The following is a 57,671-nucleotide window of genomic DNA, read 5'->3' on the forward strand; positions in this document are numbered from 1 at the left end:
CGGGAAAAAGGCATCGCACCATTCCTGTATCGAGTTCTGTGGCTGGTACCGGAGCCGCGACGCATGCCGGACTGACGGACTGACAGCGTGGCGCGAAGGCGCACCCCGTGCCGCGATCGAGCGGATCCGCATTTGACGTGCCCATGATAGGATCCGGCAATGCCGCACCCGGTTCGGGCGGAAGCGTCGCACCCAGCAGCGCCCGCGTATAGGGATGCCGGGCGCCAGCGAACACATCCTCTACCGAGGCTTCCTCGACCTTTTCCCCCAGATACATCACCGCCACCCGATCGGCCAGATGCTCGACAACTGCGAGATTGTGACTGACGAAGACCATGGTCAGCCCGAGTTCGGCCTTGAGTTCCAGCAGAAGATTAATCACCTGCGCCTGGACCGACACGTCGAGAGCCGAGGTCGGCTCGTCGCAGATCAGCACTTTCGGCCGCAGGACCAGCGCCCGTGCGATTGCCACTCTCTGCCGTTGCCCGCCGGAAATCTCAGCGGGGAAGGCGCTGGCAAGCCTCGGCGGCAAACCGACACGGTCGAGCATTTCGTTGACGACGGGTGCCGGATCGACATTACGCGCATGTAGCCTGAGCGGTTGTGCGACCAGATCGGAAATTCTGCGCATGGGATTGAGCGAGGAATAGGGATCCTGAAACACCGGCTGTATCGCCCGGACGCGCGCTGCCAGCGACAGCGCGCCGATATCCTTCCCGTCGAGAAAAATCTGCCCCTCGTCCGGAGCGAGCAGACCCAGCATGATGTTGACCGCTGTGCTCTTGCCGCAGCCCGATTCTCCCACGAGGCCGAGCGTTTCGCCCGGCATGACGTTGAGAGAGAGATCGTTCAGCGCGGTCAGGACAGACGGGCGGCGGAACAGGCCCTGCTGAACCGAATAACGCTTCGAGATATGGCGCAGTTCAAGAGCAGCGGTCATTGTGCGGCCTCCGCAAGGTGGCATTCGACACGGGTGGCGCCGTGACGAACGGGCGGGAAAGTGCTGGCGCAAACAGCCAGATCGTGCGAACAGCGGTCGCGGAAAGCGCAGCCAGAAACCGTTCCGACAAGGTCGGGGACCCTGCCGGGAATAGCCGGCAAAGGCGTGCCCCGTGGAGTTCGACCCGGTACCGGAATGGCGGCCATCAGGCCGTTCGTGTAGGGATGGGCTGGCGCTCTGTAGACCGCTGCGACCGGCCCTTCCTCGACGATCCGGCCGGCATACATCACCGCCACCCGGTCTGCTATCGCTGCAACGACGCCGAGGTCGTGGGTAATCAGCAGCAGGCCGAGCGACAGATCGCGTTGAAGTTCGGCGAGCAGCGCCAGTATCTGCGCCTGAATGGTGACGTCGAGCGCCGTTGTCGGCTCGTCGGCGATCAGGAATTTCGGCTGGCTCATCAAGGCCATGGCGATCATCAGCCGCTGACGCTGCCCGCCGGAAAACTGATGGGGATATTGGCCGAGCCGCTGTGCGGGACGGGCGATGCCGACACGTTCGAGCAGTTCGACGGCGCGCCTTTCCGCTGCCTGCCGCGACAGGCCCTCGATGATGCGAGCGCCTTCGGTCAATTGCCTGCCCACAGTCAGGGTCGGGTTGAGCGAGGTCATCGGATCCTGAAAGATCATCGAAAGACCGCGCCCGCGCAGGCGGCTCCACGCGCCGGCGGATTTACCTTGCATATCCTGTCCGAGCAGGCCGAAGCGGTCGGCCTCGATCCGCGCGGTCTTCGGTCCCAGTCCCATGACGGTCATGGCTGTCAGCGACTTGCCGCAACCGGATTCGCCAACGAGACAGACGGTCTCGCCCGCATCGACTGCCAGGTCAAGGCCGCGCACGGCATTGAGCACACCACGTTCGGTCGGGATCGAGATACGCAGGTTTTTCAGGTCGAGGAGGCTCATTTCACGCGCCCTCCGGTCATGTCGCGCAGTCCGTCGCCAAGCAGATTCACCGCCAGAACGAGCACGCACAGCGCCCCGCCCGGCAGGGCGATCAGCCACGGATCGAAAAGAATGTTTTCCCGACCCTCCGCGATCATCAGTCCCCAGGATGGAGTCGGCGCGCGAACGCCAAGGCCGAGGAAGCTGAGCGCCGCTTCGAGCAGGATGACATTGGCAACCTCCAGCGTAAGCACGACAATCAGCGACGAACGCATGTTCGGCAGGATTTCGAGGAAGAGAATGCGGATCTGCGACGCACCGATGGCGCGAAGCCCCTTGATGAATTCACGGCTTCGCAACGACTGCGCAGCCGCGCGCGAGACAACCGCGAAACGATCCCAGAGCAGCAATCCGAGGACAGTGATCAGCGTCGTCAGTGAAGCACCGGCAAATGCGACCGCCGCCAGCGCCACGAGAACGATCGGCAATGACAGCCGCGTGGTGATCAGGAAGCTGACGACCATATCCGTGACGCCGCCGAAATAGCCGGCGACCAGACCGAGGGAAATGCCGATGACGGCGGAGAGCACGATCACGCCAAAGCCCACGCCAAGCGAAATCCGCGTGCCGTAGATCAGTCGGGACAGATAGTCGCGGCCGAGGTGATCCGTGCCCAGAAGGTGGGCGGGATCGGTGCCTTCATGCCAGAAGGGCAGCAGAAAGCGCAGTTCGAGGTTCTGGGCATAAGGATCGTGCGGCGCGATCAGCGGCGCAAGGACCGCGATCAGCACCATGACCAGCAGAACGCCGCCGCCGGTCACGAGCGCGGAGTTGCGACAGATCTTTCGAAGCACGGAAGGTCGAAACGTATCGGTGGACATCAGCGGGATCCCCTTATGCGCGGGTCGAGCCAGGCGTTGATCAGGTCTCCTGCCGTGGTCAAAAGCACATAGACCAGCGACAGGATCAGGATGATGGCCTGAACCACCGGCAGATCGGCGCGCAGCAGCGATTCCCATGCCAAACGGCCGAGGCCGTTCAATGCGAACACGCTTTCGATAACGATGGAGCCGGAGAGCAGCACGCCAAGCTGGACGACGGCGAGCGACACGAGCGGCAGGATGGCATTGCGCAGCGCATGGCTGGCGATGACGCGCCATCCGGACAAGCCCTTGGCATAGGCGGTGCGGATATAATCCGTTCCCAGCACATCGATCATGCCGGACCGGGTGATCCTCATCATGGCGGGCATTGCCGAATAGGCCAGCACGACCACCGGCAGAATATAGCCTTGCCACTCGTCCGCGCCCGAGATCGGCACCATTTCGTACCAGACGCCGAAAACGACAATAGCCATCAAACCCAGCCAGAAGCTGGGAATGGCCTGACCGGTTACCGCCAGAACGAGGGCGACGCGGCCGACAAGGCCGTTGGGCTTCAACGCGGCGAGGATGCCGAGCGGCAGGGCAACAACGAGCGCGACGACGAAGGACGCTGCACCCAGGACCAGCGTGACCGGCAAACGCGCGGCGATAATCTCCGTCACGGGCATGTTGAAATAGATGCTGTCACCCAGATCGCCACGAACGATCCGGCCGATCCAGCCGAGATACTGGACCAGAAACGGCCGGTCGAAACCGTAGGCTATTCGAATTGCCTCGGCATCCTTGGCTGAACCGCCGGAACCGGCAATGGCGATGGCGGGATCGCCCACCAGAAACATGAGACCGAAGCTCAGCAACGACACGGCGATACAAACACCAAGTGCCACCACCAGCCGTCGGGCCAGGTAGATCAGCATGATTGCCTCCGCGTGAGCGGCGCAGTGCGCCTTATATAAGAGAATAGACGCATCCGGCGGGCCGAATGCGTTGAAGAGTGGAAATACCGGTCCGGGGCGGTCGAGAGCCGCCGCCCCGGTGCGGAGTTATTTCCAGGATGTCTGCCAGAAGCGGGCGAACTCGTCCGGCCAGGCGCTGAAATTCAGGTTCTTCGACAGGCCGTAATTGACGTTGAAGCTGTACATCGGCACGACATAGGCCTCGTCGGCAATTTTCTTCAGGGCCTTCAGATAAACCGCCTTGCGTTCCTCAGGATCTGCAGACGTGTCGCCGGTCTTGAGCCAGTTCGCGAGTTCAGTATCCTTCACGAGATCGTCGGCACCGCCGCCGAAGAAGTTAGACAGCAGGAAGGCTGCATCGCCGACACCATAGCTGCCCCAGTTCGAGAAGAAGGCCGGGACCTGCTTTTCGCGCCATTTTCCGACACCCGCGGCATATTGCAGTTCATCCAGCTGTGCAGTGATACCGACCTTGGCCAGATCCGCGGCAATCGCCTCGGCGACCGGACGCGGCATGGCGGCGAAAACCATCGGAATGGTCACGCCGTCCTTGAAACCGGCCTCTTCGAGCAAAGCCTTCGCCTTGGCCGGGTCATAGTCGTATTGCGTCGTGTCCTGCGAGCAGCCGAACTGTGCCGGGTTGCAGAAGCTTTTCAGCGTTTCCGATGCACCCCCCGCGAACGCCTTGGTGATCGCAGCGCGGTTGATGGCATGCTCGACGGCCTGACGCACCCGCTTGTCGGCAAGCGGCGTTCCCTCGACCGGCGCGAGGTTGATGAAGGATATGCGCATGATCGGCGCGGACATCACCTGTACGCGGCTCTTCAGTCGCTCGGCCTGATCGGGCGGCAGGCGCCAGATCCAGTCGAGCTTGCCCGACATCAGTTCGGCATACTGCGTATTGAGTTCGGGCATCGTCCGGACGACAATTTTGTCGATGGTCGCACCGGCCTTCGGGCTTCCGGCATAAATGCCATCGAAGCGCTCCAGCACGTAACGCACGCCCGGCTCCTGCGAAACGAGCTTGTACGGGCCGGTACCCACGGGTGCCCTGGCCATGCCGGCCGAACCGTTTGCCGCAAAATATTCACGCGGGTAGATCGGCAGCGAATCGGCGAGCATTTCGAAAGCGCCGGCGAAAGGCTTCGCCATATGAATACGCACGGTCGTGTCATCGACCTTCTCGACATCCTTGATCCAGTCGATCGAGATCGCGTAGCGCGTGCCATATTCGGGCTTGATGACAGTGGCGAGCGTCGTCACGACGTCATTGGCGGAGAAATCGGCGCCATTATGGAATTTCACGCCCGTGCGCAGCTTGAACTCGATGGTCATCGGGTCGGGGCGCGACCAGCTTTCCGCCAACGCACCCTTGAATTCGCCCGTTGCGAGGTCCTTGTAAACGAGCCCGTCATAGACATGGCGTGCGAGGATCAGGCCTTCGCGGCCGGCAATCTTGTACGTATCGAGCGGTTCCGGCTCCAGCGCGAAGGCAACATTCAGCGTGTTGTCGGCTTTGCCGGCCATTGCCGGCGCGGCCAGCAACGAAATGCAGGCGGCCGAAAGAAGCACGCGTTTCAGCGAAAGTGTCATGTCTTCCCCTTTTCTTGTTGGAAATCACTGCCTGAAATTCAGGTTCAACAACCGCCGCCGCTCGTCATCGTCGAGCTTTGCGGGGGCGGTAATGTCCTTGAGGGTCTCGCCCGCCCGCAGGCGTTCGAGTATCGAAATCTCATCGTGCTGCATCTTGAGCGCGGTCGCGGCATGCTGCGCCGCTGTTGCCGGATCGAGCACGACGACGCCGCTTTCGTCGGCGAGGATGATGTCGCCCTGGCTGACCATGGAGCCGCCGCAACTGACGACACCGCGGATGTTGCCGGAGACACGGCGGTTACGGGTGGTGATCGGCGAACGGCCGCGGCACCAAACCGGCACACCGATTTCGAGGAGCGCGGCAAGGTCGGTGACGAAACCGTCGATCACCACACCGGCGACACCCCGGCTCTTGGCTGCCGTCGCAGTTACAGCGCCGAAACATGCGTGGCGCAGATCGCCGCAGCGGTCGACGACGATCACTTCACCCGGTTTTGCGACGGAAAGCGCTTCGGCCAGAGCCGCGCCATCCGTGCCGGGAAGCCGGACCGTCAGGGCCGGCCCCCAGATGCGCGCGCCCGGCACCAACGCCTGGATTGACGGCGCCATGAATCCTTCGACAAGGAAATGACCGAGCGTGGCGGTCTCGACTTGCGACAGGTCGGGGATCATCTGGCGCCCCGGCAAAGGTTGGGATAATGGCTCATGGTCTCGGCTCCGAATGCATGGAATTCCGAAACAGTAACGGCAGGCGGCGGGCTGAAACAGCCGCCTTTCGATCCCGGTCTTGATCGAAGTGATAGGCCTCGCCTATGCTTTAACGGGTCGAAATCATGTTAGGAAAATCGCGTTGAAGACGGAATTTGTTCATGCCACAACGTCCCGATCTGTCAGAACTCAACTGGAATCTCCTGCGCAGCTTTTGCGTCATAGCCGAGGAGAAAAGCCTGACGCGTGCGGCCAAGCGGCTGAACATGAGTCAGCCCTCCGTGAGCCTTGCGCTTCAGAAGCTGGAGGAGCAGCTCGATTGCCAGCTTATCTTCCGCGGCAGCCGCCATTTCGCGCTGACGCTCCGGGGCGAGAAGATCTTTCAGGAATGCGCGGACATGTTCCGCGCCGTCGACCGGATCGGCATCCTCACGGAAGATCGCAACGACGAGGAGTTCGGCGAATTGCGGCTGAGCATCATCAGCCAGTTGCGCTCGCCACTGATCGATGAAGCGATCCGGCTTTATCACCAGCGCCATCCTTCGATTACCTGGCGCATCGAAGTGCAGAATTCGGCTGAAACCGTACGAAGGATCACCAACGAGAAAGCTGGCCTCGGTATCTGCCTGCTGACCAAGCCACTGCTCAACCTCACATGCCGCCATCTTTTTCGCGAGGAATTCTCGATCTTCTGCGGTGTCGAACACCCGCTCTACGGGCGTACCGAAGTCACGGCGCGCGACCTTCAGCAGGAACCGTTCGTCGCCTTCACCTGCGCCACCGAAGGCATGGGGCTGGAGCCGATGATCATGCTGCGCGAAGGCATGGCGCTTGGCAGCCGTATCAGCGGATCGAGCCACGATCTCGAAGAAGTGCAAAGGATGATCGTGTCCGGCCTCGGCATCGGAATCCTGCCGGTGATGACCGTGTCCGGCGAGAACCCGTCCGGCAAGCTCTGGCCTTTGCGGCTGGTCGACCAGCCGCTGGGCGCCGATGTGTTCCTCGTCAATAGCCCGGTTTCCCAGCCAACGGCGCCGGAGCAGAAGTTCATCGACCTGATCGACGAACTTCTGAAGCTTTATCCGGATATGATTTAGAGCGCGTCTCGATCTGACTGGATCAAATCGGCGCTCTAACATTTTTGTTTGAAAGCATAATCTTATCGATCCTCGTTTCACTCCGGTCGGATTATGCTCTAACCGGTTTCGGCAACCATCGTTGCACCGACGAGGTCTTCCAGCGACAGCCCGACCGACTTGAACAGGGTCCGTTCGGCATCGCACTGGCGGCCGGGCGCGCCCCTCGTGAGTTCAGCGAGATCCGCAACGATCAGCGCCGGGTCGAACGCATTTTCAGCAATTGGCTGGGCAAGATCACCGGCAAGAAGCGCACCGGCCCGACCGTCGACGAATACGCGCGACCGGGTCACGGCGAGCGTATCGCTTTCACGCATATCCGCCTTGAAGGCGCCGATCAGATCGAGGTGGCTACCCTCGCGCATCCATGCGCCATGGATCAGCGGTTGCGTCGAGGCAGTCACTGACGACACGACATCCGCCGCACGACAGGCCGCCTCAAGCTCCTCCTGAGCTTCTGCCGGCAAGCCCTGCGCGCGCAACGCCACCGCTGTGGCTTCCGCCTTCTCCGGGCTACGACCCCAGATCAGAATGCGTTCATAGGAACGCACGGACGAATGGGCGGCCGCGACCGCCCCCGCCAACTGTCCGGTCCCGACCACCGTCAGAACCTTGACGTCACGGCGGGCAAGATAATCTGCGGCAAGCGCCGACGCGGCGGCGGTGCGGCGGGCCGTCAGCCCATCGCCATCCATCGCTGCAACGAAGCGTCCGTCGGCACCGTCGAAAAGCAGGTAGCCTGCATTGATCGTCGCCTGCCCCTTGGCGGCATTTCCGGGATAGAAGGTCACGACCTTGACGCCGACTGCCTTGCCCGCCTCCCAGGCAGGCATAACCAGCAACGTCGCCTGTTCGCTGTCCGGCAAATCGATCGTGAACGACTGACGTGGCGGTGCGACGACCGCGCCCCGCGCAAAACTCTCGCGCAGGGCCTGGATCAGTCCGGGCCAGTCGAGCCGGTCCTCGACCGCATGATGATCGTAGACCCGCATTAGCGATCCGCCCTCTGGACAACGGCGTGGAGCAGGACGTTCAGACCCGCAACCAGATCGTCCGGTGCGCAGTCCTCCTTGTTATTGTGGGTGATGCCGCCCTTGCAGGGCGTGAAAATCATCGCCGTCGGGAAACGCGTCGCCATATGGTAGGCGTCGTGACCGGCCTGCGCCTGAATATCACGCCAGTTCCAGCCCTGACGAACCGCCTCTTCCCGGACCGTCGAGACAAGGCCGGCATCGAAAATATCGCCGCCCCACGCCCATTCATCCTCGACGGTAACGCCGCAACCTGCTTTCGCGCCGGCTTCATGGGCAGCCCGGCGCATCTTCTCCGCCATGACCTTGGCGGTGATCGGATCGGGATGGCGGACATCGGCGACACATTGCGCGGTTTCGGAAAGAATCCCGGGCTTGTTCGGCCAGGCGGCCAGCCGCGAGCCGGTGGCCTTGCCGTCCATGACCGCGAAATCCCAGCCGATATCGTCCACGGCCGTGAGAAACCGCGCGCCGGCAATCAGCGCATTATGGCGCAGGTCCATCGGCGTAGGACCCGTATGAGCGGTCTCGCCATCGAACCGCACACGCATGCCATAGCTCGGATAGCCGCCCGTCACGATGCCGACCTGCCGCTTTTCCGCGTCGAGGATCGGCCCCTGCTCGATGTGCAATTCGAAATAGGCGTCCACATCGCCCGTGCAGGGCTTGTCGCCATTGTAGCCGATCCTTTCAAGCTCTTCGCCAAGGCGCGGACCGTCGTCGGCGATCAAATCGAGCGCCCAGTCGAGTTCGTAGCGCCCAACGAAGACGCCCGATGCGATCATCGGCGGCGAGAAACGCGCGCCTTCCTCGTTCGTCCAGTTCACCACGACGAGGGGGCGCCTGGTCACATGGCCTATATCGTTCAGCGTTCGAACGAGTTCCAGACCGGCCAGCACGCCGGCGATACCATCGAAACGGCCTCCATTGATCTGCGTATCGAGATGGCTGCCGATAAAGATCGGCGGCAGGCTGTCATCGCTGCCGGCCCGGCGCCCGAAGATCGAACCCATCCGGTCGATCTCGACGGTCAGTCCGGCCGCCTCGCACCATTCGACAAACTGGTCTCGCACCTCGCGGTCACTGTCCGTCAGCGCCAGACGGGCAAGCCCGCCCTCGCGGCCCTTCCCGATTTCAGCGGAACGTTGAATGGTCGACCAGAAACGATCGAGGTCGATGCGGGTGTCGGGGGTAAAGCTCATGGAAGCCTCTCGTTATACCTGTCTTGCGTCGCTGAGGCGGCGAGCGAGGGTTTGCCCCTCACCGTTCCCGATTGAACCGATCAGGAAGTCGGCACGCAAATAGGTCAGGGCTATACCTGCAATACAGATCGACAGTTCGAAGGAAAATAACCTGCGAAAGAGGCGATGAGATGCACAAGGTAATCCGAAGCCCGGGCCGGGCTTCGGATATCGCGAGAAGGATGCGCCGTCAACTCGTGGCGACTGTCTCCTGCAGGCGCGCCAGATTGCCGAGAGACTCGACGAGGCGGCGATGGGTTGCCGCTATATCGAACGCGATGACGACCCGGCAATTGTCCGGTTTGCCGGTCCGTCCCGCGACGTCGACCATCGAGCGCCCGTAGTTGAGGCCGGGCGCCGTTTCGATTTCGACCCGTGCCGGAACCGTTTTGACAATTTCGGGATAGGCAGCGGCAAGGATGGCGCAGGGGTCGTGCGACGGCGTCTTTTCCGGCGTCAGCACACCGGGATAGAACGTCGTCGTCAGCGACTTCAGAAGTTCCGTCGCCAGTTTTGCCGTCGGGCCGGGCAATTGCCCCACCGAAGCGATGAGCGCATCATCGATCGGCACCATGGTCAGCGGAATGCCCGCGCCATAGACGATCGACGCCGCCTCCGGATCGCAGAACACGTTCCATTCTGCCGATGCCGTCTTGCTGCCGAGACCCCATGCGCCGCTGAGGGTTATGATATGGCCGATGCCGCCCGCGAAGCCGCGGCCTTTTTCTTTTGGTCCCGCCCGACCCGCCCCCGCGCCGCCTCTTTATGGCGGCGGCGATATTGAGCGGGCCAGATGGCCCGCCAGTCGTGTCGTTTCTGTTTTGGGACCTGGCCCGCCTGGGCGGCAAGACCAAGCCCCAGGGGGCGGAAAACGGCTCCCGTGTCGTCGCTTTCGCTCCAGCCCGCGCCCGTCGCCGCTTTCCGGTCCTGACTGCCGAGGCTAGAAAACGCATTGAGCGCGACACGGACCGCATCAACCCCCATCAGATGCGGCGCATCCTTGGCTGAAAAGCTCGTTCGTAAAAGTTCTGGACTTATCGGTTCATATCGACTAAATGGGGTTATGAACTGAACGGTCCCAAAACCGGTGGGAGGCCAGATGGCTCGACCGCAGGAATTTAACAGACAGCGATGCAGTTGTTCTGGAACAAGGGGTATGAGGCGACGAGCCTGACCGATATCCTGCAAGCGACGGGCCTGAGCAAAAGCAGCCTGTACGGGAGCTTCGGCGACAAACGCGAGTTCTTCCTCGCGGCATACGACGCCTATCGCGAAGAGCGCGCGCACCAGATGGATGCGTTGCTGAACAATGGCTCCGCGCGGCAGGCGATCGAGAGCTTCTTTCGCCAGATCATCGAAGACGCCGCCAAGTTCGAGTTCTCCAATGGCTGCATGAGCACCAATCAGGCCGTGGAGCTTGCTCCCCACGATGCCGTTGTCCGCCATCGCGTCGAAACGGATTTCAAACTGATAGAGGATGCGCTCGCCCGCACCATCGAACGGGGTCAGGGCGAAGGCTCGATCAGAGGCAGCGTCGATGCTCGCAAGATGGCCCATCTCCTCGTCGTCGCCTTTCCCGGCTTCCAGGTCATGGTCCGGGCCGGTGGCGACCGGACCCGCCTGAATGACGCCCTCGATCTGCTGATGGCACACTTCGATTGAGGCCCTTTGCAATTTATCAATTATGGACCGTTCACTCCAATATGAGGAAAATATGACACAGCCCAAGATCCTGACCCTCGCGGCATCGACCCGCAGTCAATCCTTCAACAGGAAGCTCGCCCATCTCGTTACAAAGCGGATCGAGGCACGGGGCGGACTGGTTGAAGCGATCGATCTCGCCGATTACGCTCTCCCGATCTACGACGGCGATCTGGAAGCCCGCGACGGCGTTCCGGAGGCCGCACATCGGCTGCATGAAAAGTTCCGCAGTCACGGCGGCATCTTCATCGCCAGCCCGGAACTCAATGCCAACGTTTCGCCACTGCTCCTCAACGTCCTGGCATGGGTATCGCGCGTCGGTGAGCATGGCGGGATCGGTGCCGCGTTCGGAAAACCGGTGTTCGCGTTGGGCAGCGCCTCGCCGGGCGGCTTCGGCGGCTATCGCGGCCTGATGTCGCTTCGCAATACGCTCGAGTTGCAGCTCGGCGCTCGCGTGCTGCCGACCATGGTGTCCGTCGGCACCGCACACGAAGCTTTCGACGAATTGGGCGATCTGAAGCCCCCTTTCCCGAAGCAGATGCTCGATCGCCTCGTGCCTGAACTCGTATCCGCGGCCTCGAACTGAGTTCGCAGACCGGCCGGTTTGTTCCGGCCAATTACTCGCCTTCAAGTCAACCCAAGGAGAACTGAAATGAGCTACGATAGACTGACTGCCGATAATGCGGCACTTCTGCTGGTCGATCATCAGACCGGATTATCGAATGGTATCCAGGATCAGAGCGTCCCGGAATATCTCGCCGCCGTGACCGGTCTCGTGAAATTCGCCAAGGCCTTCGGTCTGCCGACCGTCGTCACCACGAGCGCCGCCGACGGTCCCAACGGACCGGTGCTTCCCGTGATCACGCAGACGCTTCCCGACGCCACGGTGGTCCAGCGACCCGGTGAAATCAATGCGTGGGACAATGCCGCCTTCGTCGATGCAGTGAAGAAGACCGGCCGCAAGAAGCTGATCGTGGCCGGCGTCTCGACCGAAGTATGCGTCGCCTTCGTCGCCCTGTCCGCCATCAAGGATGGATATGACGTCTATGCCGTGATCGATGCATCCGGCACATGGAACAAGCTGGTTCAGGAGGTCGCCATCGCTCGCATGGTTCAGGCCGGCGTCCAGCCGATCACCTGGGTCGCTGTCGGTGCGGAAATCCAGGCTGACTGGCGCAAACCCACTGGCGAGCAGCTTGCACAGGTCATGGGCGAGAACCTGCCCTTCTACGGCAATCTGATCAGCAGCTTCGTCGCGGCCAAGGCCTGAGCAGGCCTCTCCATAGCCGGGGACGGCCAAGTCCGTACCTCGGCTCCACTCACAAACTCATCAAAAGGACGAAGGGAAGACAAATGTCGAAGGAAAAACAAGGGCGGCTGCAGGGCAAGCGCGTTCTCATCACCGGGACCGGCGGTGGACAAGGTGAAACGGCGCTGAGGCTGTTCGCCGCGGAAGGGGCGACCGTCGTCGGCTGCGACCTCAAGGAAGGCACGGCCGAGGCTGTTGCGAAGCAGCTTCGCGACGAAGGCTATGACGTATGGGCCGAGACAGTCGACCTGACCAATGCCGAACAGGCGACAGCGTGGGTGCAGAAGGGTGCGGAGCGCATGGGCGGAGTCGATGTTCTCTACAACAACGCCTCCGGCTTCGGTTTTGCTCCGTTCACCGACATGACGTTCGATCTCTGGAACCATGTCATCAATGTCGAACTGCACCTGGTTTTCCACACGACAAAGGCTGCCTGGCCCCATCTGCTGGATGGTGGCGGGTCACTGATCAATATTGGCTCCTACTCGGCCCTGCGAGGAATCGAGCCGCTTGCGCAAGTCGCGCACGCAACGGCCAAGGGTGGTGTCATCTCGATGACCCGTGCGCTGGCGGCCGAAGGTGCAAGCCATGGCGTGCGGGCTAACAGCATCTCTCCGGGTTTCATCAGCACCCCGGCCACCGACAAGGCCGTCGATCCGGAAGGCAAAGCCTGGCAGGTCGGCAATGCGCTGATCCGCCGTCCCGGACGTGCCGAAGACATCGCCTATACCGCTCTATACCTGGCCTCTGACGAGGCAAGTTGGGTGACAGGCCAGAATTTCGTTGTCGACGGCGGTGCCACGGCCGGTTGGCGCGATGACGCGGAGACGGCCCGGCTGGCCGCCAAAACCAAAAAAGCCTGATACGTTGATCCGAAGCGGCCAGTTCGATCGTGGCCGGTGCGGCTGGCGAGACGCTTGAATGCGCGCCGCGCCGTACCCGGTAACGTCCGCGACGCCGCCCAAGGCTACAGCCCAGTTACCAATTACGCTCAAGGAGGAGCATATGACTTATATCGATGTTTCTACCAAATCCATTAGCGACCTTATTTCCCTTCGCGGCCGTACCGCCGTGGTGACGGGAGGTGCTGCGGGCATTGGCAAAGCCATCAGCAAGAGGCTGGCCGAGGCCGGCGCGAACCTCATCATCGGCGATCTTGACGAAGCGAAGGCAAAGGAGACCGTAGAAGAATTTGCATCATTCGGCGGCAAGCATGTCAGCGCGAAGCTGGACGTCAACGATCATGCCTCCGTTACGGAACTTGCGGACAAAGCGGTCAATGAAACCGGAAGTCTGGATATCTGGGTCAACAATGCCGGGATCTATCCTTCGTGTTCGCTGCTCGACATCACGGATGTCGAGTGGGAGCGTGTGATCGATCTCAACCTTCGCGGCACATTCTTCGGCGCGCGGGAGGCGGCACTCCGCATGAGGCCCAATCGCGGCGTTATCGTGAACATCGTCTCCACCGCAGCCTACAACGCCAGCAACGGTGCCAATCCGGCTCACTACGTCGGCTCCAAGCACGCGGTCGCCCGGGCTGACGAAGAGCCTTGCAGTCGAGCTTGGATCGAAGGGAATCAGAGCCGTCGGCGTTGCCCCGACCCTGACAGAAACGCCCGGCGCCGAGAGCAAGCGCGCTGAGGGTGATGCCGTCCGTGAAGCGCTCGTCAAATACGGCCAGGCATTGCCTCTTGGCCGGCTGGGCCTGCCGGACTACATCGCTCGCGTGGTCCTGTTCGCAGCGTCAGACTTCGCCGCGTTCGTCACCGGCAGTGTGATCTCTGTCGATGGCGGCGACCTCGCCCGATAACGCGGCAACCAAAAGGAAAGACTATGCTCCAGATCCTACGCTCCTCGGAATCGAGCTCTTTCGCGCAAGGCCCATTCAAGATCAGGCGCATCCGGCCGGGGGCAATCCTCGGACAAAACGCCGGTCCCGCATTCGGACCGTTCAGCGTGATGGACCATGCCAACCTTGACGTCGGCACCGTGGTTTCCATGCACGAGCACAAGAACGACGAGATCCTCAGCTATATGTGGCGAGGCTCGATGGTTCACGAGGATTCAGCTGGTCATCGCATTGCAATTTCTCCGACCAAGCTCATGATGATGAATGCCGGTCGCAGCTTCTGGCACGAGGAATCGACACCCGACGTGCCCGTGGAAATGCTTCAGATCTTCATCCGTCCGGCTCAAGCTGATCTCGATGGAACCGTGAACTTTTTCGATCGGCCGAACGACTTTCTGAACGGCGACTGGAATCTGATCGCCGCTCCCGAGGAAGGTACGGCTCCACTGAGAATCCGCCAGGCCGTAACGTTTTACGACGCCCATCTGCTCTCAGGCGATGAGATTGTTGCGCCGTCAGCACCTAGCCTGACACCATGGCTTTACGTCATGGATGGGGTAGTCAGTCTCGGAGACGAGTTTCTCGGCAAGGGTGATGCGGTCACGGACCTTGAGAGTGCCTTGCCTGCAATCAAAGCTGAAGCCCCCTCCACACTCGTCCTGTTCCTGGTCAATAGACAGGCCACCGGATCGATGGCCGGCACCATCAGCGGTCGGTAGCTCGATCTCAAAGATCACAAATTGCGCAGCCTCATCGACTACCGTGATGCATGATCTGAATTTGAATTCAGGGGCAGATCGGGAGACTTTCGCAATCCCCTCATATGATAGCTGAAACCCTTGACGGACGAGCGATGCCAAACGGCGGCGCTTATTCAGCCTAGGCGTTTAGTCCCACGGTATTATAGCGTATCATTGTCACGTTCACAGAGGGAACTCTAACCTTGGTTAGCGCGTAGGGCTCCGCGTTTTTGCGAACTAAAGTTCAGGGCGGCAAGGCCAACCGCTTTGCACTACTGCGGTATTGCACTACCAAGATGACAAACGAGGCGGGAGCATCGCCGCAGATGCTCCCGCCTCTCAATATAGAATAACCGCGTAGCAGGGCCCGCACAACCACGTCAACCTTTCTCACCTAAGCTAAATGCATCTGCGATCGATCTGCGGTAATTCTAGTCAGCGCACAAGCAGACATACAATCTGCCATTGATTAAGTGTCAGCCGCCTTGGCTGCCATCGTGGCATTCGCCCACCAGACCAGCTCGTCCAGCGCCGCTTTCGCCGACGGCAGCAGGTTTGCCTCGATGTCTTTGACATCTTTGTTACCGCCTCTTGGCATAATGGCCATGAAATCCCCGCCGCCGATATGGACTGCAGACCGTGTGGAAACCATCTGCAGTTCGGTCCCGATCGCCCGCAGGTGCTCGACGGCGCGAGATGCTCCAACACCACCATAACCGATGGCCGTGAATGGCTTCCGGTTCCATTCCTTGTAGGCCTGGTCGAGAGCGTTCTTCAGCACGCCCGTGATGGAATGATTGTACTCCGCGACGACAAAAATGTATCCATCGAAGCGGCCGATGGTCTCCTGCCAGCGCACAGCTTCAAGGTCCTGGCTAGGCATCCAGAGATTTGATGCAGCTTCGTCGAAGAAACGAAGAGCATGGTCGCGAAGGTCCACGATCTCGACATCGATGTCTCCTCTGGCCTGCGCCTGTTTGAGTATCCACTGCGCGGGCTTGTCGGCAAGTCGTGTGGGACGGGTGGAGCCGATGATGACTGCGATCTTTGGTCTGGAAGACATGGAGATTCCTTTTGTTCATTCAGTAGGATTTTCGATATAGCAGTCAATTAGTGGCCGACAGGTCTCAGGAAATTCGACAGGGCCTTCAGGAGCGCTTCGGGTTGTTCCTCGGCCGGGTAGTGACCGCAGTCGGGGATGATAACGGAGTCCACATTGCTCGCGACCGTCCGCAACTCGTTCTCGACCATCGGCCCGCATGCGAGAGCGCCGGAAAATGCAAGAACCGGGATCTCGATCATGGTTTCCTTGCGGCGACGATACTGTGGGATCGACTGATCGATCGCCCGGTAGTAGTCGAAGCTGGCCTTGAGCGCGCCCGGAACCCGACGCAGGGTTTCGATGTAGAATTCCTTGCCATATGTGGGATACTTCTCTGCAGAACCCGACTTCGTGTCAAACTGGTAGCCGAAGTAGAGATCCTCGCGGCCTTCGACGAGCCGTTCGTTGACACCGAGCGCACGATTGAAATTGAAGTGCCAGAGAAAGTCGCTGACCCAGCGGTCGTCGCTGAGCAATGGCGGAGAAGGCGAAAGGCCGGGGACGATAGCTTCGCCAAGCGCGATCCGCTCGATGCGATCAGGGCGGTCGGCGGCCATCACGTAACCGATCCACAGGCCGACATCATGCCCGACCATCGAGAATTTCTCGTGCCCCAGTGCGTCCATTAGGGCGAACATATCGGCCGACAGCGTATCGGCATCGTAACCTTCGGACGGCTTCTCGGACAGCCCAACACCACGTGGATCCACGGCGATGACCGTAAAATACTGGCTGAGCGGGAGCATTACATAACGCCACGCGAACCAGTTCTGCGGCCAGCCGCCGAGTAGCAGGAGTGCAGGCCCTTTCCCGCCGATGACCGCATGGAGGCCGAGGCCGTTGGCATCAACACGATGGCTGCTGAACACGTCGCGGAAGCCCTCGGGAAGCTTCGGCACCCCGGTTACAGAACCGAAGCCGTCCAGTGGTCTTGTCTTGGTCATGGATATCACTCTCTTTGATACGCGCGTCGAAACTCTTGGCCTTTCGGTCGGGTTCAAGACTTCGGCGATGGACGGGTAGATCGACAGGCCCGTCGCGGACCTGCCGGGCGATTATTTGGCCGTGAGAAACTCGGTGCGGTACCTGGGGGCCAGGGATTCCGCGAGCTGCTTCTTTTCGGTCTGCGTAGCAGCGTCGGGCTTGGGAGCCGGAGACTGACGATCAGGAATGCGGTCGGCGATCGAAAGGAAGAATTCTTCCTGTCCCGCAGGTGTGCACATGCAGAGCATATGCGCCATCTTTCCGGATCGGTTGGCGAAACGGTGCGGGGCATTGGCTGGAATGTTCACAGTGGCTGGCGCGCGAACGATCTGCGTCTCGCCGCGGAAAGTGAATTCAAGTTCGCCTTCGAGCAGAGTGAACATCTCTTCGAAGTCATGCCTGTGCGGGGGCGGTCCGCCGCCATCAGGAACGAGCATATCGATCAAGGTGTAGCGTCCTTCCGTCTGCTCGCCGGATACCAGGATGGTGTAGACGTTCCCTGCCTGCGAGATGTGAGGGATCGATGGGTCGTCCGGCAACACGACTGTCAGAGAACGGTTCAGATCGTCTGCCGGGAGCGGCGTATCTGCCGGGATGGTCGTGATCGAATGGTCGGTCATGGTTTTCGTCCGGTTGTTTCGAATATCAATGTACCGTTGGCTTGATAAAACTCAAGATTCGAAATCCGCCGTTCTCGTGTTCCGGAATTGGAACACCGTCTCCCGCGATCATGGATTTCTTTGCGAGTGACTGAACCATTCCTCGACCTTCTGCCGCATCGCCATCGGCTCCTCCCGTTCGGATACGGCAAGGCCGATGAGAATCCTCGCGGCTTCTATGGCCGTCCTGTCAGATATCGCCATCCTGTGTTCCTCGCAGAAATCATCAAGGATTTGGCGGACAAGCATCAGCGACGCGCCATGCAATCCCTCTCTCTGAGTCATATCTTCCTCCATACGTGCCTTTCGCACGAAGAATCTGTATTAGGCGGTCAAGGGACCCTTCGGTGCCTTGGTGACGAAGGCGAGAATGACGAGGCCTCCGACAGCGCAGAAGAAGGTCAGCCAGAATGCGTCGATGTAGGACAGCACGTTCGCCTGCTTCTGCACCTGTTGCGACAGGACCGCCGTTGCGCGGCTCTGGGACAGCGCCGCTCCCGCGCCCGCCATCTTGTGGGCCAGCGCCGCGAGTGCCGAGACCGAAGCCTCCGAACCCCGTTCCACGTTGAGTCCTGTCAGATAGGAATGGAGCTGCTCTCCCTTACGGAGATAGGTCGTCATCAGCGCCTGCGCGGTCTGCGTCCCTAGCAGCCTGATGACCTGGATATAGGCGGCGACCGCGATCGCCTTCTTGGGGTCGCCATTGGCGACGGTGAGCACGATGATGGGCAGGAAGGTGAGGATGTGTCCCGCACCCTGAAGCACGCACATCGTACGGAAGCTATCGCCGTTCCAGTCGGGCGACAGGCCGGTGCCGATAAGCGACGCGCCAGCGAAGCAGCACAGCCCCGTGAAGAGCAGAAAGCGTCCATCGGTCCGATGCATTGCCCAGACAGCGATCGGTGTCATGAGCATGAGCGGAACGCAGACCCAGGTGACCAGTGTGGCGCCGATCTGCTCCGGACGAAGCCCGGCGACGGCAGTCAGATAGTTCGGGATCAGAGCCGAATTCGACATGCTGCTCATCAGATAGAAGAGAGCCACGGACAGGAGGAGGACGACATTGCGCGCGCCGATGGCACCAAGATGCGCCCATGGCCGTTCGACCAGCATCTCGTTCACGAAGAAGGCCGCGATTAGCACCAGACCGCCTGCGAACGTCGAGAGTACGATCCCGTTTTCGAACCAGTCGAGACGATTGCCCTGGTCCACCGCGACAAACAGCATCGCCATGCCCATGCCGAGAAACAGCATGCCGCCCCAGTCCGCATGACGGACGAGGTCCATGTTCACGTTTTCCCGCGGCGCGCCCTTGTACGCGAGGAAGGCAAGAAGCGGAGCGAGGACGACATCCTGCCAGTAGAGATATTCCCAGCCGAAGCGCTGGACATAGAAGTCGAGGAGCGCGGTCCCGGAATTCACGGTGAAGGCGCCTCGAAAGGCATAGATCGCAATCGCGGTGATCCACCACTTCATCGGCAGGTTCCGGAAGATGATCATCAGGGTCGCCGGAACGAAGACCCCAAGAAGCGATCCGTGGATGACATGCAGGACGGCGAGCGTTGTGAAGTCCCGCGTGAATGGGATCATCAAAGAGATCACAGCATAGATCAGTGCGGGGCCGACCATGACGCGCCGGATCCCGAACGCGGCCGCCAGCCATGCCACAGCGGGGGCGAACACCATCTGGGGAGCTGTCGCCAGCGTGCTCAACCAGGAACCTTCGTCGAACCCGAGACCAAAGGCACCGCGCAGGTCTACGAGACCGATCCCGAACAGGCGGCTGTGGAAGCCGACCATGAACGGACCGAGCAGGACGGCACAGACGGCAAGGATCGGGTGGTGGGTTTCCCGCCCTGTGCTGCGGAACGGGAGGACCAGCTTCAGAATTTCGCCCATGACATCAACGGCCTTCCGAGCCGACCGAAATCGTGACCTCGGCCGACATGCCGGATCGCAGGTGTTCGAGCGTCGGCGAAGCCTCAAAATCGATCCTGACAGGAACGCGCTGGACCACTTTGGTGAAGTTGCCGGTGGCGTTGTCCGCGGGAAGCAGCGCGAACTGGGACCCGGAGGCTGGCGACAGACGTGTGACGTGACCTTTGAAGGTTTCGCCAGGCAGTGCATCAACTGTCACGGTCGCCACCTGACCTTCCTTCATCCTGGAAAGCTGGGTCTCCTTGAAGTTGGCGATCATGTAGACATCAGGCAGCGGGACGATCGAGATCGAGTTGGTCCCGACCGTCACATAGTCGCCGACATGGACCTGGCGTTCGCTGACCACACCATCGAAAGGCGCAATGATCCTGGTGTAGGACACCGAGAGATCGGCAGTCTTGAGGGCCGCTCTTGCAGCTTCCACGTTGGCTGAAAGCTGATCTGCCTGACCGCCGATATATTCGAGCTGTGCCCGTGCCGATGCAACAGATGCCTCGGCGGCCAGTGCTGATGCTATCGTGGTTTGCACGGCGGCCTGTGCCTGTTCATTCTTCTGCTGCGTACCAATTCCCTTGCCGGCGAGCGTGACCTGTCTTTCAGCCTCTGTCTTCGCAAGATCGGCATTGGCCTTCGCGACTGCTGACTGTGCTTCCGCCTGCGAGATTGCGGCCTTCTGGAGGGTCTTCTGGTTTTCCAGATTGGCAAGCTGTCCGATCGCTGCGTCAAGAGCCGCCTTGGCCTGCGCCTGCTTGGCGAGATAATCGGCAGGATCGATCTCGACCAGGACATCTCCAGCCTTCACGTGATCGAAGTCGCCGACGTTGATGGCGCTGACATTTCCGGAAACGCGTGCACTCAGGCGGCTCAACTCAGCACGGATATAGGCGTTGTCAGTGGTCTGTGTGTCGGCTCCCGCCATCCACCTATCCCAGCGCTGTGAACTCACGCCGACGAGCACCAGAACGGCACCTACAACAGAAAGCGGTATCAGAAGCTTCGTGTAATCGCGGGCGGGCTTTGCGTGCGCGGTATCTTGCTGTGGGACGGCAACGGCGGCCGGTCCTTTATTCGGAGACTGCTGGATCATGGTTCTATCCTTTTTAGCAGGACAGAAAGCACATTTCAGGCTATCACTTCCAATAGCTTTTTGATCACGATTAATCATCAGGAGTCATTACAGTTGGAATCTGAAGTCACTCGTCACCCCGGCATCGAACTCCGGCATCTCAGGTACTTCATCGCCGTGGCCGAGGAACTGCATTTCGGGCGCGCGGCAGCGCGGCTGAACATCGTGCAACCTGCTCTGACCGCGCAGATCAAATCCCTGGAGAAAGTCTTTGGAATCGAACTGCTTGAGCGCACCAAGCGGAATGTCCAACTGACCGAGGCAGGTCGTGAATTTCTCCGGGAGAGTTACGCGGCCTTGGCGCGGGTTGGATCTGCGATTGATACCGTCAGGGATTTTGCCCGGGGCAAGACCGGGACATTGAGACTGGGCTACGGAGCGAATGCGGCTATCGTTGGCTTGATCTCGTCGTCGATCAGACGCTTCACGTCGGAGTGGCCGAACGTCAACGTGACCCTCAAGGAAATGCCAAGCAGCGAAGTCTCCGATGCCTTGCTTCGTGATGACATCGATGTGGGATATGCCGCAACGACCGGGAAGGAACCGAAGGGTGTTACTTCGAGCAAGGTAGGATCGTGGCCTTGGCTGCTGGCTGTGGCAGACAACCATCGACTGGCGGAGCGCGGGCATGCGAAGGTGGCCGATGTTTCCGGCGAAAACCTTGCCGTCTATGCGGAACCCGACGGCCGCTCGAATATCGCAGGCGTGATGAGTTCCTTCCCGGATTTGGCACCCCAGCATGTCTACAGGACCAGCCACATCATGAGCCTGATGACCTACGTGTCTTCTGGTCTCGGTGTCGCGTTCGTTCCCTCGCCCATGCAGTCCTTGAACTTTAGAGGCGTGGTCTATCTCGAAGTGACCGACCCCTTGCCGCAGATGGAGATGAAGCTTCTGTGGCGGACGGAAAGCGCGAGAGCGACAATCAGCAATTACATTGAGTGCGTTAAACTCTGATTGGAACGCTGGCGCTCTACGCAATAAATACCGAGCGCCAGCGAAAGCGTCACACGAGTTCAGCTACTTTCACGATCGGATAGTCCGTGTATCCCTTCTCGTCACCACCATAGTAGGTCGACCTGTCAGGCGCATTGAATTCCGCGCCCTGCTGGAAACGCTGTGGCAAATCGGGATTTGCCAGAAACAACTCACCAAACACCACAGCATCCGCCTTGTCCGCAACGATTGCGGCCTCCGCCGTGTCCTTGGTCAGCCCCGCACCCATCAGGTAAGGCCCTTTGAAACGCGGGCGAAGCAGTGCGTGATAGTCCATATGTGGCGTACCTTGCCGGATTAGATGCAGGTACGCGAGACTGAACTGGTTTAGCTCCTCGACCAGTTCCCAGTAGAGCGCCTGCGGGTTGTCATCGGTTACGTCGTTGAAGTTCATTTCAGGGGAGATCTTAATACCGACCCGGTCTCCACCCGCTACCTCGATCATAGCCGCCAATACCTCGAGGACGAAGCGAATGCGGTTACGGATAGTGCCGCCGTATTCGTCGCCTCGCTTGTTGGTGCCGTTGGACATAAACTGTTCAGGAAGATATCCGGACGCGGCATGTAGCTCGACACCATCAAATCCGGCTTCGAGCGCCCGACGGGTGGCCGTCCTGTAGTCGGCGACAACGTCCTGGATTTCCGAGACGGTCAACGCGTGAGGGGTCAGGAACTCCTGCTGACCTGTCGAAGTCCAAGTCTCGCCCGCCGGCTTGATTGCTGAAGGAGCGACGGGGAGCGCGTTGTCCGGCTGCATCGACGGATGCGAGATACGGCCGCAATGCATGACCTGGATGAAGATGTGGGACCCCTTGGCGTGAACGGCATCCGTCACCTTTCTCCAGGCCTCGACCTGAGCGTCGGTTTCGATACCGGGAGTGCTGACGTATCCCTTGCCACTGGCCGACGGATAGACACCTTCGCTGATGATAAGTCCCGCGCCTGACCGCTGGCCGTAGTAGTCTGCGACATATCCGGCGATGACACCATCGTCATCACCTGCCCGAGATCGGGTCATCGGTGCCATGACAAGGCGATTGGAAAGATCGTAGCGCCCGACGCGCACAGGGGTGAAGATTTGGCCCATGGGAGAAGTTCCTGAATATTGCAATTCCCACCAAATGGCCGCTCCACATATCGAATATAATAGGCCACATTGGAACTCATTGATCCACTGATGAGGCAATTATGGAATTGTTGAATGACATGGCCCTCTTTGTCGAAGTGGCCAAGGCCAGGAGCTTTCGGGGAGCGGCCGAGATCATCGGCGTTCCGAATTCAACACTCTCTCGCCGGGTTGCCCATTTGGAGAGAACAATCGGTCTCCGCCTGCTCCACCGAACGACGAGACGAATCGAACTAACGGAAGCCGGGCTGATCTACTTCGAGCGATGCAGGCGGATCGTCGACGAGGCGAGGCTCGCGCACGAGCAGCTGGGCGGGATGCTGGAACAGCCGAGTGGTCTCCTGAGGGTCTCATTCCCTGCGGAATTCGCAACGGGTTATCTGCTCCCAATCATCTCGGACTTTGCGGAAGCATACCCAGGGATCACGTTCGATTTCGAGCTGACAGAACGCCCAATCGATCCGGTATCCGAGCCGTTCGACGTGGTCATCCAACTCGGAGAACCCGCAATCTCACACTTGATAGCGCGGCCACTCGCGCGCCTGCAGCCATATCTCTATTCATCACCAGGTTATCTGGAGGCCCGTGAAGTCCTCAAGCATCCGTCAGACCTGGTCCGACATGCCTGCCTCTACTGGATGAAGGACAACGTCTTGAAGCTCGGCAACGGTACCGAGGCTGCCGAGATTTCAGTCACCGGACGGTTTCGCCTCAATAACGTCGCCATGATCCGCGGACTAGCTGCCCGCAACAAGGGGATTGCGCTCCTTCCAGAGGAAGTCGTAGCTGACGAAGTGTCTCAGGGCAAGCTAGTGCGGGTCCTTCCACAATGGAGCGGCGCGCCCATGCCGTTCTTCGCCGTCACCGAGACACGGCTCCTGCCTGCCAAGACGCAGCGCTTCATCGAGTTCCTGAAATCGCGCCTGAAATAGAAGACCCCGCCTGCCGCTTGAGTAGACGGGGTCCATGGTTATGAAGACTGGAGGCGGCCGTTATCGGGCAAGGTCACCGCCGTCCGCGGCGATGATGCTCCCGGTCACGAACCCGGCGAAATCCGAGGCCGCGAACAGGACCGCGCGCGCGATGTCGTCCGGTTGACCCAGCCGACCGAGCGGAAGCGACTGGCCGTACCTTACCAACGCATCAGCGACGGCGGGATCGATCCGCTTGGTGGCGACACCGGGCGTTTCTGTCAGCGTCGGCGCAACGGCCACGGCGCGCAATCCCCTCGGTCCCAGTTCGACTGCCAGGCTTTTCGTCAAGCCAGCGACAGCGTGCTTGGACGCGACGTAATGGGCCGGGTTGGCCCCATTGCTGGAGTTGAATGCGGCGGTCGAGACGATATTGACGATCACGCCCTTGTTGTCTTCCATGCGCAGGGCGGCTTCCCGTGCACCGTTGAATGTGCCGCGAACGTTGATGTCGAAGACGCGATCCCATTCGTCATCCGGGATCTGAAGAACGGGATTCGACGGGTAGATGCCCGCACTGTTGACCCAGATGTTCAGTCGACCCGTCTTGGCCACGGCGAGATCTGCGAGTGCGGTGATGGACGCATGGTCACCGACATTAAGCTTCGCGCCAATGTGCGTGCCGCCGAAAGCAGAAAGCTCGGCAGCGGTCTCGATAGCCTTGGCTTCGTCCAGATCGCCGATCACCAGGTCGGCCCCCGCCTCGGCAAGACGCTTGGAGATCGCCCGCCCGATGCCCGCGGCTCCGCCGGTCACAACAGCCGTGCGTCCTTTCAGGGAAATCAGGTCAGCCAGTGTGGCGTTGGTGTGATCGGTGTAGGGCATGGAATGTCTCCTCTTGGATTTGTTATCGAGTAGATCGCGGACGGACTTAGCCGATACCGCGCGTTGAGGCCGTACACCTAGTCATCGCCGAGGCGATCGGCGTGCACGATCAAGGTGAACTTCCCCGCAATCCTACTGAAGATCGGGTGCTGCGAGGACGTTATAAAGCCTCCGGAAATGGGAATGACTGCTGCATTGCTGGAGCAATCATTCCTGTTCATTCAGCCGCTCATGGTGCCGTCACGGGAGTACTGGGCGGTCCTGTCGACGAGGAAGGCAACGACATCGGCATCTGTCAACGCCGTGATCCTGGCGTTCTCCTTGCCACCGCCGACCATCAGCGCAGTGTACTTTGCGACATGCATCTCGTCAGCCGACACGACACCGTCGAAGACGTAGAACCACCGATCGAATCCATCACGCGATGGGAGGTCGATCGTCTCTCCGGCGGCGAGATGTGCATCGTAGAGATAGACTTGCTGGCGAACGAACGTCGGCGCCTCCGATCCCGCAGGCCCCGTCAGAAGCCGCCATTTGCCGTCCCGTTCCGCTTCATCCAGTTCCACGAACTGGACTTCCGGTGTCATCTCCGAAAGCTGAGGGCGGACGAAGATCTGGAGCATCTCGATCTGGTCGCGGCCAACGACTTCTTCCTCGTGCGAGAAGCCATGTCCTGCATTCATCACCATGAGCCGCCCGGACGAGAGGACTTCGCTGTGACCGGCGGAGTCGGTGTGGCGCATCTGGCCGGCGCGCATGTAGCTGATGATCTCATCGTTGCGATGCTCGTGCATGCGCACGACAAGGCCAGGCTGAAGCTTGGCGTGATCGATGGTTCCGAGCCCGCCGAAACCGGGATCACCTGACTGTCCGAGCGTGATGCCCGGACGGATGCGGCGGAGCTGGAAGGGACCATGCGCCCGCTGCTGATGGGTCTCGGGCGGCACGATCCCTGTTCCGGTGATCGAAGGTACCCTGATGTTCATTTCGTTTCTCCTTATCTGCAGCGGGCGCATTTTGATTAGTCGCCGATTGGCGGGAGCACTTCTGTAAACAGGAGCTGGATCAGCTTCTGGCCATTTTCGGAGCCCCAGTTCTGCGCGAGTTCCGCGATCATGGTGTTGGTAGCGGTCAGGATCACACCTGCGTCCTGCATGCGGCGGCGTGACATGTCTTCCGACAGCTCGTACGGCGAACCGGAAGCATCCATGACGGCCTGCACGTTGTAGCCTTCGCCGACGGCATCGATCGCCGGGAACACGAGGCACACGTCGGTGGTGACACCAGCCATGATCAGGTTCTTGCGACCAGTGGCTTCGACAGCGGCCTTGAAGTTGGCATCCGTCCAGGCGTTGACAATGCCTTCGCGCTTGACCCGGTTCTCGAATTCGACCGGAAGGATTTCTTGGAGTTCAGGCAGAAGAGGTCCCTGCAGGCGATCTTCCTGGCTGGATGTCAGGATGGTCGGGATGCCGAGAATGCTTGCGGCCTTGGCCAGTGCCAGCGACATGCGCTTGGCCTGGGCGACATCGATGTTCTTGATGAGCTGCATCGTGCCGACCTGATGGTCGATGAGCAGAAGAGCGGAATTTTCGGCGGTGAAGAGCTTGGACATGACGTGATCTCCAGGAAATCGTTAAGCGTGATTGCTTGAAACAGAAGATATTCCTGAAACACCCGTCCCGGCAGACTTGAAAAATGTCAACTTCATGTTCCATAAATGAAACATGAAAACATTCGGAGATTTTGACGGCCTCGCGCTGTTTGTACACGTCGCTCAATCTGGGGGGCTTGCGGCAGCAGAGCGCGCAACCGGCATATCGAAAGCTACCTTATCCCGCCGCCTGTCAGCTCTGGAGGACACGCTAAGTGTCCGTCTAGTGAGAAGAACGAAAAAGGGTATTGTCCTAACCGATCACGGACAGCAACTGTTTGACCGAAGTCGAGACGCGTTTGCGATAGCCGAGGAAGCCATCGCGACGGTGCAAAATGAGAAAGTTGTCTTCTCGGGCACGGTCAGGCTGTCGCTGCCGCCGGATATCGCAACTGAGGTTCTCGCCCCGGCACTTATTCGGTTCAAACTGCGCTATCCTGAGGTCGTGGTTGACATGACACTAGCGGATCGCCGTGTGTCGCTAATTGAAGAGGGCTACGACCTCGCCGTGCGCATGGGGGCTCTTTCTGACTCCGAGCTTATGTCAAAGAAGATCGCAAGCCTGCCAAGAACTCTGGTTGCCAGTCCAAAGTTTGTCTGTGAACATCCAGACATAGCGAGCCCTGATGACCTGAATGGTGTGGCCGCAGTTGCTATTAGACGTGACCTCGTGGAGTGGGACCTACGTGGTTCTGACGGAAACTTTGCCAAAGTCCGCCCGAAGATCGGGTTCGCGGCCAATCGGCAGACGATCCTGATTGACGCTGTACGTTCCGGCTTCGGCGTTGCAAATCTGCCAACATTCATGGTCGATGCTGAACTGCAAGCCGGACAGTTCGTGCGCGTCCTACCGGATTGGGAGCCAACGCCGGTAGAGGTGACTGCTCTGTGGCAAAAGGACAAGATAGCCGGCCGGCTGATCAAGGCGATCGTTGCCGAATTTGAGCAAGCGTTACGGTAGGCCAGACACAATCAGCGACTGGCTTGCAGTGAATGACTGCATACGGTCAAGGTCATGTGTAAGCGGACCAGTATCCCAAATGCCATCGGAGGTGAAATGATGCAGACGGTCGTATTGATCGGGCGCGAGGCGCTCCGCCATCGGCTCGATACGCTTGCGATCGCCACGCCCGATCAGGCCAGAAATATACACCGGACACATCTGTCGCCGCTTCTTGTGGTCAAGCTTTACCCCTCGTTCCTCTTGGCACAAAACCTTTGATCCGTTCCCATTGATCATCCCTAAGGGCATCACAATCCATCACCGACCTCCAAAAGTCAGTGTTGAATCTGATTTGCTTGCTCTTGGGAATCTGGAGGGTTATGCGAGGTCGGTTCTGCTGGTTCGGCTGTCTGTGTCCGACCTCATATAAGCCGGATTGAACGAAGCCGCAGGCTGTTTGGCGCTGCTATGGGAATAGTAGAACGCAGGGCATCGCCATCGCGGCGATCAATCTGGACCCGGCGGATTGACGTTCATGGCCTTTCCGGCGGGCATTTTGGCCGGAATGTCTGCTGCATGGACAGCGGTGGCCGCCCATTCGGCACGGATGGACGGGTGATATCGAGCGCTGAGTGAACGCTCTGGCCTTCCGTGGCATTTTTGGAAGTACCGCGTGTTGGGCATCATGACGTGTCGCACCGGAAAAATGCGGGTCGAGGCGGAGCAACCGGCGGAATGTTGATACCTGTCCTGCACATGGGAAAGCCGACGTATCTTCAGAATTGTCTCCACAACAAGCATCCAAATAAAAAGCCTCCGATGAAACCGGAGGCTGTTGTAACCCCATCGCAGATGGGGGTCCCGTTTTGACGCCGATCACCCCATTTGCGGGGTCCTTATTCCATGCCTAATCACAGATCGAGCGCGCAGGTCCGATGGATAGTCCCTGCAAGCTCGCGAGCGATGCGCCGAACCCGCGGAAGGTCCGCCTTCCGGATCACTGATGAAGAAGGCGCGGCGGCTCGCATAAGCCGGTTGTGGAGCGCTGGCGTGTGAATTGGTGTTTCAGGCAGTTCTCGATATATCTTGATTTGCGATATATCGAGAACTATATAGGACGCATGAAAAAACGACACACAGGCGGACCGGACCGCCATTTCCTTCACCCGGACCACCCGGAAGGCCATCAAGGCAAACACCGCCGGCACGGTCGCCACGGCGGACGGCGTCTTTTCGACTATGGCGAACTGCGGCTCCTGCTTCTGGCGATGATCGCCGAGCGGCCTCGCCACGGCTATGAGCTGATCAAGGAGATCGAGGAGCGCTTTGGCGGTGCCTACAGCCCAAGCCCCGGCGTAATCTATCCGACGCTCTCCTGGCTCGACGATATGGGCTATGCCGCGATCGAGCCCGAAGCCTCGGGCAGAAAGCTCTATCGTATCACCTCCGAGGGAGAAGCCTTCCTCGTCGCCAACCGCACGGCGGCCGACGAACTCCTGTCACGCATGGCTGCGGCAGCTGAACGCGCGGAGGAGCCCCTGCCGGAGATGGTCGCTGACGCCATAAGGACCTTCAAGCTCGCCCTGCGGCTTCGGCTGAAGCGCGGATCGCTCGACGACGAGGCGGCCGGCAAGATCGCCGCCGCGCTCCTCCAGGCGGCACAGACAGTGGAGCAAAGCTGATGAACGCACGATCCCCCATACCTTCCGCCGTGCAGCGCATCGCCGCAATCAGTACACCCCACGCCAGCCGCTACCTTCAGCAGCTCTGCAAGCATTTCGCGCACAAGATTCCCGTCACGTTCGACGAGCGGTCCGGACAGATCACCTTCTCCATCGGGGAATGCCGTCTTTCGGCTCGCGACGGATTGCTGCGCCTGTCTCTCACAGCCGAGGACGACGAGAAGGCGGCGCAGCTTCAGGACATTGTAGCGCGCCATCTCGTCCGCTTCGCCTTCCGCGAGGAACTCGCGATTACATGGCGCGCACCGTCCTTCGGCGAACATGTGCTGGATGAGAGGGTGAGCGCCGTCCTCGACGCCTATCACACACGGATGCGCGAGGAGCGTGCCGGCCCGCGCGTCGAACCGCCCGGCGGCCGCGACGGCGGACAGGACCAGCGCATGCGCGCCATCGGGCCGGACACGGGTCGCCTCCTGAACATATTGGCTCGAAGCCTCACCGCGCCGACCATTCTGGAGATAGGCACGTCCTTCGGCTATTCCGGCATCTGGCTGGCGGAGGCTGCGCGGGTGACCGGCGGCCGGCTCATTACCATGGAACTGCACGGCTACAAGTCGGCCCATGCGCAGGAAATGGCGCAGAAGGCCGGCCTTGCCGATCATGTCGACTTCAAGGTTGGCGACGCCGTCGCGATGATCGGCGAACTGCCGGGCAAGGTCGACTTCGTCTTCCTCGATCTCTGGAAGGATCTCTACGTTCCTTGCCTAGAGGCCTTCTATCCGAAGCTCAATCCCGGCGCGATCATCGTCGCCGACAACATGCTGGGTCCGGACCCCGCCGTGAAGGATTACGGCAAGGCCGCGCGCGCCGCACCAGGCATCACCAGCGTCCTCCTGCCAGTCGGCTCGGGCATCGAGGTCAGCCGGTACGAACCGGCCTGAGACGGATCGTATAAAAACGGGCAACGAGAAGGGCAGATCATCCATGCAGGAAACGTCATGACGGAGCATCGATATCCATCGTCGGCCAGCCGGCGGCGGGGCGGCCCGGCGCGATGGTGTGTCCTTTCCGCGTCCGCTCTCGCCCTGACCCTGACTGCGGCCGTCTGGTCGCCGACTGACGGGCGGGCGCAATCGAACCCGAACAGTGTGATGCAGGATATGGCTTCGACCCGTACAAAAACCATCGTGGATGCCGCAAACGCCTTTCTGGAGACGCTCGACCCAGAGCGGCGGGAAAAGATACTGCTTCCCTTCGATCCGGTTGCCAAACCCGTCGCCGCTGAATTCGCGCGGCAGCGAGGGCCTGGCGGCGCGGGCGGGCGTCCGCCCCGAGGCGAGCGCCCCGCCGATGCTGGCAGCCCCGAGGCGGGAGCCGGGAAAGGCGGGCGCCGGAGCGGTGGGTCTGGCGGCAGCAGAGCCATGCCCGGCTTCGTGGGTGAGCAATATGGCGCGGCGGTCTGGTCCAACTACCCGGCCAGTGACGTGCCGCGGCCCGGTCTTCCGCTGGGCGAGATGACCGAAGACCAGCGCGCCGCCGCGCTGCATCTTCTGGAAACGGTGCTCAGCCCCGAAGGCTACCGGAAGGTGCTGGAGATCATGGGCTCCGATCAGGTTCTGCACGAGGGCGGCACCAACTACGCCTCGGGCACCGATAACTACACGCTCGGCCTTTTCGGCACGCCCAGCGCGACCGATGCGTGGATGCTGTAATTCGGAGCACATCACCTCGGCCTGAACGTGGTCGTCAGGGGCGCGCAGGGCGTGGCTACGCCGACGCTGACCGGTGCGCAGCCCGCCGTCTATACCAATCCGGCGGGCGAAACGGTGCGGGTGCTGGCGGGTGAGAACGACAAGGCTTTCGCGCTGCTCGATGCATTGGACGAGGCGCAGCGCGGCAGGGCGATCCTCGACTATAGCGTCGGCGATCTGGTTTTAGGTCCCGGCCGCAGCGGCGAGACCATCGTGCCCGAGGGGCTGCGGGCTTCGCAGATGACGCAAGCGCAGCGGGCGCTGCTGCTCGACGTGATCTCGGAATGGGCCGGCATCGTCAACGAGGACTATGCCGCGCCGCGCATGGCCGAGATCGAGGCCGGGCTGGACGAGACCTGGTTCGCATGGAGTGGCCCGACCACGCATGAGCCCGGACGGAACGGCTCGTCCTACTACCGCATCCAGGGGCCGAAGCTGATCATCGAATTCTCGCCGCAGGGCGTGGGCGGCGATCCGACCATGCATGTCCACACGGTCTACCGCGATCCGACGAACGATTACGGCAAAGGGTTCACGGCGCCATGAGCGTGCGGGGGATCATGCTCGCCGCGGCCTTGCTCGGGCTGGCCGCCCCGGCCTCGGCACATCGGCTGGACGAATATCTGCAAGCCGCCACCATCGCCGTGGCTTCGGACCGGGTGGAACTGCACCTGCGCCTGACGCCCGGTGCGGAGGTGGCCGACATGTTCGTCGCCGGGATCGACCGAGACGGCGACGGAGTCCTATCGCGGGCCGAATGGGAGGATTATGCGACGGAAGTGCAGCGGAACCTGTCGCTGGAGGCCGACGGCACGGCACTGTCGTTGCGGCTGACCGGCGCCAGCTTTGCCGATGTCGATCAGGTGAAGCAGGGCGAAGCCGCGATCCTGCTGGATTTCGCGGCGGACCTGCCCACCGCCAACGGTCCCCGCAGTCTCACGTTCGAGAGCCGGCACCGGAGCGATATCGCCGTTTATCTCGTCAATGCCCTTGCACCGCGCGACCCGCCGTGAGCATCCTCGGCCAGCACCGCAGCCCTGACCAGTCCTCGTGGCGCCTGGATTTCTCAGTAAGGCGCGTGATCACATCTGCCGATGAAACGCGACAGTGACGGGCGAGAAGGAAACGGAACTGCAGACACGCCGTGACTTTGTAGTGATGGGGCTAATGGCGAGCGCGGCGGTGGCGCTCCGCCCGACTATATCATACGCCAATGCGGCATCGACCTCGTTTTCGGCGGGAGCCGGGCGAGCGGATGTCGTTCTCGCCGACAGCCTGTTTCCGCTCGATGGTTTCGCCGGAGAACACGATCCGTTGGCTGTCCGTGTTCTGCTGCTGGACGATACTGTGATCCGGGTGGCGATCGCCGTGGTGGACCTGACCTCGATCTCCGAGGCGGTGATCACGCGGTTCAACGCCATCCTGAGCGAGGTTGCGGGCGTCGACAGCGACAAAACCATCGTCAGCGCCAGCCACACCTTTTCCACGCCGCATGTCTTCGCGCCGGGACAGGTGCCGGGCGGCAGCGACACGGCTTCCAACGATGCCGCCTTGCAGGCGTTCGAAATGGCAGTGCGGGCGGCCGCGGCGCAAGCAGCCTCGGCCTTGCAGCCGGCCAGGCTGGGGTTCGGACAGGGCACCGCCTATGTGAACGTCAATCGCGACGTGGAAACGCCAGATGGCTGGTGGCTCGGCGCCGACGATGCCGGCTTCGCCGATCACGCGCTCTTAGTCCTGCGCGTCGATGGCCTCGATGGTCGCCCGCTGGCGTTCCTAATGAGCTTCGCCGTGCAATCCTCGATCATGGACGGATCGGAGCGCGCCGAAGGCAGCAGGCTGATCAGCGCCGATGCTCGACGTAAGGCGGGAAAGCGTGGAGGTCGCATCGCAGGTCTTCTCCCCGCGCAATGCCCCAAAGGGGCCGGTCAAGTCCTTCGACTATGCGCCGGGCGGCACGGTCGAGGTTCCGGTGGTGCTGATCCGACTTGGCGACATGGTGCTGGCGGGTGTGCAGCCGGAGCTTTCCGCCAGCATAGGCGCGCGGATCAAAGCCGGTTCGCCGTTTGCGGGCACCGTGGTTGCAACGATGATCGACGGTTCCGCCAAATATATGCCCGATGCGACAAGCTACGATCGTTTCACTTACGAGGCGCGCAGTTCGCCATTCGCCAAAGGTGCTGCAGAGGCCGCGGCCTCGGGGATCATCGAGCATATCAAACGGATGAAAGACGCCGGGAATTAAGGAGAACACCGTCATGCACTCCCGCAGGGATTTTCTGATCATGGGCGTAAGCGCCGGAACATTGCTGGCGGTGGGCGTGCCTGCTTTCGCCCATGACGGCTCCGGCCATGCGAAAGCCGCCACGGCGGTCACGCAGGTCTTCGGCGAGGGCGTCAAACTGACGGCCGTGGCGGTCGAATATGACGCTCCCGTCAAAGGCGGCGATTTGTCCGCCGACAGCTTCGCGGTCGAGGGGCGGACCGTCACGCAAGTCTTCGCCAGCACCACCGCCGATCCGGCGGGCAGGTCGGAAGAAGGCGCCTTCGTCATCGTCGCCCTGTCGCCCGAGGATGCGAATGCCGCGCTGGCCGAGAAGATCGGACAGCAGGGCGGCAACGGCGGTGGTCCCGGTGGCGACGGTGGCCGTGGCGGCCCTGGCAAGGCGGGGGACATCCCTACCTACGATACGATCTATCCGCCCGCCAGCGCGGCGGTCCTGCAATCCGGCCCGGTGACGCTGGCCGATGGACATGTCGCAGCAGCCCGCGACAGTGCCATCGAGACGACGAAAGTGGCGAACCTGATCGTCGACGACTTCCGGCAACTCGAATTCAACGATCCCAAAACCGGCAAGCTGCTGCGCTACAATCTCTTCGTGCCGAAGGACTACGATCCGAAGCAAAGCTATCCGCTGGTGCTGTTCATGCACGATGCCGGCGCCACCAGCGACGTGGCGCGCACGACCCTGTTCCAGGGCCTGGGCGCGGTCGTCTGGGCGAGCCCTGAGGATCAGGCGAAGCGCCCGGCCTTTGTGCTCGCGCCGCAATTCGCCGAGATCATCGCCGACGACGGTTCCAAAACATCGGACGCGCTCGACGCCACGATCAACCTGATCAAGGCGCTGGCTGGACAATACAGCATCGACATGAAGCGGCTCTACACGACGGGCCAGTCGGGCGGCTGCATGATGTCGATCGCCATGAACATCAAATATCCCGATTTCTTCGCCGCCTCCTTCCTCGTCGCCGGGCAATGGGACCCCGAACTCGTTCGCCCCATGGCGGGCAACAAGCTGTGGATTCTGGTCTCTCAAGACGACGACAAGGCCTTCCCCGGCCAGAACGCCATCACCGCCGTGCTGGAGACCGAGGGCGCGAAGATCAGCCGCGCCACCTGGGATGCGAGGTGGACGGCCGAACAGTACCGCGCCGCTTTCGACGCGATCGACGCCGAGGGCAGCCCGATCAACTATGTGACCTTCGCGCCGGGCACCGTCATTCCCGAAGGCGGCTCCACCGCCGGCGCCAGCGGCCACCGCAATACATGGCGCGTGGCCTATGCGATCGAGCCCATCCGTGAATGGATCTTCCGGCAATCGAAGGCTTGAACCTCGGCGGCGTGCCGATGATGACCGCCGCTGCTACCGCCCTTCGGCCTTGAAGCGCAGACCAACCGTTAGGTGTTGGCCGGAGGCATTTCCCACCGTTTTTACCACTTGGGGGGAGCCTTAGCGCAGCTCAGAGGGCCACTCCACCTGTATCGAGGGAAACCTATCCTAACGCGCGGTTTTTACCACAAAATTGGATAGAAATTCAATGGAAGTGAAGGTGGCCCAAGCCGTCAATGGTTGACAGATCCTCGTGCGACTCTAATTCAACACTGCCACGTTTAGAGTTTGGCTGAAGGCTTGCGCCCTGGCGGATCGGCGCAAGCCTTCTTTGCGTTTGCGTCACAGGGCAACCAGACACTCAAAAATCATATGTTATAGTTTGCGAACGGAGCCAGTAAAATCCACGGTTGTAGCTACCGGCGTAAGCGATTTGAACCGCCCCGGATTTACCGGAGACCCCAACTCGTGAGAAGTAGGGTCTATGACAAGCAAGACGACGAACAAATTCTCCCCTGAAGTCCGCGCCCGTGCCGTGCGTATGGTGACGGAGCATGAAGCCGAACATCCCTCCCGCTGGGCAGCGGTATCATCGATAGCGTCCAAGATCGGTTGCTCGGCGCATACCCTCCATGAATGGGTGAAGAAGGCCGAGGTCGACAGCGGCAAGCGGGCTGGCCTGCCGAGCGACGTGGCCGAGAAGATGAAGGCACTGGAGCGGGAGAACCGGGAGCTTCGTCAGGCGAACGAGATTTTGCGCAAAGCCTCGGCATATTTTGCCCAGGCGGAGCTCGACCGCCCACTGAAGCGATGATTTCCTTCATCGACGAACACCGCACGGTGCTCGGGGTCGAGCCGATCTGCAGGCTGCTGCCGATTGCCCCGTCCACCTACTATGAGGTCGTTGCCAAGCGCACGGACGTGGACCGCCTGTCGGCCCGCGCCCGTCGCGACATGGCGATGAAGGTCGAGATACGCCGGGTGTTCAACGAGAACTTCCAGGTCTATGGCGTGCGGAAGGTCTGGCGACAGTTGCAGCGAGAGGGTCACGACATCGCCCGCTGCACCGTCGCTCGGCTCATGAGAATGATGGGTCTTCAAGGCATCATTCGCGGCAAGCCCGTCAAAACCACCGTGTCGGACAAGGCCGCTCCATGCCCGCTCGACCGCGTGAACCGGCAGTTCCGTGCTCCCGCACCGAACATGCTGTGGCTCTCCGATTTCACCTATGTCGCGACCTGGCAGGGCTTCGTCTACGTGGCCTTCGTGATCGATGCTTTCGCCCGGCGCCCCGCCCGGCTTCGGCAAGACCGCCTTGATGAAAGCGGCCTATGAGCGTCTTGTGGACGGCACCCTCACTTTGCCGGGCATGCGCGACACGGCAGTTTCCCATTGTTCCTGGTTCAACGCATCCGACCTTGCATCGCCCGAACGTTTCGTCGGTGAACTGCGTCAGTCGCTAGGTCTTGCCGTTATGGCGGACACACAGAATGCCATGACGGACGCCATGGAAGCTGTGGCGCGGCGTGAGGGTCTGACCATTCTTTTCATCGACAATGTCAACGAAATCGATACCGGCAGCCGATACCGGTTTCTGGAACAACTCATCCTTTCCGCGCCCGATACGCTTCGCATCGCCTGCTCGTCCTGTTCTCCTGCGCAATTGCAGCTTTCCCGGCTGAAGGCTCGCGGAGTATTGACGGAGTTGGCGGCGAGGGAACTCGAATTCGGGCGATCCGACCTGCGGCGGCTGCTGGCCCGAGGCGCTATGTCGGCGCTTGTCGATCCCCTGATGGAAATTACCCGTGGCTGGCCCGCGCTGGCGCAACTCGCCACCGGCATCGTGACCGGAGGCCCGACGGAAGAAGAACGCCGCCTGTTGCTCGCCGGGACCCATGCCGATCTGATGGACTACACGCGCGAAACCGTCATCAACCGGCTTTCTCCGGCGCTCCTGTCCACCCTGCGCCGATTGTCGCCTTTCTCGGAATTTCGTCTTGATCTCGCCTCCGACCTCGGTTTGCCCGGCTTGACGGAAGACGATCTGGTCATGCTGGAGGCCTTGCATCCCATTATAGAAAACGGGCCGAATGGCTGGCTCTCCCTGCACCCCGTGCTTCGCACCTGCCTCGAACGGGACACCGCCTTCGTTTCGGAAACGGAAAAGAAGGCGCTGCATCGCCAGGCCGCCATCTGGTTTGCAACCCGCGCTCATCTGGAACGCGCCGTTTCCCACGCCGCCCAGAGCGGCGATTTCCATATGGCGGAAGAAATCATCGGAAAAGCTGGCGGCGTCGATATTTTTCTGCGGGCCGGGCATCAGGTGCTGGAGCACCTCATCGATAATTTTCCGCCGGAAATCCTGCATGCATCGCCTGGCCTCATGGTCTGTTATGCCGTGGTGCTCTCCAAGCGCGGCAATGCGGCAGCCGGGCGCGAGCGGCTCGATATTCTGAAAGAAAACGGCAAATGGTCCGCTGCCGCAATTGCCGCCGTCGACCGTAGCGTCCTCGACCATATCGACAGCCTGATCGATGTTTATGAAGACCGCCGCATGAGCGCTACCGAGGCGCAACGGCTGGAACGGGCCGCCGCCGCCCTGCCGCCGCATGCCACGTGGGAACTGGCGTGGCTCTTTAACCACCTCTGTATTATTTACACCCGGACCGGCGAGCTTGAGGAGGCGCGGCGCGCGGCGCTGAAAGCGCTCGGATATTATCGCGAGGAGAAAACGCCCTATGCCCAGGTCTTCATGCTCATCCATCTCGGCCTCGTCAGTACGCTGACCGGTGAATTTTCCGCCGCCCTGCAATTCTGCCGGGAGGCGGAGGAACTGGTGGAACGGGTGCACTGGACAGACAGGAATCTGCTGGCCATCGTTCGCCTTGCAACAGCCGACGTGCTTTATCAGCAGGGTGAGGTGCTTCAAGTCGAGCAGACCCTGACCGAATGCGTGGAGCCGCTGATCCGGGGGGAAGGCTGGGTGGACCTGTTCATGCGGCTGTTCTGGCTTCTGGCCCGCAGTCGCCTGCAGGTGAGCGGCTTCGATGCCGCGGCTGCCGCAATCGACAAGGCGGAGGAAGTGGCAGTGGAGCGTAACCTGCCCCGCCTGAAGACCGCGGCTGCGATCATGCGTGTCGATCTGCTCGTCAGGGCCGGCATGATTGAATCTGCAACGCAAGCGGTGGAACGGGTAGAAACCCTGAAGCAGGCGGGCGGCCCCGACAACTGGACCTGGCGGGAAGTCTATGATTACGACGTCGCCGCCGCCCGGCTGGCGCTTGCACAGGGACAGGCGCCGCAGGCGCTACAAATACTCGAAGCCCTGATCTTTTCGGCCAAGACCGCAGGCCGCGCTTATCACCGCATGTTGGCCGAAGTCATGGCGGTGCAGGCGTCCTGGAAGGCCGGCCGACAACATCAGTCCCTTGCCTATCTGCAATCAGCCATCGCCCTTGCCCGCGCTCACGAAGCGACGCAACTCTTTACGGATGAAGGGCATGATTTTGCCACCACGTTGCGCGCTATCGTGCGCCGTTTCGGGCTGAAGGTCTTTAGCCCCAACGCCGTGGAATTCATGAGCCGCATTGTTGGACATGGCTTCGGTCGCAAGCCTCACATGATAGTTTCCGCACAACAGAAGCATGACGGCGTAGTACCAGCGTCCGGGTTGCTGAGCAGTCGCGAACTCACAGTCCTCAAGCTTCTTTCCGAAGGCCGCAGCAATAAGGAAATCGCCCGCGAGCTAGGGCTTTCGGAGGCCACGGTCAAGTTCCACCTGAAAAATATTTATGCCAAGCTCGGCGTCAGCCGACGTGGCATGGCCGTTTCCGTCAGCAAGCACCTTAAGCTGACTGAGCCTGAATAACGTCTTTTATTCACCAGCGTCGGTAGCTGTGTTGGTTTCGAGTTGGCCAAAAGGATAAGCCGGAGCTAAGGTCCGAGGCTCCCACGCCATAAAATAAATGAAACCGGCGGCCGATGAGCAGATAGCTCAAGCATCTGAAAAAGAAGCACTTCGAGGCAGAAGGCTGACATACGTATCACTTGCGTCAATCGCGCTTTGGAAAGAACGGGCCGCCTTAGGATGGGGATTTTTCACGATTGGGATTGGAGCCGGCGACCCACACAGGCAGATTTCCGAACCGCATTTCGACGGCCGCCAGTGTGCCATCGATGTCATTGGTATTCTCTTCCTGCGCGCCAAAGGCGGCGGCGTGGGCCCCCGGAATATTCTCGCATGCCGCGCGAGCGTCCGTCTTGACGGTCGGTCGCCAACCTTGTTCACTCGGCCAATGTTCAAAGCTGCAAATGCTGTACAGATCAGAGTAACTATCGACGCAATCGAGCCGGGCATCTGGCGCCGTCTGGTTCTGCCGGTCCATTGGAACTTGGAGCATCTGCATCTCGGAATTCAGGCCGCATTCAACTGGTGGAACTATCATCTCTATGAGTTCCGCATAGGTGGTCTTCGGTACGGGGACGTTGAGATCCTCACGGAGGATGCGACCTACGACGATCCTCGGGTCTTTGATCAAAAGGAGGTTCGCTTGATGGACTTCGAGCAAGGTTTTGTCTTCGGCTACCACTATGATTTTGGGGATGGCTGGCGGCACACCGTCATAGTCGAGGAGTTCTTGACTCTCGCTGCTACGCCAAAAAACGGGACCTGCCTCGCCGGCGAAAGAGCGAGACCACCCGAGGATGTTGGGGGAGTTTCTGGTTATGAGCGGTTCCGGGAGATCATCGCCGATCGGGACGATCCGGAATATGCCGAAACCATTCGTTGGTGCGGTGGCTACTTTGATCCGGAATGGTTCGACCGGTCGGTGGTGGACAAGGACGTCCGCAATGCTTTGCGGTCGAACGTCAAACGGCGCCTATATCAGCCGAAGCCGAAATCTGTCCCAAAGAAATGAGTTAGCTGAGGTTGCAGGGTGAACGCCTTGATGGGTATCGAACCTGAGACTAACAAATCCCGTGGCAGCCGCTCTCAGCCGTTGTTTCTGTTTCCGCTCAGCGCCACTGCTTTTCCTCCAACGTCCAGTTCGATCCCGGTAGTTTTCCAGTTTTGGAGAAGGTCGTGAGGATATTTCCGAGCAGCTTGGAGATATTGTTGTCGAAATTATTGTAAGGAAGTGACTGACTGAAGGCGATCGAGCCGGTGGAGAACACCGCGCCGTTCTCCGGCGTGGTAAAATAGACCAAGTCAGCGCGTATTCTGTAATCATAGGACCCCATCAGCCCAGGATAGGGGTATAGGACCTCCTCGACCACGGTCTGATAGTTGTCGCTATGCCCACCGGAAGAGGCGACAATCAGGGCATGCGGCGGGGTTCCAAGCGTGAGGTCGTACCGGTCGATTTCGAGACCGGCCGCGCCATGATGCGCCAGACCGAAATCACCGAGGATTTCACCTTCTATCCCTTCGAACATCCATTCGGCGCGGCGGTGCCAGCTATCCGGCATGCGTCGGTAGGGCCGCGCGGAATCGAAGCCTTCGGAGATGAAGCCGACACCGAGCAGTTTCTGCGGCGGGCGGCCGAGATCTTTCCAGATGCCGCTTTTCTGTCCCGAGGTGGCTAGATAATATTCGCCCGGCCTTGCTTGCCAGGCGCGCATGCCCGAGTTGAGCTTGCGCACTTCGACACACCAGGGTTCGTCCTGTCGGTAGGAAACGTTCCAGTAGTAGCCGTTACCCCCGAGATAGATCAGACGTCCACCGGCGGCCGCATAGTCTTCCGTTGCGTCCATCAGCTCTTCGGAAACATATTCCGGATGGGTTCCCGTCAGGACAACCGTATAGGGTTTCAAAGCTGCGATGCCCTCGCGCTGGACGTCCTCGTCGGTGATCACCTCATAGTCGTAGTCCATGTGGTCAAGCCAGGCGATAACGGAAAGGTCGGCCGGGAATTGCCAGGTGACACCCATCGACGACATACGCGCCTTCGGCCGCATGTTGAGGATCGGCCTGAGATAGGACGAGTAGCACACCCCTGCCCCATCGGAATGATGGTCGTAAAGCGACAGGCCGAATTCCTTCGTCTGGTACAATTCGATGTCGATCTCGGAAATGATCGGCGACTGGCCGGCCAGCGGCTGCATGATTTCGGCGTCGAAGGTCAGATGCTCGTTGGCATAGGCGAGATAGCTGCTGGTCGGAATGAGGAAGCAGATTGGCGCCTTCGGCGTCTTGGCGCGCACGAAGAAGGGGATGTATTCCTCGCGCAGGCCCTTGCCGTCGCCGACGCGCAGGCGAAAGGCATAGGCGCCTGAGCGAACATCCGGCACGGTAAAGGATGCGGTCTTTTCCCAGCGGCAATCGATGATCGCATCGTCGTGGAATTCAACGCCGCCATATTCGCCGGGCGCAAGCCGATAGCAATCGTTGCGGCCCGCCCAGTTGAAGCCGGTCTGCCCGCGAACCGGCCGGTTATAACCTTCGGCATGCAGCGCGTAAGGTCCCGTATCGATCACGCGGTCGCCGATACCCTTGTCCGTATAACCGATTGACGTATCCCAGGCGGCGAGACATCCATTGGATGGCGGTTTGCCTGACGTGCGGAACGCATCCAGTTCCTCGCGCGACAGAACCCGGTCGAAGACTGCCGGACGATCCAGCTTGCCATTATAACACTGGGTCTTGAAGGTTCCGCGCAGACTGTGCCAGTCTTGCGCCGCAGCCAGAAGAAACGGAACTTCGGGCGGATTGAGCGGCTTGAAGCGCAGCGTTTCTCGCACATGGGAGCGGAAATCGATACCGGCGACCTTTCCGACCAGGCTGTTGTAGCGTGTGCTGGCACTCTCCTGATAGAGCGTCGCATTGCCGGTGGACGCATCGTAGGTCGCGGCAACGAAGTACCACTGGCTTTTCATCAACGGCACCTCGGCATCGACATAGTCGACCTCGCGGCCGTCGCCATAACCGAATTCCAGGAGACCGGCCGGATTGATCCAGAGCCCGTAGCCACGGTTGTTGTAGGCGTCCCAGCGTCCCATCAGGCATTGACGTTCGCCCCCGCCCGGCTTGTTGGGGTAGATAAAGGCTGCAAGTGTGAAGCTGCCCTTCGGCGCCAGACGCCCCTCCGGATCATCGACCGTCAGGAAGGAGCCGACCTGCGTGAACTGCTTGCGTACGGTCCAGCTGCCATTCTGCGGGTTTGCGATCTCCTCTTCCTTATAGCCGGGACCGGCCGGATGGATGTCGCCATGGATCAGGCGAACGAGTTGCGCCTCGACGCTCGTCGTTCCATCCGCATGCACGAAAAAGCCGATTTCATCGCCCGGCCGTACCGAGATCCTGTCTGCGTAACCAAAGATTTTCTGTTCGGCCATGGACCGGCACTCCATTCAAAAAGTCTGCGTCATAACGTCGGTGATTGTCAGTTCAGGTTTCGAGCAGGTCCTGCACACGGCGCAGGAAAAGCGCGTGATAGGCCTCGTCCGGCGTCGCGTATGTCTGGTCCTCGACGAGGCGCGGAGCCGTGCCGCGATGGCCGGCCAGCGCCACGATACGGTAGGCCTTGAATTCCTCGATCACCATGATCGCGTATTTGTCGATCTGCCCCTGCCTGCGGAAATAGTTGAGCAGCCGCTCCAGCGCTTCCGAGTGCTGGCCGAGCGGACGCGTGCGGTGTTCCTCGATCACGGCGTCGGAGATCAGGCGCTTCAGAAAATCACGCTGCATCTTGTCGAACCGGCGGAAATAGATCTGGTCCTTATCGTGGATTTCGGTGGCTTCCTCGGGGAGCATTTCTCCGCCTTTCTCCGCGCGCGTCGCGCGGCGTTCACTGCGTTTCTTGGCGCGCCAAGTACGGAACTGGTCCTTCATCCCGAACAGCCCGCCGCGCAGGAACAGGACCACCATCAGCATGATGGCGCCGATCAGCATGAAGCGCAGCGGCCCAAGATCGATCAGCACCCGGTCGATAAAAACGACGATGATCGTTCCGACGACTGCGCCTTCCGAGCGGCCGATGCCACCAATCACCAGCATGGCGAGCGAGAGCAGCAAGGTGTCGAACGAGAAGAGATTGGGCGAGGCACCGCCGAAATGGATGGCGTAGAATCCGCCGATGAAGCCGAGTGCCGCAGACGAGATCAGGAACACCCAGACGCGGGCGCGCAGATAATCGACGCCAACGGCCTGCGCGAAGGCCTCCTTCTTTTCCGGCGCCATCCGCAACACCCGGCCGAGCCGCTTGCCGTTGACAAAACGATAGACGAACAAGGCCGCGAGCAGGAGCGCCAGACAGGCATAGTAGCCGAGAAGCAGCTGACCTTCCTGTCCCAGACCGATAGGCAGGTAGCTGGGGGCACCATAGAGGCCGCCCGTCGCCGAACCTAGTTGGCGCGACTGCACGACATAGACGCGGCAGAGTTCGACGACACCAAGGGTCAGCAGCGCATAATAGAAGCCATCCAGCCGCATGGCGGGAAAGGCGATGACGGCACCGAAGGCAAGGCCGATCGCGGTCCCCATCAGTGGCAACGTCCAGAAGGGCAGCCCCAGTTGTATCGCAGCATAGGCCGAGCCGTACGCCGCCGCGCCGACCACGGAATAAGTGGCGAGCGAAAAGATGCCGGCAGTTCCGATGACCAGCATCCAGCAGAGGTTGATCGCGCCGTAGATACCCATCACGGACATGGCCGTCATGACCGTGTTCCACGAGCCTGCCGGCACCAGGAAAGGCATCATAAGAAACAGCACGAAGGCCATCGACCACCAGATCGGCCGCTTGTCCAGAATGGTTTTCTCGCGGCGCATGGTCTTGGCGTTGTAGCCGCCGGAAATGTTGAGCATGCGCCGGCGCGTCGGCCAGTAACGGGTGCGGTGCCAGAGGCGCTCGCCATGGCCCGGCCATTTGTAGAAGAAATTGAAGCGACCGACCTTGTGCATCTCCGGCTTGAAAGAGGTCGTCTCGTTCCAGGTCGACTGGTGGGACTGCCAGGAGTTGGTTTCGACCTGACGTGTTTCCTTCTCTGGGTCGAAACAGCCAAGCGGATCGATCCAGACAGGTGGCTGTGTGCTGTTCGCGTTCATGGCTCAGGCCTCCCTTGCTTTGTCGAGGATCCCGGCGATGCCGCGCGGCCTGAACAGAAGAATGACGATGATCAGCAGGAACTGGGTGATCAGGACATATTGCCCGCCGAGCAGCGATGACGTCAGAGCCTCGTTGAACCCGAGCAGAACTGCGCCAATCACAGCGCCGGGCACACTGCCCAACCCGCCGACGAGGGCAATGCTCAGACCTTTCACCATCGGGGTGATGCCGCTGAACGGTGCCACGTAATAGGTTTGCGCCAACAGCACGGCGGCGAGGCCGGCGAGCGCCCCCGTCAATGCCATGACCGAAATCGCAGTGCGGCGCACGCCGATGCCGACGATGGCGGCGGCATGCGGATTCATCATCATGGCGCGGATTTCCAGCCCGCGTCGGCTGGAGCGCATCCACATCAGTATCAGGGACAGAAGAACAATCGCGGACAAGGATGCGCCGATCTTGTCGGCGGTCAGAACCACGCCGAAGAGATCGACCTTCCCGCGTCCGAACAGTTGTGGCAGCGATTTGGCCCGCGGACCAAACATCCAGAGCAGGACCTGATTGCCGGCAAGACTGATCGCAAGGGTCGCAATCAGGGCGCGGATCGGAAAATTCGGTTTGTCATGGACGGGAATGAACGCAACCAGGCAGACGAACACGCCGCCGACTGCGCCTGTGAGGATACCGGCTGCCATGACCAGAGGCGGGAACGGCGCAAGATAGACGCTTGCGAGCCACGCCCCATAGCCCGAAAGCGCGAAGATGAAACCGTAGGCCATATTGACGAGGCCGAGGCTCGACCAGGTCAGCGATATGCCGATGGCGATTGTGCCGTAGATGCAGGCGAGGGTCAGAGCGTTGGAAACGATGAAACCGAGATCCATCAATGCGCTCCATGTCGGGTGAGACTCTTCATGATCGATGCCTCGCCTTTGAGTTTGCCGGCATGCATGCCGATGATCCGATCGACCTTGCCCTCCAGCAGTGCGACGTTCTGCTCTGCGATCACCATGGCGCTGTCGCCAAGTTCGACTGCCATCAGCGCCTCGATCACCGACTTGCCAATCTTCGGGGCCAAGCCCAGCGACGGCTCGTCGACCAGAAAGAGCATCGCATCCGCCATCAGGCCACGACCGATCGAAACCATGCGCCGCTCGCCACCCGACAGCCGCCCGACCGGCGTCGCCATCAGCTTCTCCAGCGGCGGGAAGATCTGGAGGATGCCCTGCTTTCGCGTCTTGCGCTCCGACCAGGCGCGCGGCGTGAATGCGCCGCTGTCGAGATGTTCCTCGACAGTCAGCCCGTGGAAAATCTCGTCACCCTGCGGGATCAGCGCCAGCCCACGCCGCACGATATGGTGCGTGTAGCGTCCCGGCCCCTGGCTTCGGGTTCGGCCGACCTCATGCCCGTCCAGAAGAATAGAGCCGCGCTGCCAGCCAGTCAGTCCGGCGATTGCCTGGAAAAGGGTCGATTTGCCATGACCGTTCAGGCCGACGAGACCAACGCGTTCTCCTGCATAGACCTTCAGATCGAGGTCGTGGATAACACGCATCGGCCCCCATCCGGCCGAAAGCCCGCCAACATTCAGAATTTCACGATGAGCACTGTGTGGCGCTGCGATTGTCGACGTCATGCTGCGGCCTCATCTCTGACAGTCTCGAAATAGGCCTCGTTAACCCTGGGATCGGCGAGCACCTCTGCCAGCGAGCCCTGCGAGATCACGTCGCCTGCATCCATCACCATCACGCGGTCGGCGATGGTTTCCAGAAGCTCAATCCGATGCTCGACGATGATGATGGCGATGCCCAGTTCCTTGGCCAGAACCCGCATGATCTCGTCCAGCTCGTCGATCTCGGAATTGATCAGACCCGCCGCTGGCTCGTCCATCAGCAGCAGCTTTGGTCTTCGCATCAGCAGGCATGCCATCAGCAGTTTACGCCGGTTGAGCGTGTCGAGGCGTTCGGCGATCGTGTTTCCGGGCTCATGGAAGCCAACCAGCTCGGCTCCCCACTCGGCATCGTCGGGCGTCAGATACGGCTCGAAGGCCTGTCGGGCCGCTTTGAACACTTCGGCGACCGTCAGTTCCTCTGGAACGACGGGCGTCTGGAACGTCCGTCCCAGCCCTAGCCTTGCGCGCTTCTGCAACGGCAGGGATGTGACATCCTTGCCATCGAAGATCACTCGCCCTGATTTTGGCTGCATGCGTCCTGAGAGGACCTCGAACAGGCTGGTCTTTCCGGCGCCGTTCGGGCCGATGATCCCGAGAACTTCAGCGGGATTGACATGGAGGGAGACGCCGTTGAGGATCTGGCGTCCCCCGAGTTCGAGTGTGATGTTCTCGCAGGCGAAAAGGGTGCCCTTGGGGGTGTTCAAGGCCATGCTCACCACCCCCTGATCACCACCATGGCGCGGCACGCAGTTCGGTTTCCTGCAGCGCGTCGGGATAGATGATCTTGTGCTCGCCGTCCTGCACCTGGAAGAACAGCTGGGCCATACCCTTTTCGAGATCCGTCGCGGTGACATCGTAGCCGTTGTCAGGGTAGTGGGCGCATTCCTGGAAGGCATTGCCCATGCTCGTGTAGCCGCAGACGCCACGATAGGGATTGGTGCGGATCCAGTCGGCGACCGCCTCGAATTTTGAGGGATCGCCGACCGCTTCCCAGGCCGCCTTGAGGTAGTAGGTCGTGTCGTAACCATTGCCGGTGTAGCAAAGACCCATGATGCCGGGAAACCGCTTCTGGTACTTCTCTCGGAACGCCTTGCCCTTCTCGTCGGCATATACGCCGAGCACAGTGCTCCAGACGAAGCCTTCTGCCGCGGGACCGGACAGTTCGAGAAATTCAGGCTGGGAAGGTCCGTACTGGAGATAGACGAGTGTGCCTTCCAGCGGATCGGCCTGATACTGCTTGACGAAGGCTGCATATTCGGCGGCGACCCAGTGGTCGATCATCACGGCGCCAGCGCCGATCTTCTTGATGTCCTGGATGACCGGTCCCCAGTCCTGCACAGGGTACTGGATATCGGTGATGCCCGCGAGCTCGAACTTACTCTTCGGCAGCGCCTCCTGCAGGCATTTCGAGATAGTCTGATTGTAGGCGATCTGCTCCTGGACAATGTGAACGCCATTGTTCTTGGGTTTCCAGACACCCTTGTCCTGCATGGTCTGCAGGAACATCGGGAATGTGTACCCGTAATGGACCTCGGACGGGTCCGTCTGAAAGATGTGGCGGTATTTTTCCGGGTTCTTGACCAGCGCATCGGTCATGGCGCGTTGCGTCAGGCCCCACAGCAATGGTGCCTTATAGCTGGCGGAAGCATCGGCCAGCGGGATCGGGGTGAAGGTGAACGCCGTGGATATGGCATGCACCTTGGCATCGACGAGGCTGTTGATTGCGACACGCCCGCTTTCGGGCGACAGGACATCGAAATCAACAATGACGGGCTTGATCTCGCGGCCGAGAACGCCGCCAGCTGCGTTGATCTCCTCAAGTGCAAGGGTCGTACCGTTCAAGTAATCCTGATGGTCGGCGACACCGGCCATCGCAGTCTGCGAGATGGGCAAGCCCAGCAAGATTGGATCCGACGCAAAACTGCGGCGCACGAAGGGTGATGGAAAGGTCGAGGCGGCAACGCCGGCCGACAGCGTTTTCAGGACGGTGCGGCGCGAAATATCCTTCAGCATGATGATAGTCCCCCGATTTTTTGCCGCTGACCCACCTTGGAGCCCGCGCTGCATTTTTGCAGTGGAGGGAACGTTATCGCGGCAACGCGGCTGCGTATTGTCTGAGACAGACCGCACTTTGTCCCGAGAGTGAACGATCAAGGCTCATGTCGGATGACTTTGGGAAGCGGCATGTTCCTTGCGTGTAAATTGAGACATACTGCGACTGTTCATGGTTTCAGGCGAGGTGCCTATCATGCCAATTGTCCACCACTACAACACTGAACAACTTCAGCGCGCAAATAAGCTCAGCGCCTGGCAGGAATACATGTCGTCCGTGTATTATGACTTGGATATTGTCCCATTGTCGGCAGACAAAGTCCGGGGCGAACTTTATGAAGTGCAATTTCCATCGATTGGTCTGTCGCAATTTAAAGCAGATGCTCAAAAAGTGGTTCGGCACAAGTCGGCGGCACAGCGTGATAAGTCAGAGAACTTCGTGTTCCTTTTCCCCACACGTCAGCGAATGGCGTTCGAGCAAAACGGACGAGCAGGCGTCGTGCTGCCTGGAAGCGTTTTCCTTCTGAATTCTGCCGAAGCGTACAGGATCGATGTGCCTGACCAATCCGAAAACGTGACCCTCAAGATCTCCTGTGCTGCCTTGCGATCACGCGTGAACAAGATCGACGATATCTGCGGCACCAAAAACTTTGCCAACCCGTTCCTTGTGCCCGTAGTCGCGCAAATGGGCGCACAGTTGCTGAAGTTCGACGGCGGCGGCGACAGCATGAAGCTGGAACAAACGCTGACCGATCTCATCTGTCTGATGATAGAGACGCGTTCCGAGGACGATCTGATGATGAGAGATCGTCAATCGTTGGTCTCGGTCATGTACGATCGGCTCATGTCCTACACCCGCGCCCATTTTCGCGATCCGGGCCTCAGTCCAAACACCGTTGCGGGAGCACATCGAATATCGGCCGGATATCTACATCGCGTCTTCCATCGGCATGGCACGAAATTCGGCGAAGTGCTGATGGAAACGAGACTGATGGCGGCCTGCCAGATGCTGCAAAATGCGAAGGCCTCAAACCAGCCTATAAACTTTGGCGAGATTGGGTACAGCTGTGGCTTTGTCAGCCAGGCGCATTTCTCATCTCGGTTCAGGGAACGCTTCGGTGTGAGTCCCCGGAACTTTGAATAGCAGGCACTTGGCCAATACGGACAGCATTTGCTTCAATCGGATCTCGATTTCATACGACATGACTATCCAATTAGGTTGCCTTGAGATCCCATCAGGGGTGAGTAGCGGCCTGCACCATGGCAGAGTGAGGTCGCTTGAAAACTCTCTGGAGGCCAATCATGCCGATAACAGCAGATCAAACTCAATCGCAGATCACTACTCCCGTCGATCTTGGCGCAATATTCGTCTCGTTGGAATTGAGTAAATCGACCTGGCTGGTGACAACTCTGTCCCCTGGCAGCGAGAAGATGTCTCGCCACTCCGTTACTGGAGGGGATATTGTCGGCTTGTTCGCATGCTTTGCAGCGCTTCGTCAGAAAGCCACTCGGCGAAAGAACATAGTTTACCCACTGGTGGTGATCCAGGAGGCCGGGCTGGATGGCTTCTGGCTGGGACGAGTGCTCAGCAAGGAGGCTTGGATCGAGAGCCACATTGTAGAAGCCGCATCAATTGCCATGCCGCGCCGGCATCGCCGGGCGAAGACCGACCGTATCGACGGCGAAACGCTGATCCGCGCATTGATGGCATGGAAACGTGGCGAACCTCGCGCGTGCTCAATGGTCAAACTTCTCTCACCCGAGGAAGACGACAATCGACGGATTGGACGGGAGCGGAAAACTCTGATTGCGGAACGTGTCTTCCACGTCAACCGCATAAAGGGGCTGCTGTTCACGCAAGGAATTCGGGATTACCAACCTGTCAATCGAGATCGCCGCCAACGCCTGGAAGAACTTCGGACTGGCGATGGTCGGCCACTCTCAAAGCATTTGAAAGGGGAAATCTGCAGAGAACTCGATCGCCTCGAATTGTTGCTCACACAAATCAAGGCTGTTGAAGCCGAGCGAGATGCCTTGATTGTTCAGGAGACGCCGGAAACGCCGAAAGAGGCGGCCGCGCTTTTAGGCATTAAAGGAATAGGCCCAGAGTTCGCTACGATACTTTACACGGAAGGCTTGTTCCGACACTTCGACAATCGGCGGCAAATCGCATCCTATGCGGGCCTTGCGCCCTCCCCTTGGCAAAGCGGCAACGTCAATCGTGAACAAGGGGTCTCGAAAGCGGGAAATCCGCGTTTACGAGCACTATGGTAGAGCTCGCTTGGCTATGGTTGCGGCATCAACCGAAATCGACGCTGACACTATGGTTCAAAGAGCGCATCGCTCGGAACGCCGGCCGTCTAAAGACGCCGATGATCGTGGCGCTTGCGCGCAAGCTCCTTGTCGCTCTGTGGAAGTATGTGAGCTCCGGCGTCGTGATCGAAGGTGCGATCATGAAAACCGCCTGAAGTCGGAAATGCCTGTGATACGAAAATTCGAATCCTCAGGGCCTGATCAGTCCTGACGGATCCAGGTGAACGGACCGGGAATCCTTTTGGCTTTCAATGCCGACCTTGAGTTTGGTCCCGTTCTCCTGAGCCCGTGCCCGTCGAATGCGGGATAATGGTGCAGCCGCGTGAGAGCGGCGACCGGATGTGATGAGGTGGAACGGCCCGCTCCGACAGCATCTAGTGCTAAAACGTGGTCGTTGCTCGAACGCCACAAAGGAGGGACCGTTCCATGAAGCAAGTTAGCACAATCGGGCTGGATTTAGCCAAACACGTCTTCCAAGTTCACGGCGCCGACAATGAAGGTTCGGCCCTGTTCAATCGGAAACTGCGGCGCACCGAGGTGCTGCGCTTCTTCGAAAGACTGCCACCGTGCCTGGTTGGCATGGAGGCATGTGGTGGCGCGCACTATTGGGCGCGGGAGATTGCTCAATTCGGCCATGATGTGCGTCTCATTCCGCCGGCTTACGTCAAACCTTTCGTCAAGCGCGGCAAGACGGACGCGGCCGATGCGGAAGCCATCAGCGAAGCGGTGATCCGCAAGACCATGCGCTTCGTCCCCATCAAGACCGCCGAGCAGCAAGCGGATGCGATGGTCCTGAAGACCCGTGCTCTTCTGGTGCAGCAGAGAACGCAATCGGTTAATGCCCTACGAGCACATCTGGCCGAACTGGGCATCATCGCGGCCGGTGGCCTTGCCAACGTAGCGGCACTGATGACCATCGTTCGGGAAGCTGAAGATACCCGACTACCCACAGCGGCACGATTCGCCCTCACAGCTATTGTCGATCAGATCGACGCCTTGGCCATTCAGATCGGCGTGCTCGAGCATACAATCGTTACGGAATCGAAGCGCGATGAGAGCATGCGTCGACTGACAACGATCCCCGGGGTTGGTGCCATAACCGCAGCGACGATCAAAGCCTTGGTTCCGGATCCCGGCGGGTTTAAGTCCGGGCGGCACTTCGCCGCTTGGGTGGGACTGACCCCCAGGCCTCATTCCAGCGGAGGCAAAGAGCGATTGGGTAGAATCTCGAAAATGGGGAATCCCGAACTCCGTGTTCTCCTGGTCCTCGGAGCGACAGCCGTTCTGCGGATTGCCCGGAACAATGAAAAAGACACGACCTTGGTTAAAAGCACTGCTTGCCAGACGTCCATTCAAGGTGGCCGCTGTCGCGTTGGCCAACAAAATGGCTCGCATCATCTGGGCCCTCTTGAATAAGGGCGGATTTTACGATCCTCCGGAACCATCCCCAAATTTAGCGACAATCTGAAGAGTATCAGGACTTACAACTGATCTGACCGGCGTCGGCCGACAGATGCAAGGTGCAACAGCAAACGATGAAGCCATGGGACGAAATTCCGGAACGAGCGAAGCCGCCAACCTCAGTGCACTCCAAAGTGCGTGGATGTGATTCAGCTCCTCGTTTCGCGGATCTCATCGAGGCCAGCGGTCATGCACCGCCCTCACAGGCCGTACATATGAACGCACCGTCCTCGTGGGTGAAATCAACTGGAAGCCTCTTGCACCGCGGGCCGTTCCACATATGAGGTTGTATAGGCCCGAGAACCGGGCCGGTAATTGCTATGGGCTCAGACCGTGGATCCGCCTACGAAGGAGAAATTCGATGCCACTCGAATGAACAATTGACAAAAATCCTGATGTGAAAGGATTCGAACCACCGACCCGCGCCTTGGTTCGCTAAGCAATTGAAAACCCAATAGCTTGATTTAAGCTGAGCGTTGACTACGACATAACCCTCCAATATGGAACTTCCGGCCCATTCCGCGTCTGGTGCGATACATAGGGAGCCGCTAGTGACGCCTAGGTTGCCCATGAGTTAGAGCGCCACTGCTGCCGCTGAACGGCGACGGTAAAAAGGAAATCGGCGCTACACTACTCTTGTGGGTTCACCACAGACGATAAAACGGATCTCAGCGTGCTCAATCGCCATGAAGAGTATGGCCAATTCCCAACTCCAGCAATTAACAACTCGCGATTAGATCAGGACGGCTACCACGTATCGAGCAGACTACAAGCTGGCGAGGTTAAATCTACCAAGCGAAACAGGTGGTAGCTGCCATTTTGCTGCACGTCTCTTCGCGCGTAACCCTTAGGAATCCGAGCTTTGACCTGAACCCTTCGATCAGCGCAAGCAAAAAGGGCCGCAGCTATAGCCTGAACTTTGGGTCCACCCGCGAATACGCTAATAACAGCCCGCTCGCCGACTTTCATTGCGTGCTCCTCGAAGGCTTTGAGGTATGCATCGATTGAGAAGGACCCGATTCTGCGAACTTCCTCGTCGCCCAGTCGGTACATTTCCGTAATTTTTGCAACCTGCTGGTTAAGAAGGGAATCGAGGTGTGCGTGACGGCTGCTCTGGGGGACAAGGACCGCTATTCTCTCGGGGCTAAATTCGTCCACCAGACCATAAAACATGTCGGCGTCGCCACCGATCCCCACAATGAGAAATTTCTCCTCTCCCATGCCGCCGCTACCATTGAGCAATGGAACTGTTTCGTATCGGTCAACGGCACTGGAAAACTCTTCCGATCCGGACGGAGGTGGATAGGAACCCTCGGCATATCCGAAATCCACTGCGGGAAATGCGCCGATGCTTCCAAATCCGAATGCAACTAACCACTGGATATACACACGCGGCATTGTGGAACACTCCACGAATACCCGTCTCAAACTTCCATGGTAGGATCCGATTTGCCTAGCGAGTTCGGTGAGGGTGTGGCCAAGCGTGTTGATGTTTTTCAGGAACTCCGTCGACGGAGCCAGCTTTAACTCGGTAATCGCGACGTCCCATTTCCTCGCGAGATCGACAAGCTTTGTGCGGTTGGCTTCAATAGCATCATCGCCTGTACTCGCAAGCTCAAAATCCAGAAGCAGAATTTGCTTGGCACCTAGCGCAACATGGGATTCCAGCGCCGAGAAACGCGACTCCCATCCGAGCGTAAATATGGCAATGTCCGCTGCTACTTTTTCGAGGTCATCGCCATCCTTCAGCAGTTTATGACCGACCGCCACATTGCCGCAAACGCTATACTCATCGGTCATCATCGGTCTCTTACCTCAAACAGCGAACCTTGACGCAAACCTAGGTCATCCGCGGGCGGGAAAAGCTCATCTAGAACGCTGTCTGCCCACTCTTCCGCGGTTTGGCTTCGATTGAGCAACAGCTCGACGACCCTCCCAGCAGGCAAGACGTTCACCACATAAGGACCGCGATAGGAAAACTGGAAGTGTGGTGCGAACCGTCGGTGAAGGCGGACGGTGATCTCGTTTGCTTCGGGGTTGTGCTCGGCGGCCTCGAGCTTCCCTTTCTCGGACACCTCTCGAATAAAGCCGTCCTTCTCCGCTCGCCTTAGGATTTCATCGATTTTCGTTCCCATCGGGTCGAGACCGGTAGCCAGTGCACGCATCTCCGCCCGGTTGATACGAAAGAGGCCGCGCTCGGTCGTAGTCGCGGCCTGTCGCTCTATGACATCGGTTTGAAGGCGAGAAGTCAGTCGGCCTAGAGCGCGAACCATCCTCACGCTCTCCTCTTCGAAGGGCTGGGAAAGCGACTCAAGTCCTTGCAGCTTCTTCTCGGACGCAGCAGTCACCGCACTTCGTTGTTTCTCTATATTCACCGGATGGTCCGAATTGATAAAGTCCAAGAGACGCTTAGGTGATGCCCCGGAGACCTCCTCCGAATAGATCGCGCCCATGATGTCTAGAAAGTCGCGAATGCAGAGATCGCTGAGCTGGATAATCATCTGGTGGCCGACATACGGGTATTCATGGAGGCGGAGTATCCTACATGCCTCTAGAAACGCCCATCCCTGCTTTCTTGCAATTACGCGTTTCAGCAACACCGTATCGACGCCACGTTCCGGCTTTGTCCGAACATCTTCAGATAGCTGAGCGAGAGCTAGTCCCTCAACATATGGTCTGGCCTTGGAGTTGAGCGGAAATTGCTCCCTCTCGGCTTTAGTTGCATGCAATTCAAAGAAATGCCGCGCTTCCTCGGCTATCCTGATCAACCGTTGCCTGCCTTCTGAGGTGCCCGATTCGATCACCCGCTCGATAATTTGATTGACGGACATCTTCCCAAGGCGGTTTTTAAGGGAAAACGCCGTCAAGGGATCTTTACGTCGGAGTTCGTCCTTTAGAGGCTCCGGGAGCGCATAAAAGAGCCGGAGCGATGCTACATTCTGACATAGAGCGGCGAACTCGCTGTCCGTGGCGGAGTCCAAGTTCTCGACGTCCCGATCAGCGCTTGATAGCGACTGCCCCGGAATTACCGTTCTGATCGTGTCGTATATCCCGCCGATGAAGGCGAGTACCCATTTGACCTCACCCCTTGTCTTGCGGACGATCGTGTTGAGAAACTGTTGCTGTTGTGGGGTCAATGCCTCGCAGTCATCAATCATGATCTTGAACTGCAGAGGCTGGTCGCTTGCGAACGCCGGTCCGGATATCAACGGAGAAATCGTCTTCACGACCTTGTTGATCAACGATCCTGGGTCAGTGGCGAAAAACATTTCGCGTGCTTTGTCGCTCCCGACGAAAAAAGCGTTGAAGCAGTTATCTATGTAGCGGGAAACCAATTGCCTGAGATCGCCAAGCCCAAAGAAATCCTGACGCCCTGCAATCTCCAGGAAGTGTAACGCCTCCCGATGTATTTCCAACGCGGCGTCGCGATCGTCTGTACCGGTGTAGGCAAGGCTACCTTCTTCTCTGAGCGCGGACACCGTTTCCAGAAGCCGCTCGATTACCTTCAACTCGAGATAGTGCGAGAAAATAACGAACTGCCGATTTTTAACCGCCTCGGGATCGAGTCTGATAGGGCCGGGAATCAGCGTCAGTGCGGCGTTGTCGATCAGAGGGGAAAAGGTCTCGTTGAGTTGGAAGAATACGCCATACCAAGGCAAGACGCCGACTTGCTTGGCAAGATTGGGATCTTCCAGGATATGGATCGTGGACAACGATCTGAGAATACTTGTCTTGCCGCTGCCCCGCGTGCCTGAGACAAATACAGGCTTTTTCGCGATAGATATCTCGCGCGATTTTTGACTGAACCACAAGACAGGGCGACTCTCGTATTCGATGCGATTAGGGCCGAATGGATTTTGCATTTTATTTGCCCTTCAGCTGAATACGCCAACTTTTGTTCGGCTTGTTTAGGTCATCGATTTCAATCAAATGCGACGCGTGTAACATGATGAGGGCGTCTTCCAGCGCCTCGCCCTCGAAGTCAGTGCCAGCCAAATGCTGGACTTCGTTCCAGAACATCAAGTCTCCGCTCCGCTCTTCCTTATGCTTTGTAAGCCGACGAAATAAATCGAAAGTCCTGCTATCGATAATTGCTCGCGAGGGCGATAGCGTTGAAATGAAACAATGCGCAGCCTCCACTAGGGTACCATCCTCAGATCTGGCACGATGGGGTATCAGACGTATACCAACAAGGTCGTCTTGTTCACTTATATAGAATACGATCTCATTGAAGCCATCCTTGATCTCCGGGGCCGAGATGAGGATAAGTTTGCTGTCTGGAAGTCGAGGATCGCTTAAGACTTCCACAGGGTCCTGGTGAATGTGGCCGTGGAGATATACGATCGGTCGATTGAGGCTGAGCATCTGGCTTCTGACAAAGCCCGCGTTCAGCATTTCCCCATAAGGCGAAATGCGCGGTATTTTTTGCGGAAGCAGATTGTGGTGTCCGACAATTATACCGAACGTAGCATTTACCTCATCCAATGTTCTTTGCACGGCGTCTAGCATTTGCGGCATTACATATGGCGTGTCGAGCTGACCGTAGTACTGCTCCACGAGTTTGGCAGGGGCCGCCTCGTGAGCTCCCTTAGGGTCGACTTCCGCTCCCGGGAAACTGCCAAGGTCAACTGCCGCGGTATGCGTGTCGGCCGCCTGAAGTTTGTCACGTAAAAACTCTGGCAGGTTGTGCAGTTCCCAACTCCCAACCGAGGTGTTCATAAGTGTCAAACTAAGGGTGCAGCCCTTTCCAATCAGTTTGACTTGGACCGGCTGTTCGGAGGGCACCTTCTCCCAGTTATATTTTGCGGCGAGTTGGGTCATGGCGCGAAATTTCTCCAGGCGGCCCAGGTCCCGGGCGTCTGCTCTGTTGACGTCATGATTTCCCGGTACAAACAGAAGTGGTGTCCCGGATTTCTCCCCGTTGCGCCGGCACAGCAACGTAAAATGGCGAAATACCCCTTCCAGGTATTCTGATCGCCCGGCCGTCGTGAAATCGCCGACAAAGACGACGCCATGACAGCTTGGCGCTGTCGCCAATTGGCCGATCTTTCGAAGAATCGCCGGAAACGATGAACGACGAAGACCGTCCGTTATCGCGGGTGCGAACTGGCTATCTTTCGCGTCAAGATTACTTGGGTGCAACCGCCAATCTGGATAGTGGATGTCACCAATTTGAAGGATTCGAATTCGCCGCATCAAGCGCCCCTCTCGTAATCTCAACGATTACAACGGCCCGTTGAAGTTTGCGAGACGTCGCCGGAGATTTCAACGAGATAAGTAGCACGCTGGAATGTTTTCAAACGCGCTGCAGCCTGCCTTAGCCGGTCGCTCTCCCGACGTTGTCCTCACTGCCGCATCGTCAGGCTTTAGCTGATGCCAGATGAGGCCATCCGCAAACAGGCCTTTGCTGCAATCTGCAACGCCATGAAGTTCCGAAAGGAGCCTCACGACGGAGGAATCGTAGTCTTGACGCTGTGGGAGCCGGGAGCTGGAGGCAGACGATCGAACCTTGCGCATTCGATTCTTGGCATCCAGCCGGGCGATACTGTTGACTACCGTAGCCGCACGTCATTGCAGGACAGCCTACCCGTGGGCGCACCCACGCCAAGGACATCGGTTTTGTCAAGCTTAAGCAGAGCACTAGCTCGCATGGAAGCCCGCCTGTTTTCAAAGTTCTATTTCGAGCATTCCTGCTTCCACGGCATCAGGAAAAACCGCCCGATACTTCCATTTCGCCTCGAGCAGTCCGTTCTTCCGCACTTTGGCATGGGGTCCGAGATAATTGAAATACAGTGACTTTTGACGATATGGATCGTTGACCAGAATGCGGGCGACAGTTTCGGGGTGCGGGTGCCCGTGGCTTCTCGATCCGTCCGTCGAGAAGGCAAAGCTCCGGCAGTCAATCATCTTAAAGAAGTTGGGAGATGTATTCTTTCTCGAGCCGTGGTGAGACACTTTGAGCAGATCTACTTTAAACCGGCCGCCTTCGGCCTCTGCGAAGGGTCGTAATCGGCGTTCGATGACCTCGGAATTCGCATCTGCCGTCAACATCACGCGCTTGCCGTGAAATTCGACGACAAAGGCGATGGAGGTGAGATTCGCCTCCTTGTCGTCGGGCTGGAAAGGAACAGCCGCCAGTGCGTCTACATCGGGGGTGGCCCCGAAAACCTCGAACGCCCCGTCGCCTTCGTCGGCATCACTGTCGGGATCAGATGGTCGCAGGCCCGCCTCCTCGAGGGCCGCCTCCCACACTGGATACATCTTTGCCAAGCCTTCATCGTCAGGCGACAGAAGCAGTAACTTCAATCCTCCACCCAGTTCCATCCAACCAGAGGCCTCGGGGCTGTCAGTCGAGACCACCCGACTTTCAAACTCGGCGTTACGTGGCCATTTGAAATCGGAGATTCCTTTGGAAAGCTTTTCTCCCTCGACCGGGCTAAAGGGCTCGAATTTGCCGCGGTTCATCGCCCTTTCCAGTTGTTGATGGGCATTGAACCAGACGCGGCGGGGCTGGAACGGTGGTTTCGCCTCGCGTACCATTTTCACCGCACCCGCGATGTGATCGGAATCGACGTGACTGATCGTCAGCAGCTCGATGTTGTCGAGGCCGCTGAAAACCTGTCGTACCGCCTTCCATGTAGGACCCCGTCCGAGATCGATGACGGCATTCCATTGTGCCCGCTGGTCTCCCCAAGTCAGCAGAAGGCAGTCACCATCGGTCGCGGGATACAT

Annotated in this window: 47 protein-coding genes, 7 pseudogenes and 1 other annotated feature (2 of these 55 running past the window's edge); of the genes and pseudogenes, 23 read left to right on the top strand and 31 right to left on the bottom strand. The window is 59.5% G+C overall.

The window, feature by feature from the left end; genetic code table 11:
- From FY152_24485 to FY152_24510, 6 genes are all read right to left on the bottom strand, one after another.
- Nucleotides 1–940, bottom strand: partial view of an ATP-binding cassette domain-containing protein gene (locus FY152_24485; GenBank protein ID UXS35316.1) — the 5' portion only. The gene continues 14 nt to the left of window position 1, outside the view; the window shows 940 of its 954 coding nt (coding positions 1–940); the start codon lies at nucleotides 938–940; the stop codon falls past the left edge of the window.
- On the bottom strand, nucleotides 937–1,905 hold the full coding sequence (locus FY152_24490) for an ABC transporter ATP-binding protein (GenBank protein ID UXS35317.1): 969 nt from the start codon (nucleotides 1,903–1,905) through the stop codon (nucleotides 937–939). The genes FY152_24485 and FY152_24490 overlap by 4 nt, the downstream gene beginning before the upstream one ends.
- The gene (locus FY152_24495) at nucleotides 1,902–2,774 is read right to left on the bottom strand and encodes an ABC transporter permease (GenBank protein UXS35504.1); all 873 of its coding nucleotides are present in this window, start codon (nucleotides 2,772–2,774) and stop codon (nucleotides 1,902–1,904) included. The genes FY152_24490 and FY152_24495 overlap by 4 nt, the downstream gene beginning before the upstream one ends.
- Nucleotides 2,765–3,685, bottom strand: coding sequence for an ABC transporter permease (locus FY152_24500; protein ID UXS35318.1), 921 nt, complete (start codon nucleotides 3,683–3,685; stop codon nucleotides 2,765–2,767). Before FY152_24500 ends, FY152_24495 begins: the two co-directional genes overlap by 10 nt.
- Before the next feature lie 126 nt (nucleotides 3,686–3,811).
- Nucleotides 3,812–5,317, bottom strand: a complete 1,506-nt coding sequence (locus FY152_24505; protein UXS35319.1) for an ABC transporter substrate-binding protein — start codon at nucleotides 5,315–5,317, stop codon at nucleotides 3,812–3,814.
- A gap of 24 nt (nucleotides 5,318–5,341) precedes the next feature.
- Complete coding sequence (locus tag FY152_24510) at nucleotides 5,342–5,989, bottom strand: RraA family protein (GenBank protein ID UXS35320.1); 648 nt, start codon at nucleotides 5,987–5,989, stop codon at nucleotides 5,342–5,344.
- Between the two features lie 197 nt (nucleotides 5,990–6,186).
- On the opposite strand from FY152_24510, the gene FY152_24515 reads away from it, so the two are divergent.
- On the top strand, nucleotides 6,187–7,122 hold the full coding sequence (locus FY152_24515) for a LysR family transcriptional regulator (protein ID UXS35321.1): 936 nt from the start codon (nucleotides 6,187–6,189) through the stop codon (nucleotides 7,120–7,122).
- Between the two features lie 98 nt (nucleotides 7,123–7,220).
- Here the strand turns inward: FY152_24515 and FY152_24520 are convergent, their stop codons facing one another.
- From FY152_24520 to FY152_24530, 3 genes are all read right to left on the bottom strand, one after another.
- Nucleotides 7,221–8,153, bottom strand: a complete 933-nt coding sequence (locus FY152_24520; protein UXS35322.1) for an ornithine cyclodeaminase family protein — start codon at nucleotides 8,151–8,153, stop codon at nucleotides 7,221–7,223.
- A complete protein-coding gene (locus FY152_24525; protein UXS35323.1) occupies nucleotides 8,153–9,394 on the bottom strand; it encodes a Zn-dependent hydrolase in 1,242 nt (413 codons plus the stop codon). Before FY152_24525 ends, FY152_24520 begins: the two co-directional genes overlap by 1 nt.
- 229 nt (nucleotides 9,395–9,623) lie before the next feature.
- Nucleotides 9,624–10,133 carry a hypothetical protein gene (locus FY152_24530; GenBank protein UXS35505.1) on the bottom strand — a complete coding sequence of 170 codons (510 nt, stop codon included), beginning with the start codon at nucleotides 10,131–10,133 and terminating at the stop codon, nucleotides 9,624–9,626.
- Between the two features lie 107 nt (nucleotides 10,134–10,240).
- Here FY152_24530 and FY152_24535 point away from each other — a divergent pair, with 107 nt between their 5' ends.
- The 7 genes and pseudogenes from FY152_24535 to FY152_24565 all read left to right on the top strand — a co-directional run bounded on the left by FY152_24535 (nucleotide 10,241) and on the right by FY152_24565 (nucleotide 15,014).
- Nucleotides 10,241–10,441, top strand: coding sequence for a hypothetical protein (locus FY152_24535; GenBank protein ID UXS35324.1), 201 nt, complete (start codon nucleotides 10,241–10,243; stop codon nucleotides 10,439–10,441).
- 91 nt (nucleotides 10,442–10,532) lie between these two features.
- Nucleotides 10,533–11,095, top strand: a pseudogene (locus FY152_24540) (TetR/AcrR family transcriptional regulator).
- A 52-nt stretch (nucleotides 11,096–11,147) separates the two neighbouring features.
- A complete protein-coding gene (locus tag FY152_24545; GenBank protein UXS35325.1) occupies nucleotides 11,148–11,720 on the top strand; it encodes an NAD(P)H-dependent oxidoreductase in 573 nt (190 codons plus the stop codon).
- 66 nt (nucleotides 11,721–11,786) lie between these two features.
- Nucleotides 11,787–12,404, top strand: a complete 618-nt coding sequence (locus tag FY152_24550; GenBank protein UXS35326.1) for an isochorismatase family protein — start codon at nucleotides 11,787–11,789, stop codon at nucleotides 12,402–12,404.
- Nucleotides 12,405–12,487: 83 nt separating this feature from the next.
- Nucleotides 12,488–13,306, top strand: a complete 819-nt coding sequence (locus FY152_24555; GenBank protein UXS35327.1) for an SDR family oxidoreductase — start codon at nucleotides 12,488–12,490, stop codon at nucleotides 13,304–13,306.
- A gap of 142 nt (nucleotides 13,307–13,448) precedes the next feature.
- Nucleotides 13,449–14,256, top strand: a pseudogene (locus FY152_24560) (SDR family oxidoreductase).
- Nucleotides 14,257–14,279: 23 nt separating this feature from the next.
- A complete protein-coding gene (locus FY152_24565) occupies nucleotides 14,280–15,014 on the top strand; it encodes a hypothetical protein (GenBank protein UXS35328.1) in 735 nt (244 codons plus the stop codon).
- A gap of 490 nt (nucleotides 15,015–15,504) precedes the next feature.
- Here the strand turns inward: FY152_24565 and FY152_24570 are convergent, their stop codons facing one another.
- From FY152_24570 to FY152_24595, 6 genes are all read right to left on the bottom strand, one after another.
- Nucleotides 15,505–16,098: an NAD(P)H-dependent oxidoreductase gene (locus FY152_24570; GenBank protein UXS35329.1), complete on the bottom strand. Its 594-nt coding sequence runs from the start codon at nucleotides 16,096–16,098 to the stop codon at nucleotides 15,505–15,507.
- Between the two features lie 47 nt (nucleotides 16,099–16,145).
- On the bottom strand, nucleotides 16,146–17,081 hold the full coding sequence (locus tag FY152_24575; GenBank protein ID UXS35330.1) for an alpha/beta hydrolase: 936 nt from the start codon (nucleotides 17,079–17,081) through the stop codon (nucleotides 16,146–16,148).
- Nucleotides 17,082–17,192: 111 nt separating this feature from the next.
- The gene (locus FY152_24580) at nucleotides 17,193–17,741 is read right to left on the bottom strand and encodes a cupin domain-containing protein (protein UXS35331.1); all 549 of its coding nucleotides are present in this window, start codon (nucleotides 17,739–17,741) and stop codon (nucleotides 17,193–17,195) included.
- Nucleotides 17,742–17,849: 108 nt separating this feature from the next.
- Nucleotides 17,850–18,065, bottom strand: coding sequence for a hypothetical protein (locus FY152_24585; protein UXS35332.1), 216 nt, complete (start codon nucleotides 18,063–18,065; stop codon nucleotides 17,850–17,852).
- A gap of 39 nt (nucleotides 18,066–18,104) precedes the next feature.
- Nucleotides 18,105–19,679 carry an MFS transporter gene (locus tag FY152_24590; protein UXS35333.1) on the bottom strand — a complete coding sequence of 525 codons (1,575 nt, stop codon included), beginning with the start codon at nucleotides 19,677–19,679 and terminating at the stop codon, nucleotides 18,105–18,107.
- A gap of 4 nt (nucleotides 19,680–19,683) precedes the next feature.
- Nucleotides 19,684–20,805 (bottom strand): HlyD family secretion protein, encoded by a 1,122-nt coding sequence (locus FY152_24595; protein UXS35506.1) that lies wholly within the window; start codon nucleotides 20,803–20,805, stop codon nucleotides 19,684–19,686.
- Between the two features lie 93 nt (nucleotides 20,806–20,898).
- Between FY152_24595 and FY152_24600 the strand changes: the two genes are divergently transcribed.
- On the top strand, nucleotides 20,899–21,801 hold the full coding sequence (locus tag FY152_24600; protein UXS35334.1) for a LysR family transcriptional regulator: 903 nt from the start codon (nucleotides 20,899–20,901) through the stop codon (nucleotides 21,799–21,801).
- A gap of 49 nt (nucleotides 21,802–21,850) precedes the next feature.
- On the opposite strand, the gene FY152_24605 is transcribed toward FY152_24600, so the two are convergent.
- Complete coding sequence (locus FY152_24605; protein ID UXS35335.1) at nucleotides 21,851–22,927, bottom strand: alkene reductase; 1,077 nt, start codon at nucleotides 22,925–22,927, stop codon at nucleotides 21,851–21,853.
- 101 nt (nucleotides 22,928–23,028) lie between these two features.
- Here FY152_24605 and FY152_24610 point away from each other — a divergent pair, with 101 nt between their 5' ends.
- Nucleotides 23,029–23,898, top strand: a complete 870-nt coding sequence (locus FY152_24610) for a LysR family transcriptional regulator (protein ID UXS35336.1) — start codon at nucleotides 23,029–23,031, stop codon at nucleotides 23,896–23,898.
- Between the two features lie 60 nt (nucleotides 23,899–23,958).
- Here the strand turns inward: FY152_24610 and FY152_24615 are convergent, their stop codons facing one another.
- From FY152_24615 to FY152_24625, 3 genes are all read right to left on the bottom strand, one after another.
- Nucleotides 23,959–24,762 (bottom strand): SDR family oxidoreductase, encoded by an 804-nt coding sequence (locus FY152_24615; protein UXS35337.1) that lies wholly within the window; start codon nucleotides 24,760–24,762, stop codon nucleotides 23,959–23,961.
- 221 nt (nucleotides 24,763–24,983) lie between these two features.
- Nucleotides 24,984–25,748 (bottom strand): pirin family protein, encoded by a 765-nt coding sequence (locus FY152_24620; protein UXS35338.1) that lies wholly within the window; start codon nucleotides 25,746–25,748, stop codon nucleotides 24,984–24,986.
- A gap of 35 nt (nucleotides 25,749–25,783) precedes the next feature.
- Nucleotides 25,784–26,377: an isochorismatase family protein gene (locus FY152_24625; protein UXS35339.1), complete on the bottom strand. Its 594-nt coding sequence runs from the start codon at nucleotides 26,375–26,377 to the stop codon at nucleotides 25,784–25,786.
- 112 nt (nucleotides 26,378–26,489) lie between these two features.
- Here FY152_24625 and FY152_24630 point away from each other — a divergent pair, with 112 nt between their 5' ends.
- Nucleotides 26,490–27,377, top strand: coding sequence for a LysR family transcriptional regulator (locus FY152_24630; GenBank protein ID UXS35340.1), 888 nt, complete (start codon nucleotides 26,490–26,492; stop codon nucleotides 27,375–27,377).
- Here FY152_24630 and FY152_24635 read toward each other — a convergent pair.
- A complete protein-coding gene (locus FY152_24635) occupies nucleotides 27,369–27,569 on the bottom strand; it encodes a transposase (GenBank protein ID UXS35341.1) in 201 nt (66 codons plus the stop codon). The two genes, FY152_24630 and FY152_24635, sit on opposite strands and share 9 nt — an antisense overlap.
- A 911-nt stretch (nucleotides 27,570–28,480) precedes the next feature.
- Here FY152_24635 and FY152_24640 point away from each other — a divergent pair.
- The 4 genes and pseudogenes from FY152_24640 to FY152_24655 all read left to right on the top strand — a co-directional run bounded on the left by FY152_24640 (nucleotide 28,481) and on the right by FY152_24655 (nucleotide 31,805).
- The gene (locus FY152_24640) at nucleotides 28,481–29,041 is read left to right on the top strand and encodes a PadR family transcriptional regulator (protein ID UXS35342.1); all 561 of its coding nucleotides are present in this window, start codon (nucleotides 28,481–28,483) and stop codon (nucleotides 29,039–29,041) included.
- Entirely contained in the window at nucleotides 29,041–29,982 is a 942-nt protein-coding gene (locus tag FY152_24645; GenBank protein UXS35343.1) for a DUF2218 domain-containing protein, read from the top strand. The genes FY152_24640 and FY152_24645 overlap by 1 nt, the downstream gene beginning before the upstream one ends.
- 57 nt (nucleotides 29,983–30,039) lie before the next feature.
- Nucleotides 30,040–31,338: pseudogene (locus tag FY152_24650) on the top strand (DUF3500 domain-containing protein).
- Entirely contained in the window at nucleotides 31,335–31,805 is a 471-nt protein-coding gene (locus FY152_24655) for a hypothetical protein (protein ID UXS35344.1), read from the top strand. Before FY152_24650 ends, FY152_24655 begins: the two are co-directional and overlap by 4 nt.
- A 190-nt stretch (nucleotides 31,806–31,995) precedes the next feature.
- Here the strand turns inward: FY152_24655 and FY152_24660 are convergent, their stop codons facing one another.
- The gene (locus FY152_24660) at nucleotides 31,996–32,514 is read right to left on the bottom strand and encodes a hypothetical protein (GenBank protein ID UXS35345.1); all 519 of its coding nucleotides are present in this window, start codon (nucleotides 32,512–32,514) and stop codon (nucleotides 31,996–31,998) included.
- Between the two features lie 127 nt (nucleotides 32,515–32,641).
- On the opposite strand from FY152_24660, the gene FY152_24665 reads away from it, so the two are divergent.
- The 5 genes and pseudogenes from FY152_24665 (at nucleotide 32,642) to FY152_24685 (ending at nucleotide 39,319) form a co-directional block, all read left to right on the top strand.
- Nucleotides 32,642–33,034, top strand: coding sequence for a hypothetical protein (locus FY152_24665; GenBank protein UXS35346.1), 393 nt, complete (start codon nucleotides 32,642–32,644; stop codon nucleotides 33,032–33,034).
- A 13-nt stretch (nucleotides 33,035–33,047) separates the two neighbouring features.
- Nucleotides 33,048–34,400, top strand: coding sequence for a peptidase (locus tag FY152_24670; GenBank protein ID UXS35347.1), 1,353 nt, complete (start codon nucleotides 33,048–33,050; stop codon nucleotides 34,398–34,400).
- Between the two features lie 541 nt (nucleotides 34,401–34,941).
- Nucleotides 34,942–35,690, top strand: a pseudogene (locus FY152_24675) (IS3 family transposase).
- Nucleotides 35,169–35,285 (top strand) — a sequence feature (AL1L pseudoknot). (Overlaps the previous pseudogene by 117 nt.)
- Nucleotides 35,689–38,268: pseudogene (locus FY152_24680) on the top strand (LuxR family transcriptional regulator). The pseudogenes FY152_24675 and FY152_24680 overlap by 2 nt, the downstream one beginning before the upstream one ends.
- A 427-nt stretch (nucleotides 38,269–38,695) precedes the next feature.
- Nucleotides 38,696–39,319 (top strand): plasmid pRiA4b ORF-3 family protein, encoded by a 624-nt coding sequence (locus tag FY152_24685; GenBank protein ID UXS35507.1) that lies wholly within the window; start codon nucleotides 38,696–38,698, stop codon nucleotides 39,317–39,319.
- A 97-nt stretch (nucleotides 39,320–39,416) separates the two neighbouring features.
- Here the strand turns inward: FY152_24685 and FY152_24690 are convergent, their stop codons facing one another.
- Genes FY152_24690 through FY152_24715 form a run of 6 tightly spaced genes read right to left on the bottom strand, consistent with a single transcriptional unit; the run spans nucleotide 39,417 to nucleotide 47,126 of the window.
- Nucleotides 39,417–41,735 (bottom strand): LamG domain-containing protein, encoded by a 2,319-nt coding sequence (locus FY152_24690; protein UXS35348.1) that lies wholly within the window; start codon nucleotides 41,733–41,735, stop codon nucleotides 39,417–39,419.
- Nucleotides 41,736–41,787: 52 nt separating this feature from the next.
- Complete coding sequence (locus FY152_24695; protein ID UXS35349.1) at nucleotides 41,788–43,443, bottom strand: branched-chain amino acid ABC transporter permease; 1,656 nt, start codon at nucleotides 43,441–43,443, stop codon at nucleotides 41,788–41,790.
- A gap of 3 nt (nucleotides 43,444–43,446) precedes the next feature.
- Nucleotides 43,447–44,328 (bottom strand): branched-chain amino acid ABC transporter permease, encoded by an 882-nt coding sequence (locus FY152_24700; protein ID UXS35350.1) that lies wholly within the window; start codon nucleotides 44,326–44,328, stop codon nucleotides 43,447–43,449.
- A complete protein-coding gene (locus FY152_24705) occupies nucleotides 44,328–45,077 on the bottom strand; it encodes an ATP-binding cassette domain-containing protein (protein ID UXS35351.1) in 750 nt (249 codons plus the stop codon). Before FY152_24705 ends, FY152_24700 begins: the two co-directional genes overlap by 1 nt.
- Nucleotides 45,074–45,823 (bottom strand): ABC transporter ATP-binding protein, encoded by a 750-nt coding sequence (locus tag FY152_24710; protein UXS35352.1) that lies wholly within the window; start codon nucleotides 45,821–45,823, stop codon nucleotides 45,074–45,076. The genes FY152_24705 and FY152_24710 overlap by 4 nt, the downstream gene beginning before the upstream one ends.
- A 16-nt stretch (nucleotides 45,824–45,839) precedes the next feature.
- On the bottom strand, nucleotides 45,840–47,126 hold the full coding sequence (locus FY152_24715; protein UXS35353.1) for an amino acid ABC transporter substrate-binding protein: 1,287 nt from the start codon (nucleotides 47,124–47,126) through the stop codon (nucleotides 45,840–45,842).
- 235 nt (nucleotides 47,127–47,361) lie between these two features.
- On the opposite strand from FY152_24715, the gene FY152_24720 reads away from it, so the two are divergent.
- The 3 genes and pseudogenes from FY152_24720 to FY152_24730 all read left to right on the top strand — a co-directional run bounded on the left by FY152_24720 (nucleotide 47,362) and on the right by FY152_24730 (nucleotide 50,946).
- Nucleotides 47,362–48,309 carry a helix-turn-helix domain-containing protein gene (locus FY152_24720; GenBank protein UXS35354.1) on the top strand — a complete coding sequence of 316 codons (948 nt, stop codon included), beginning with the start codon at nucleotides 47,362–47,364 and terminating at the stop codon, nucleotides 48,307–48,309.
- 158 nt (nucleotides 48,310–48,467) lie between these two features.
- Nucleotides 48,468–49,633 (top strand): annotated as a pseudogene (locus FY152_24725) (IS110 family transposase).
- Between the two features lie 271 nt (nucleotides 49,634–49,904).
- Nucleotides 49,905–50,946: pseudogene (locus FY152_24730) on the top strand (IS110 family transposase).
- Between the two features lie 740 nt (nucleotides 50,947–51,686).
- Here FY152_24730 and FY152_24735 read toward each other — a convergent pair.
- From FY152_24735 to FY152_24750, 4 genes are all read right to left on the bottom strand, one after another.
- On the bottom strand, nucleotides 51,687–52,739 hold the full coding sequence (locus FY152_24735) for a hypothetical protein (protein UXS35355.1): 1,053 nt from the start codon (nucleotides 52,737–52,739) through the stop codon (nucleotides 51,687–51,689).
- Nucleotides 52,739–54,802, bottom strand: a complete 2,064-nt coding sequence (locus FY152_24740; protein ID UXS35356.1) for a hypothetical protein — start codon at nucleotides 54,800–54,802, stop codon at nucleotides 52,739–52,741. Before FY152_24740 ends, FY152_24735 begins: the two co-directional genes overlap by 1 nt.
- Nucleotide 54,803: 1 nt before the next feature.
- On the bottom strand, nucleotides 54,804–56,138 hold the full coding sequence (locus FY152_24745) for a metallophosphoesterase (protein UXS35357.1): 1,335 nt from the start codon (nucleotides 56,136–56,138) through the stop codon (nucleotides 54,804–54,806).
- A 468-nt stretch (nucleotides 56,139–56,606) separates the two neighbouring features.
- Nucleotides 56,607–57,671, bottom strand: the 3' portion of a protein-coding gene (locus tag FY152_24750; protein ID UXS35358.1) for a hypothetical protein. 15 nt of this gene lie beyond the right edge of the window; the window shows 1,065 of its 1,080 coding nt (coding positions 16–1,080); its start codon lies off the right edge, out of view; its stop codon occupies nucleotides 56,607–56,609.

It is taken from the genome of Agrobacterium tumefaciens (assembly GCA_025560025.1).
GTDB lineage: Bacteria > Pseudomonadota > Alphaproteobacteria > Rhizobiales > Rhizobiaceae > Agrobacterium.

Bases quoted from the DNA above. Each gene is read 5' to 3' on its own strand.
- FY152_24585 (UXS35332.1), bottom strand. From the start codon at position 18,065: ATGACTCAGAGAGAGGGATTGCATGGCGCGTCGCTGATGCTTGTCCGC.
- FY152_24565 (UXS35328.1), top strand. From the start codon at position 14,280: ATGCTCCAGATCCTACGCTCCTCGGAATCGAGCTCTTTCGCGCAAGGC.
- FY152_24625 (UXS35339.1), bottom strand. From the start codon at position 26,377: ATGTCCAAGCTCTTCACCGCCGAAAATTCCGCTCTTCTGCTCATCGAC.
- FY152_24695 (UXS35349.1), bottom strand. From the start codon at position 43,443: ATGAACGCGAACAGCACACAGCCACCTGTCTGGATCGATCCGCTTGGC.
- FY152_24735 (UXS35355.1), bottom strand. From the start codon at position 52,739: ATGACCGATGAGTATAGCGTTTGCGGCAATGTGGCGGTCGGTCATAAA.
- FY152_24510 (UXS35320.1), bottom strand. From the start codon at position 5,989: ATGATCCCCGACCTGTCGCAAGTCGAGACCGCCACGCTCGGTCATTTC.
- FY152_24555 (UXS35327.1), top strand. From the start codon at position 12,488: ATGTCGAAGGAAAAACAAGGGCGGCTGCAGGGCAAGCGCGTTCTCATC.
- FY152_24685 (UXS35507.1), top strand. From the start codon at position 38,696: ATGTTCAAAGCTGCAAATGCTGTACAGATCAGAGTAACTATCGACGCA.
- FY152_24595 (UXS35506.1), bottom strand. From the start codon at position 20,805: ATGATCCAGCAGTCTCCGAATAAAGGACCGGCCGCCGTTGCCGTCCCA.
- FY152_24515 (UXS35321.1), top strand. From the start codon at position 6,187: ATGCCACAACGTCCCGATCTGTCAGAACTCAACTGGAATCTCCTGCGC.
- FY152_24505 (UXS35319.1), bottom strand. From the start codon at position 5,317: ATGACACTTTCGCTGAAACGCGTGCTTCTTTCGGCCGCCTGCATTTCG.
- FY152_24525 (UXS35323.1), bottom strand. From the start codon at position 9,394: ATGAGCTTTACCCCCGACACCCGCATCGACCTCGATCGTTTCTGGTCG.
- FY152_24645 (UXS35343.1), top strand. From the start codon at position 29,041: ATGAACGCACGATCCCCCATACCTTCCGCCGTGCAGCGCATCGCCGCA.
- FY152_24610 (UXS35336.1), top strand. From the start codon at position 23,029: ATGGAATTGTTGAATGACATGGCCCTCTTTGTCGAAGTGGCCAAGGCC.
- FY152_24720 (UXS35354.1), top strand. From the start codon at position 47,362: ATGCCAATTGTCCACCACTACAACACTGAACAACTTCAGCGCGCAAAT.
- FY152_24630 (UXS35340.1), top strand. From the start codon at position 26,490: ATGAAAACATTCGGAGATTTTGACGGCCTCGCGCTGTTTGTACACGTC.
- FY152_24550 (UXS35326.1), top strand. From the start codon at position 11,787: ATGAGCTACGATAGACTGACTGCCGATAATGCGGCACTTCTGCTGGTC.
- FY152_24690 (UXS35348.1), bottom strand. From the start codon at position 41,735: ATGGCCGAACAGAAAATCTTTGGTTACGCAGACAGGATCTCGGTACGG.
- FY152_24590 (UXS35333.1), bottom strand. From the start codon at position 19,679: ATGGGCGAAATTCTGAAGCTGGTCCTCCCGTTCCGCAGCACAGGGCGG.
- FY152_24640 (UXS35342.1), top strand. From the start codon at position 28,481: ATGAAAAAACGACACACAGGCGGACCGGACCGCCATTTCCTTCACCCG.
- FY152_24705 (UXS35351.1), bottom strand. From the start codon at position 45,077: ATGACGTCGACAATCGCAGCGCCACACAGTGCTCATCGTGAAATTCTG.
- FY152_24575 (UXS35330.1), bottom strand. From the start codon at position 17,081: ATGACCAAGACAAGACCACTGGACGGCTTCGGTTCTGTAACCGGGGTG.
- FY152_24605 (UXS35335.1), bottom strand. From the start codon at position 22,927: ATGGGCCAAATCTTCACCCCTGTGCGCGTCGGGCGCTACGATCTTTCC.
- FY152_24700 (UXS35350.1), bottom strand. From the start codon at position 44,328: ATGGATCTCGGTTTCATCGTTTCCAACGCTCTGACCCTCGCCTGCATC.
- FY152_24665 (UXS35346.1), top strand. From the start codon at position 32,642: ATGCTCGACGTAAGGCGGGAAAGCGTGGAGGTCGCATCGCAGGTCTTC.
- FY152_24620 (UXS35338.1), bottom strand. From the start codon at position 25,748: ATGAACATCAGGGTACCTTCGATCACCGGAACAGGGATCGTGCCGCCC.
- FY152_24715 (UXS35353.1), bottom strand. From the start codon at position 47,126: ATGCTGAAGGATATTTCGCGCCGCACCGTCCTGAAAACGCTGTCGGCC.
- FY152_24490 (UXS35317.1), bottom strand. From the start codon at position 1,905: ATGAGCCTCCTCGACCTGAAAAACCTGCGTATCTCGATCCCGACCGAA.
- FY152_24500 (UXS35318.1), bottom strand. From the start codon at position 3,685: ATGCTGATCTACCTGGCCCGACGGCTGGTGGTGGCACTTGGTGTTTGT.
- FY152_24615 (UXS35337.1), bottom strand. From the start codon at position 24,762: ATGCCCTACACCGATCACACCAACGCCACACTGGCTGACCTGATTTCC.
- FY152_24570 (UXS35329.1), bottom strand. From the start codon at position 16,098: ATGTCTTCCAGACCAAAGATCGCAGTCATCATCGGCTCCACCCGTCCC.
- FY152_24655 (UXS35344.1), top strand. From the start codon at position 31,335: ATGAGCGTGCGGGGGATCATGCTCGCCGCGGCCTTGCTCGGGCTGGCC.
- FY152_24710 (UXS35352.1), bottom strand. From the start codon at position 45,823: ATGGCCTTGAACACCCCCAAGGGCACCCTTTTCGCCTGCGAGAACATC.
- FY152_24545 (UXS35325.1), top strand. From the start codon at position 11,148: ATGACACAGCCCAAGATCCTGACCCTCGCGGCATCGACCCGCAGTCAA.
- FY152_24740 (UXS35356.1), bottom strand. From the start codon at position 54,802: ATGCAAAATCCATTCGGCCCTAATCGCATCGAATACGAGAGTCGCCCT.
- FY152_24520 (UXS35322.1), bottom strand. From the start codon at position 8,153: ATGCGGGTCTACGATCATCATGCGGTCGAGGACCGGCTCGACTGGCCC.
- FY152_24670 (UXS35347.1), top strand. From the start codon at position 33,048: ATGCACTCCCGCAGGGATTTTCTGATCATGGGCGTAAGCGCCGGAACA.
- FY152_24580 (UXS35331.1), bottom strand. From the start codon at position 17,741: ATGACCGACCATTCGATCACGACCATCCCGGCAGATACGCCGCTCCCG.